Source organism: Bradyrhizobium viridifuturi, from assembly GCF_001238275.1.
Classification (GTDB): domain Bacteria; phylum Pseudomonadota; class Alphaproteobacteria; order Rhizobiales; family Xanthobacteraceae; genus Bradyrhizobium; species Bradyrhizobium viridifuturi.
The window spans coordinates 57,236-114,906 of the sequence record NZ_LGTB01000016.1 but is presented as its reverse complement, the minus strand read 5'-3'; the positions used below and the strand labels follow the sequence as shown (position 1 = coordinate 114,906).

Here is a 57,671-nt window from a genome sequence, read left to right as displayed (position 1 = left end):
CTGCATCAGCTCTGCCACGCCCACAACCTGCAGGAATTCGGAATGGTGGTGGACCCTGCGGGTCTGCATCCCTCCGTCAAGAAAACCGCCAACGTGTAGAAAGCCAGATGGACCTCACCCTCAGCGACGAGCAGCGCCTGCTGCGCGAAAGTGTCGACCGCTTCGTAGCGGAAACCTTTACTGCCGATCATCGCAAGAAAACGGCGAACGATCCGCTGGGCTATTCGCCTGACATCTGGAAGCAATTCGCCGAGCTCGGCTGGCTGGCGTTGCCGATCGCCGAGGCCCATGGCGGGCTCGGCGGCGGCGCGATCGAGATCGGGTTGCTGATGGAAGCGTTCGGCCGTGGCCTCGTGTCCGAGCCGTTCCTTTCCACGGTCGTGATCGGCGCCGCGCTGGTCGCCGAATGCGGCACCGAGGCGCAGCAGCAGGCGATCCTGCCCAGGATCGCCGAGGGCGCGCTCACGCTCGCCTTCGCACATTCGGAACGCGCTGCGCGCTTCGACCTCGCCCATGTCGACACCACCGCCACCAAGACCGCCAACGGCTGGCGGCTGAGTGGCAGCAAGATCGCCGTGCTCGACGGCGCGGCCGTGAGCCAGCTCATCGTCTCCGCCCGCATCGCCAACGCCAATGGCGCATCCGGCAAGCTTGGCCTGTTCCTGGTGCCGGGGGGAACGGCGGGTCTCACTTTGCGCGACTACGCGCGGCTTGGTGGCGGGCGCGGCTGCAATCTCGATCTCAGGGATGTGCAGCTGCCTGCCGACGCGTTGCTCGGCGATGGCGGCGATGCACTGCCCGCGATCGAAACCGTGGTCGACCGCGCGATGGCCGCGCTCGGCGCGGAGGCGGTCGGCATCATGCAGACGCTGCTCGACACCACGCTCGAATACACCAAGATCCGCAAACAGTTCGGCCGGCCGCTGTCGGCCAACCAGGTGATCCGCCATCGCCTCGCCGACGTCGCGATGCAGGTCGACGAGGCGCGGTCGATGGCGCTGCGCGCGGCGCTGATGGCCAATGCCGAGCCGGTGGCGCGCAGCCGTGCCGCCTCTGGCGCCAAGGCGAAAATCGGCAAATGCGCGCGCTTCGTCGCCGAGCAGGCGGTGCAGCTGCACGGTGCCATGGGCGTCACCGAGGAGCTCGACATCGGCGCCTATTTCAAGCGGCTGCTCGCCTTCGACACGCTGTTCGGCGGCAGCGCCCATCATTATCGCCGCCACGCCGCGCTGAGCGGCCGCGTCCACGCGTAACGGAGAGCGCACATGGATCTCACCTTCAGCGCCGAAGAGCGCGCCTTCGAGCGGGAAGTCCGCGACTATATCTCCGAGACCCTGACGCCGGAGATGAAGCGCGCCACCGCGCTGACGCCCTCGGTTTTCTCCGACCCCGACATCGGCATGGCCTGGCAACGCGCGTTGCACAGCAAGGGCTGGGGCGCGCCGGGCTGGCCGGTCGAACATGGCGGGCCGGACTGGACGCCGGCGCAGCGCTGGATCTTCGAGGCCGAATGCGCCCGCGCCGGCGTGCCCAATGTCAACGTGATGGGCGTCAAGATGGTCGGCCCCGTCATCATCGGCTTCGGCTCGCCCGAGCAGCAGAATTTCTACCTGCCGCGGATTCTGTCCGGCGAAGACTATTGGTGCCAGGGCTATTCCGAGCCAGGCTCGGGCTCCGACCTCTCCTCGCTGAAGACTCGCGCGGTGCGCGACGGCGACGACTACATCATCAACGGCACCAAGATCTGGACCACGCATGCGCATCACGCCAACCGCATGTTCGCGCTGGTGCGCACCAGCGACGGCGAGCGGCAGCAGGACGGCATCAGTTTTATTCTCATCGACATGAAGACGCCGGGCATCACGACAAGGCCAATTCTGACGATTGGCGGCGATCATGAAGTCAACCAGGTGTTCTTCGACGACGTTCGGGTGCCCGTCGCCAATCGCGTCGGCGAGGAAGGCAAGGGCTGGACTTACGGCAAGTACCTGCTCGAATTCGAACGCGGCTCCGGCATCGCCTCAGCAAAATTGCGCGAGGCGCTGAAGACGATCACCGATCTCGCAGGCTCCGAGGTTACCGGCCGCGCCATCGAGGACCCCGACATCGCGATGCGGATGTCGGAGGTCGAGGTCGACATCGACGCGCTCGAGATGACCGAACTGCGGGTGCTGTCGGCGCTGCAGACCGGGCAGAATCCCGGCGCGGTGTCATCGCTGATCAAGCTCCGCGTCAGTGAGATCCGCCAGGCAGTAACGCGGCTCGGCGTCGACGTGATCGGCCAGGACGGCCTTGCGGTCGAGCCGGCGCGGCCGTTCTACCGGCTCAACCACGAGCCGGCGATTCCGGAAGAGCTGCTGCCGGTGGTGCCGGAATATCTCAACGGCCGCGCGTACACGATCTTCGGCGGCTCGTCGGAGATCCAACGGGACATCATCGCGAAGATGGTGCTGGGGTTGTAGCTCTCGTCATTCCGGGGCGCGCGCAGCACGAACCCGGAATCCATTTCGCCACGGAACATGCTGCCCGATGGATTCCGGGCTCATCGCTTCGCGATGCCCCGGAATGACGGGTGGAGGGAGCGAGGGCTACGCCCCCGCCTTGGCGTCCTGGATCGCCTGCCAGATCTTCACCGGCGTCAACGGCGTATTCAGCTGGGTGATGCCGACCTCGCTCAGCGCATCCATCACGCCGTTGGTGATGCAGGGCGGCCCGCCGATCGCGCCGGACTCGCCGCAGCCCTTGGCGCCCAGCGGATTGGTCTTGCACGGCGCGGAGGGATCGAGCGTCACTGACATCGGCGGAATGTCCGAAGCGCGCGGGATGCAATAGTCCTGATAGCTCGCGGTCAGCAGCTGGCCTTCCTCGCTGTAGGCGACGCCCTCGTAGAGCGCCTGGCCGATGCCCTGAACGACGCCGCCATGCACCTGCCCGGTCACCAGCATCGGATTGACGGCGACGCCGACGTCATCGACCGTGGTATAGCGCACCACGCGCGTGACGCCGGTCTCCGGATCGATCTCGACCTCGCAGATATGGGTGCCGTTCGGCCAGCTCGGCCCGTCGACATTGCCCTCGCTCTCAACCGAGAGCTTGGCGCCTTTTTCCTTGGCTGCGATCTCGAACAGGCTGATGCGCTTGTCGGTGCCGACCACGGTGAGGAAGCCGTCACGATACTCGATATCCTCGACGGAGGCTTCCAGCAGATTGGAGGCCTTGTCGCGCGCCTTGTTGATCATGTCGTTGCTGGAGACCGCAACCGCGGTGCCGCCGACGAACAGCGAGCGCGAGCCGACGCTGCCGAAGCCGGTAGCAAGATCGGTGTCGCCCTGGATCACGTCGATCTTGTCCATGCCGATGCCGAGCGTATCGGCGATCATCTGGCTGTAGGTGGTGGCGAGGCCCTGCCCCATCGCCATGGTGCCGGAATGCAGGACGATACGGCCTTCGGCGGTCGCATGCAGCGAGACGTTCTCGGTATGGGCACGGCCACCGGTCCACTCGATGTAGCTGGTCAGGCCGCGGCCGTAGAGCAGGCCCTTCTTCTTGGCCGCCTTCTTGCGCGCGGCAAAGCCGTTCCAGTCGGCGAGATCGGACGCGCGCTCCAGCATGTGAGCGAAGGCGCCGGAGTCGTACACCTGCCCGACCGCATTGGTGTAGGGCAACTGCGCCGGCTTGATGTAATTGACCTTGCGGATGGTGCGCGGATCCATGCCGATCTGGCGCGCGGCGGCGTCGAACAGCCGCTCGACGATGAACACCGCCTCGGGCCTGCCCGCGCCACGATAGGCACCGACCGGCGCGGTATGGGTCATTACCGACTTCACCTCGAAATGCACCAACGGCAGATCGTAGACGCCGGTCTGCACGAACGGGCCGAGCACCAGCGGAATGATGTTGGCGGTGCCCGACGAGTACGCGCCGGTGCCGCCGATCGAGCGCACCCGATAGGCCAGCACGCGGCCCTTGGCGTCGAGCGCGAACTCGCCGGTCGAAGTGAGGTCGCGGCCGTGGGTGCCACCGACGAACTCGTCGGTACGATCGCCGCGCCAGCGGATCTTGTCGTTCAGCTTGGTCGCGGCATAGGCGACGATGCCGTCTTCGGGATACAGGCTCGTCTTCTGGCCGAAACCGCCGCCGATGTCGCCGACCAGCACGCGCACGCTGTCCTTCGGCCGCTTCAGGATCGATTCCGCCAGCAGGTCGCGGGTCGAGCCCGGGGTCTGCGACTGCACATGCAGAATGAGCCGGCCGGTCTTCTTCTCGATCTCGGCAATGGTCGAGCGCGGCTCCATCGCCGACGGCACCAGGCGCTGGCTGACCAGGTCGAGCGACACCTTGTGCGCGGCGCTTGCAAATGCTTCCTCGACCTTGGCGGCATCGCCATAGCTCATCGCGGCCACGATGTTGTCGGGCGCCTCCGGCCAGACCGCCGGCGCGCCGGGCTTGATCGCCTCGACCGGATCGACCACCGAAGGCAGCACCTCGTAATCGATCTCGATCGCTTCCGCCGCGGTCTGCGCCAACGTCCGCGAGGTCGCCACAACAGCAGCAACACCCTCGCCGGCATAGCGCACCACCTCATGCGCCAGCAGGCGCCGCGGCGGCACGGTCATCGGCGAGCCGTCGGGGCGCTTGAAGATCGCGAGCGTCGGCAAGGTGCCGATATCGTCCTTGACGAGGTCGCGCCGGTATAGACCGCCTTGACGCCGGGCATCTCCAGCGCCGCCTTGGCGTCGATCGACTTGATGTTGGCGTGGGCATGCGGCGAGCGCAGCACGTGCAGCCAGAGCGCACCGTCCTGCGGCTTGTCGTCGATGAAATGCCCCTTCCCGGTGACCAGCCGCTGGTCTTCCAGACGCTTGACAGGCTGGCCCGCACCAAAACGCATATTCCCGGGAAGAATGTTCATCGAAGGGTCCTTGAGTTCGAAAATTTCGGCGGGTTTTAACGGATTTTCGGCGCGAGACAACACGCGTCCACCGTCATTCTCGGTGCGCAATTGCGCACCTGGGGGCGCGCCTTGGCGCGAGCCCGGAATGACGAAGTGGTGAGAACCTATGCAACGCGCAAGCCAGTTTCAGGCAAGATCGCGCAACGCGGCCTCGACCACCTTGCGCTGCTCGGCCGTCAGCGGCGCCTGCGGCGGCACGGGGTCGCCGACATCGTAGCCCTGGCTCGCCAGCCCGGCCTTGATGCAGGCGGCGAGGTTGAAACGGGCGAACGCCTCGTTGATGCGCCAGAGCTTGCGCTGCAGGACCATCGCTTCGTCCCAGCGGGCGCGGCGGCAGAGATTGTAGAGCTCGACGCTCTGCCGCGGGATGATGCAGGCCGGGCCTGCCATCCAGCCGTGGCCGCCGATCAGCATCACTGCCGCCGGGATATGGGCGGACGCCGAGAACACTTTCAGGCTGTCGCCGCAGCGGTTCATGATCGACAGCAGCCGGCCGGTATTGGTCGAGGCATCCTTGATGTAGCCGATCCGCGGATGCTCGGCGAGGCGCGCGATGACGTCGAGGGTGAGGTCGGAACGCTGGAAATTCGGGTTGGTGTAGATCACGACGGGAATATCGACCGCGTCGGCGATGGCGCGGAAATAGGCTTCCACCTGCGCATCACTGAGCGGAAAATACGCCTCCAGGATCGCGAGAATGCCGGCGGCACCGCGCTTCTGATAGGCCTTGGCCTGGGCCACCGCATCGGCCGTCGAGGTCGAGGCGACGCCGGCAACCACAGGCACGCGGCCCTGCGCGGCCTCGATCGTGGTCGCCACCACCTGCATGCGCTGCGCATTGTTGAGATAGGCGAACTCGCCGGTCGAGCCGAGCGGCGTCAGCCCATGGACGCCGGCCTTGATCAGATCGTCGCAGAGCCGGCCGAGCACCTCGGTGCGGACATGGCCGGCGGGATCGACCGGGGACACCAGATATGGGAAGACGCCGTGGAAATCAGCCATTTGCGAGCCTCGTTGACGGCGAGACATAATCGGGATCGTGCGCAAAGGGAAGCGGCTCGCCGCTGCGCAGGGCGCCGAGCACCGCTGCAAAGTCGGTTACCGCGCGGAAACCGAGCAGCCGTTCGGCCTTGCCCGCGTCGTAGATGCGGCCGATCGATTTCGGCAGCTGCCAACCCTGCCGCGCGAACAGCGCCGGCGCATCGGGGAAGTAGCGCGCGATCACGCCAGCCGCGTTCGCCTTCAGGTCAGCCACATCGCTGCGCGTAAACGGCGTCGGCGCACTGATCACGAACACCTCGAAGCCACGGATTTTCTCCAGCGCCACGACATGGGCGTCGGCAGCATCCTCGACCGTGAGGCGGCGGTACAGCAGCTCGGTCGCCTTCAGGTTCTCGCCATGAATGTCAACGATCGTGTCATCGTCCTCGGGGAAGAAGCGGCTGGTGCGCAGCACGGCGCAATTGAGGCCATGCTCGCGGCTGTAGAGCCGGCACAGGCCTTCGGCGGTGAGTTTCGTCACTCCGTAGATGTTGCGCGGCTCGAGCGATCCCGTGGTCTCGTCGAGCCACACCGCGGCATGGCCTTCCTCGTCGCGGATCGCCTGGGAGATCATCAGCGAGGTCGTCGAGGTGAACACGAAGCGATCATGGCCGGCGGCCACGGCGGCTTGCAGCAGGTTGAGCGTGCCTGACACGTTGACATCGACGAAGGCCTGCGGCCCGAACCGCGCGATGTCAGGCTTGTGCAGCGCGCCGCCATGGATCACGGCCTCGATCCCATGATCGGCGAACACCCGATCGACCACCGAGTGTTCGGCCACCGAGCCGACCGCATCGGTCGCCTCACCCGGGACCACGTCGAGGCCGACCACATCATGGCCGGCCTGTCGAAGCCGCGGCGCAAGGAAGCGGCCGAGCCAGCCCGAGGAGCCGGTCAACAATACACGCATGACTTCCGCCCGGCCCCGCGCCTTCAGAACACCTTGGCGATCGCGGCCTGCGCATCGCCCTGGATCTTTTTCAGATGATCCGGCCCGCGGAAGCTCTCGGCGTAGATCTTGTAGACATCCTCGGTGCCGGAGGGACGCGCGGCGAACCAGCCGGCGTCGCTCTCGACCTTGATGCCGCCGAACGGTTGATCGTTGCCTGGCGCCTTGGTACGGACGGCGCGCACCGCATCGCCGGCGAGCTCGGTCATGTTGAGTTGCTCGGGCCCGAGCGCCTTCAACGCGTTCTTCTGCTTCGGCGTCGCCGCGACGTCAATGCGCTCGTAATAGGGCACGCCGAGCTCTGCGGTGAGTTCATTGAACAATTCACTGGGATCGCGGCCGGTCTTGGCGATGATCTCCGCCGCCAGAAGGCCGAGGATGATGCCGTCCTTGTCGGTGGTCCATACCGTGCCGTCGCGCTTCAGGAACGACGCGCCGGCGCTCTCCTCGCCGGCGAAGCCGAAGCCGCCGCTGCCGAGCCCGTCGACGAACCATTTGAAGCCAACCGGCGTCTCGACCAGTTTGCGGCCCAGCTTCTTGGCGACGCGATCGATGATCGAACTCGACACGATGGTCTTGCCGATCGCGGCGTCCTTGCTCCATTGTGGCCGGTGCGCGAACAGATAGGCGATCGCGGTGGCGAGGAAATGGTTCGGGTTCATCAGCCCGTTCGAACGCGTCACGATGCCGTGGCGGTCTGCGTCGGTGTCGTTGGCAAAGGCAACGTCGAAGCGGTCGCGCATCCCGATCAGGCTGGCCATCGCAAAAGGAGACGAGCAGTCCATCCGGATCTTGCCGTCCCAGTCGGCGGTCATGAAACGGAAGGTCGGATCGACCGCATTGTTGACGACTGACGCGTTGATGCCGTAGCGCGCGATGATCGGCTGCCAGTAATGCACCGCCGCGCCGCCGAGCGGATCGATCCCGATCTTGACGCCGGCCGACTTGATCAGCGCGAGATCGACGGTGTTGCCGAGATCGGCGACGTAAGGCGTGATGAAGTCGTGCAGATGCGTGGTCGCGGCCTTGCGCGCGCGGTCATACGGCATCCGCGCGACGCCCTTGAGCCCGGCCTCGATGTAACGGTTGGCGTTCTTCTCCACCACGCCGGTGACGTCGGTGTCGGCCGGGCCGCCATGCGGCGGATTATATTTGTAGCCGCCGTCCTCCGGCGGGTTATGCGACGGCGTGATGACGACGCCGTCGGCCAGGCCCGTGCTGCGGCCCTTGTTGTAACTCAGGATGGCATGCGAGATCACCGGCGTCGGGGTGTACCCGCCCTGTGCATCGATCATGATCTCGACGCCGTTCGCCGCGAACACCTCGACAGCGCTGGCCAGCGCCGGCTCGGCCAGCGCATGGGTATCGATGCCGATGAACAGCGGCCCGGTCAGGCCCTTCTCGCGGCGGTAATCGCAGATCGCCTGCGTGGTGGCGAGGATGTGGTCCTCGTTGAAGGAGTTCTTCAGCGACGAGCCGCGATGGCCGGAGGTGCCGAAGGCAACCCGCTGGGTCGGATCGCTGGGGTCGGGCTTGCCGGCGAAATACGCCGTGACCAGCCGCGGCACATTGGCGAGCGCTGAGGGATCGATGGGTTTGCCGGCGGCGGGATTTGGTGCAGTCACGTGACCTCTCAGATCTGGCATCGCCGACCATCAGCACAACGGGTGATGTTGCGGCGTGCTACCATGGCGGCTTACGTTCAATCAAGCCGAGGGCTTTTCGTTCCTTGCGGTCAGCGGCAATCCGCTATTCGACGTCGATCTGCTGCACCTTCTCTCGCAGCTCGTCGACCAGCACCCGCTTGTTCTCGGTATAGTCGATCGGCACCACGACGAGGTGCACGCCGCCGCCGGAGAACGCCCGCTCGAGGGTCGGGACGATCGCCTCCGTGCTCTCGATCCGTGAACCCTTGGCGCCGTAGCTCTCGGCATATTTGACGAAATCCGGATTGCCGAAGGTGAGGCCGAAATCCGGGAAATTGTCGACGGCCTGCTTCCAGCGGATCATGCCGTAGGCGGAGTCCTCCAGGATCAGGATCACCAGATTGAGCTTGAGGCGGACCGCCGTCTCGAGCTCCTGCGAATTCATCATGAAGCCACCGTCGCCGCACACTGCGAGCACGCGGTTCTTCGGATACAGCATCGCCGCCATCATCGCCGACGGCAGGCCGGCGCCCATGGTCGCCAGCGCGTTGTCGAGCAGCAGCGAGTTCGCCAACAGCGTGCGGTAGTTGCGCGCGAACCAGATCTTGTACATGCCGTTGTCGAGTGCGACGATCCCGTCGTCCGGGATCACCTGCCGCACATCGTGCACGATGCGCTGCGGCGTCGGCGGCCAGCGGCCCTCGGTGGCGCGGTCGGTGATCTTGGCCAAGATGCTCTCGCGCAGGCTGAGCAGCGCGCTGGCATGCGGCAGCTTGCCCTCGAGCCGGTCGGCCAGCAATTCGAGGCTCGGGCCGACATCGCCGATCACCTCGCATTGCGGGAAATAGACCTGTTCGACATTGGCCGGCATGTAGCTGACATGGACCACCTGCGGGCCCTTCGGCCCCATGATGAAGGGCGGTTTCTCGATCGTGTCGTGACCGATCGCAATGATCAGGTCGGCGCGGTCGATCGCCTCATGCACATAGTCGCGCTCGCTCAGCGCGGCGGTCCCCATGTATTGATTGGTGCCTCCGGACACCGTGCCCTTGCCCATCTGGGTGGTGAAGAACGGGATCTTCGTTCGTCGCACGAAGTCGCCGATGCCCGCGGTCGAGCGCGGGCGCGATGCCGCAGCACCGAGCATGATCAGCGGACGCTGCGCCTTCAGGATCATGTCGGCGGCGCGGTCGAGCGCGGCCGCGTGCGCGATCGGAATTTCGATCGGATGCGGATGTACCAGCTCGACCGGCGCGGTTTCTTCGCCTGCAATGTCCTCCGGCAGTTCGAGCAGCACCGGACCCGGCCGTTCCTGGGTCGCGATCCGGAAGGCGTCACGGACCAGCGTCGGAATCGTCGCGCCGCTAACGATCTGCAGCGACAGCTTGGTCAGCGGCCGGAAGGTGTTGACGATGTCGACGATCTGGAACTTGGCCTGCCGGCTGCTCAGAATGCCCTTCTGCCCGGTGAGCATCACCATCGGCATCGCGCCGAGCAGCGCATAGGCCGCGCCGGTGGTCAGGTTGAGCGCGCCGGGGCCGAGCGTTGTGATGCAGACGCCCGGCTTTCCGGTCAGCCGGCCGTAGGTCGCCGCCATGAAGGCAGCCGCCTGCTCGTGGCGCGTCACGATCAGCTTGATCGAGGATTTGCGCAGGCTCTCGACGACGTCGAGGTTCTCCTCGCCGGGAACGCCGAACACCCGCTCCACGCCCTCGTTCTCGAGGGCCGCGACCAGCAAATCGGAACCTTTGACCATCTCAGCCTCACATCGTTGATTGCATGCCGCCCACGGAGCATAGCCGCATCGAGCGCCGCCGGAAACTCCCTCGCGATCTCACGGCTTGCGCGCCCTGATCCATGCATCGGCGGCAGGGAGCACGCGCTGGGAGAGATCGGCCGAGATCGCGATCGCCTGCAAGGCGCGCGCCACCATCACCCGGCCGCCGCTGGTCGATTGCGACGGGGCAAAAGCGGCAAGCTCCGCAGCATGGGCCTGATCGGTAAAATTGGTCATGACATTCGGCACGAACTGGTCGCGGAAGTTCGGCCCCTGCTTGGCGAGCAGCGCGTCGAAATTGGCCTGGACGAAGTCCCAGGCGAGTTGCGGCTGCTCGCCCGCGGACGCAACCGCGTTGATCATCCCGGTGACGATCGTGTCCGGCAATTCGTTGGTCAGCGTCAACGCTAGCGTTGCGCGCGCCAGTTCGGCGTCGCGGGCGCCGGCGGCGGCGAAGTAATAGCGCAGCCGCTCATTGGTGACCGTGCTGTTGCGCGCCAGCGTCAGCAGCCTGTCGTAGGTCGTCCGATCGGCGGTGATGCCGACGACATGGGTGACCGCATCGCGCAGCGTGGTCGGAAGCGCGCTGGGATCGTCGAGGAACGCCGCGAAGCGCCGCTTCGCCTCGGCCACCACGGAGGTATCACCGAGGTCGCCCAGCGCCGAGATCAGGCTTGCGCGCAACAGCGCGGTGTCATCGTCGCCCGAGCCGCTGCCATCCCATCCGATCCGATCGAACACCGGGCGCAGATTCGCCCGGGCATAAGCCTGGATCACCGGCCGCTCGGCGCGGTCGCGCGACAGGCGGTTGAGCGTGAGAAGTGTCGAGATCACCTGGTCCCACACCGCGCGATGATCGCCGGCATCGAGCGCGTCGAGCAGCGCGAGGTAGGACGGCGGCTCGGCACGGCCCGCCTGCACCAGCGCCCAGCTGTCGGTGACGACGTTGAGCCGGTCCTCGACCTGCATTTGCGGGAAAGCGTTCAGCAATGCCCCGCGGTTCTTCAGGCCGTATTCGACCCTGTAGTAGCCGACGTCGCCGAGATTGACCTTGATCGCATCGCCGCAGGCGCCGGCCGGAATATCGGCGCTGCCCTGCAGCAGGATCTCGTCAAAGGCCTTGCCGTGCGCCGGTCCTGCGGCAATAGGAATTTGCCAGCTGTGGGCCGGCAGTGGCGGATCGTTGGCCGGCGCGATCACGAAGCGGTCCTGCCGCAGGGTCAGCCGCTGCACGCCGCCATCGCAGATCGTCTCGGCCACGACCAGCGGAACACCGTCCTGCTCGGTGAACGAGGCGGCGATGCCGGTGATCGGTTTACCGCCGGATTGTTCGAGCGCCTGCCAGAGATCGGCTGTGGTGGAATTGCTGTAGGCGTGCGCGGCCATGTATTTGCGGATGCCGTCGCGGAACGGCTGCTCGCCGAGATAATTCTCCAGCATCCGGATCAGCGCCTGCCCCTTGTTGTAGGTGATGGCATCGAACGCCGTGACCGCCTCGCTGTGATCGGCGATCGGCTGCTGCACCGGATGCGAGGTGCGGCGCGCATCGAGCGCCATCGCGAACTGCTTGGCGCCATAGCCGTTCAGCCAGCTCTGCCATTGCGGATAGAATTGCTCCGAAGCCTTGGTCGCCATCCAGCTGGCAAAGCCTTCGTTGAGCCAGAGATTGTCCCACCACGCCATGGTGACGAGATCGCCGAACCACATATGCGCCATCTCGTGCGCGATGATGCCGAAGATGCCGCGCTTGGCCGTCCCTGCATTCGTGGCGGGATCGAACAGCAGCCGGCTCTCGAAGAAGGTGATCGCGCCCCAATTCTCCATCGCGCCGCCGAACCCGCCGGGAACGGCGATCAAGTCGAGCTTCGGCAGCGGATATTTCACGCCGAAATAGTCGTTGTAGTAGCCGAGCAGCCTCACCGCGCTGTCGAGCGCAAATCGGCCCTTCCCGCTCTTGCCCGCCGTCGTCACCACGCCGACCGTGACGCCGCCGGCATCCGCCGTGACCCGTTCGAGTTCGCCGACCGTGAGCTCGAAGAGATAGGTCGACATTCTCGGCGTCGGTGCGAACGCGACCTTCTTCAGATCGCCGGCGACCGGCGCCTCGCTCGCGACGGGCATGTTGCCGACCGCGAGCAGGTTGCGCGGGATCACGACGGTCAACGCGAAGCTCGCCTTGAATGACGGCTCGTCCCAGCACGGGAAGATCCGCCGTGCATCCGCCGGCTCCAGCTTGCTGGAGATCAGCCGCTTGATCCCGGCAGGGGTCGGGTAATCGACCGAGAACAGGCCGGTGCCGAACCTGTTGATCTGCGCCGTGAAGGCGATGCGCAGTCTGTGCCGGCTGACGGCAAGCGGCTTGGCGAAGGTCAAGGTCGCGGTCTGCGCGGTGGCGTCGGTCGAAACCTCCGCGCGCTGCGCGCCATCATCGATCGTGACCTCGGCAAACGTCGTGCTGATCGCATTCAGCGTGAGCTGCGTGATGGCCTCGCGCACCTCGATGTCGACGGTCTCGATGCCCGGCAATGCGAGGCTGGCGAAGTCAGGCGTCAGCTCGATCGCATAACTCAGCGGGACAACCGTCTTCGGCAGCTTTCCGGGCGTGCTGTCGAACGAGAATGTCTGCTCGGCCTGTGCGCCTGCGACTGTGACGAGCAGCAAGCCGATCGCCGTGGCAAGACGACGCAGCAGCGCGATTCGAACATGGGTTGCAGGCTTGCTCATCGTGCGCGGCTCACGAGATCTCGGGATTTTCGGAGGTCATTCCGGAAGGACGTAGCAGGCAATCTAGTAGAGAAAATGTCGCCACAAAACTGACAACTCCGCGACATTGAGATCACAATGGGGCGCATCAATCGGTACGCCGTTCGCCACCGCGCTTCGGCCGCCCCGCCCTTGTTGCTCAACCGCGGGCTGGAAGGTTAACCTGCGGCCGGCATTCCAGCCGCAGCGTCCGTCGACGGGAGACAATGATGTTCGGTAAGTTCTCGCGCCGGCAGTTTGCGGGCCTTGCAGGCCTCTCGGCGCTCGGCCTGTCGGCCCCGGGACAGGCGGCGAACCACGCTCCACGGCCGAACGGCGCGAATTTTCCTCCGGGCTTCGTCTGGGGCACCGCGACCTCGTCCTACCAGGTCGAGGGCGCGGTCAATGAGGACGGCCGCGGCCCGTCGATCTGGGACACCTTCACCCACACATCGGGCAAGATCGAGGACGGCTCGACCGGTGATCGCGCCAACGACCATTATCATCGCTACAAGGGGGATGTCCGCCTCATCAAGGACCTCGGCGCCAAGGCGTATCGATTTTCAATCGCCTGGCCGCGGGTGTTTCCCGATGGCAGCGGCGCACCCAATCCGAAGGGCCTCGACTTCTACAACCGCCTGGTCGACGAACTGCTCGCAAACGGCATCGAGCCTTACGCCACGCTCTATCACTGGGACCTGCCGCAGGCGCTGCAGGACCGCGTCGGCGGCTGGCGCTCGCGCGACACCGCGAAGGCGTTCGGCGACTACGCCGGCTATGTGGCGCAGCGGTTGACCGGCCGGGTCAAGAACATCTTCACCCTCAACGAGGTCGGGCGCTTCCTGCCCTTCGGCTATGCGCTCGGCGTCGACGCGCCGGGGCTGACGCTGCCGCCGGCCGAGGTGAACCAGGCACGCCACCACGTCGCGCTGGCGCATGGGCTCGCGGTGCAGGCGATCCGCGCCAAGGGCCGCGCTGGCACACGGGTCGGACCGGCCGAGAACATCACCGCCTGCGTGCCCGCGTTCAACACGCCGGAGAACATTCGCGCCACCGAGATCGCGACGCGCGAGCTCAATGCCGGTTTCCTCGGCGTCCTCCTCGAAGGCAAGTACACAGAGGCCTTCCTGCAATATGCCGGTGCCGACGCGCCCAAATTCACCGCCGAGGATCTGAAGATCATCTCGCAGCCCAACGATTTCGTCGGGCTCAACATCTATGCGCCGCACTGCTATGTCCTCGCCACCGACAGCGCGCCCGGCTGGAAGCCGCTGCCGATGCCGGCCTCGTTCCCGCATATGAATTCCGATTGGCTGCGGATCGCGCCGGAGACGATCTACTGGGCGCCGCGGATTGCGGCCAAGCTGTGGAACATCAAGAGCATCTATATCAGCGAGAACGGCACCTCCGGCGAGGACAAGGTGGAGCCGGACGGGCAGATCTACGACCTCGACCGCATCATGTTCCTTCGCAACTACCTCGCCCAGCTGCAGCGCGCGACCGCCGACGGAGTCCCGGTCCACGGCTATTTCCTGTGGAGCCTGATGGACAATTTCGAATGGATCTTCGGCTATGCGAAGCGCTTCGGCCTCTATCGCGTGGATTTCGAGACCCAGGCGCGGGTGCCGAAACTGAGCGCCGCATTCTATCGCGACGTGATCGCGCGCAACGCGATCGGGGTGTGACCTATTCGGCCTGCGGCCGCGCGCCGGACCACGCCCGCCTGAGCAAATCGCGAATCCCGCTCTCCTCGATCGGCCGCGGATTCCAGTAGGGATTTTTGGTCGCCAGTGCAGCTGCCTTTGCGATGCCGTCCTCGGACATGCCGATCTCGGCAAGCGAGCGCGGCACGCCGAGTTTTACGGAGAGATCGAACAGGCCGTCGGCCGCGTCAGCCGCTCCAAGCGCCCGTGCGGCGCGGCCGATCGCGTCGCGTGCGGCCGGCGTGTTGTAGGCGATGGTGTGCGGCAACAGCACCGCATGGGTCTCGGCATGCGGCAGGTCGAACAGCGCGCCGACGGTGTGGCAGAGCTTGTGATGCAGCGCCATGCCGACGGTGCCGAGGCAGACCGCGCACAGCCATGCGCCATACAGCGCATCGGAGCGCGCGTCGAGATCGCGCGGCCGCGCGATCACCTCCGGCAGCGACGACGCGAGTTTTGCAATCGCCTCTTCCGCCATCAGCGAGGTGATCGGATTGCCGTCGCGTGCATAGAGCGCCTCCGCTGCATGCGCGATCGCATTGAGGCCCGAGATCGCGGAGAACTTCGCCGGCATCGAGAGCGTCAGGTTGACGTCGTAGATCACGGCCTCCGGCAATATCTTCGGCGATGACTGCGTGGTCTTGACGCCGTCCACGGTCTCGCCGAGCACCGGCGTCATCTCGGAGCCGGCATAGCTGGTCGGCACGATCAGCTGCGGCAGGTCGGTGCGCAGCGCGATCGCCTTGCTGAGGCCGGTCGCGGCGCCCGCGCCGATCGCAACCACACCGTCAGGCTTCAACTCGCGGACCAACTGCATGGCGCGTTCGGTGACCGCGACCGGCGTGTGCACGACCGCGCCGTCGAACACGCCAGCCATGCGGCCACCGGTCAAGCCTGCGAAATCGCCGAGCTCGGCCTGCTGCCGCCGGCTTGCCAGCACCAGCGCGCGCTTGATGCCGAGCCGGTCGAGCTCGTCGGCCAGCTGCGCGGCCGTGCCGGTCCCGAACACGACCCGCATCGGGCTGACTTGATAGGTGAATGATTGCGCCACGCGATTCCCAGAACGTTGATCAGCCGCGGCGCCAGTCGCGCGGCGTGCAGCCGAAGCGATGCCGGAACCGCCGGGTGAAATGCGACAGGTCGGAGAAGCCCCAGTCGAATGCGATGTCACCGATCGCGCGCCCGGCGATCGCGGGATCCCTGAGGTCTCGCGCCGCGCCGTCGAGGCGACGGTCCATCAAATGGCTGGCGAATGTGGTGCCGGCGCGCTCGAACAGCTTATGGACGTAGCGCTCGCTGATGCCGATCCCGGCCGCGATGGCGGCGACGCCGAGCCCGGGCTCGCGCAGCCTTCGGTCCACGGCACGGCGCAGCGCGAGCCACGTCGCATCCGCAAGACCCACGCTCTCGGCAACGCCTTCGCGACCGGAGCGCGACAGGCTGAGCGCGACGAGGTCGAGCAGCACGCTGAACAGCCGCGCGTTGTCTGCATCCGCGGCACGAAGCGCTGAGGTGTTCAGGACCTGCGCCGTCTCGGTGATGAGATGGCCGACGAAGGGATCATCGGACACCCGCGCCGGCGCGACATCTGCCGCCGACGGCAGCCGTTCATCCAGCGCCTCGGCCGGCACCAAGAACGATGCGACCTGCAGCACGGGGCCGCGGTCGTGCAGCAGCGAGAAGCGCTGCCCGCTGTCGAAAATCCCGACCTGTCCGGGCGACAGGCTGATCTCGCGCCCTGCCTGCTGGATGCGGCAGCGGCCGGCAAGCTTGAGATTGAGGTAGTAGCAGCGCCGGCTGGATGCGGCGATGTCGGCGGCCGAGCGCCGCACGACATGCTCCGGAAAATTGACCCGGTTGACCGCCCCGTCGCCGAGCCCGACGGTCTCGACCCGCGCGATGAAGCCCGGCGTCGCCGGCGGCTCCGGCGTCAGGTTCATGAAGGCCTGGCAGATCGCCTCGCGATAATAGGCGAACTGCTCGCCCGGCCTGGTGTCCGCGGTATTCCAGCTCAGCCTGCGCGAGCGATCCGCGGCGGCGATTTGCTGCATCAGTTCACTCCGAGCCCAATCCGGTTCGGTTACAGCCAAGCGCGTTCCGCGGGTCCAGGTCAATATCGATCAGGAAGCGCTTGAGCTTGCGCGTACCCGGGCCGTCCCGGACGCCGCAACCGATCTGACCAAAGCATGCAGGGAGGTACAACATGTCGACCTATGTTCTCGTCCATGGCGCCTGGCATACCGGCGCCGAATTCGAACCGGTTGCGGCGGCCATCCGCAAGGCCGGCCATGTCGTCCACACCCCGACCATCAGGGGTAACCGCCCCGGCGACAGGAAGGACTCCGGCCTCCCCGAGGCGATCCAGTCGATCGTGGATTATCTCGCCGAGCACGACCTCAAGGACGTCGTGCTGGTCGGCCACAGCTATGGCGGCATGGTGATCACGGGCGTCGCCGACGCCGCCGCCAGTCGCATCCGCCGGCTGGTGTATTGGAACGCCTTCGTGCCGAACAATGGCGAGTGCCTCAACGACATGGTGCCGCCGCACTATCGCGGCCTGTTCGACGCCATCCATGCCGAGCGCGGCGACGGCTCGGTGGTGCTGCCGTTCCCGATCTGGCGCGAGGCGTTCATCAACGACGCCGACCTCGAGACCGCGCAGCGCGCCTACGACAAGCTCAACCCGCACCCGCTGAAGACCTTCGAGGACAAGATCGTGCTGCGGACCAATCCGGCCGAGATGCCGATCGCGAAATCCTACGTCAACTGCACCGAGGACACCGCGATGCCGCACAGCCTACCTTGGCATCCGCGGCTGTCGGAGAAGCTCGGGCTGTTCCGCCTGGTCCAGGTGCCAGGCAGCCACGAGCTGTGCTTCTCCAATCCCGAGCGCCTGGCGCAAGCCTTCCTCGACGCCGGCCGCGATTAGGCGGCTGCCGTATACACAGGCGCGGTCGCCAGGAAGCGGGCATAGGCGTCCGCGTCCGGCGGCGTGAACTTTTCGACGAGCGGGTTGCGGCGCGAGGCCTTGGTGCCGATGTCCGCGAGCAGCTCGTCGAAATGCTTGAAGTGGTAGGGCGCGACGCACAGCCCGCCATAGACGCCCGCGGCCGGACGCTCCACGCGCTTGAAGTTCAGCATCATCGCGATGTTGTCGTGCATCTCGGCCGCGCTCGGCTGCCGCGCGAGCTGCCCGTCGGCATAGCGCACCAGCCAGTTCGCGGCGAGATCGGCGCACAGCACGGTGCAGAAGCTCGAATTGAAGCCGACGAAGCCCATGTCCGGCAGATCGGGATTGGCGATCAGCCGGTAGAGCCGGTACTGACCGTCGGGCTCGACCAGCTTCTTCTGATACTCCTCGGGCAGGAACGGCACACCGAGCTTGTAGCCGATCGCGAGCACGGCGACATCGGCCGCGACACGCTGGCCGCCGCTCATCACGATGGTCTTGCCGTCATAATGATCGAAGGTACCCAGCACCGCCTTGATCCGGCCATCGGCGACCATCGGGTAGAAGCCGGGGGTTGCGATCGGCACCGAGCAGTTGACGCCGTCCTCGATGCGCTCCTTCGGCACCATGCCACACTGCTTCAGCTTGAGCTGCATCTTCAGCATGCTCTCGAGCCCGCGCCAGTTCGCCCAGACGAACGGCTTGGCCACGACATGCGCGAGCCGCGCCATCGGCCCGATGCCCCAACTCGCGAACATCTGCTCCTGGGCGCGGATGTAGAGGATGCGTTTGAAGTTGACGAGGCCGCCGACGAAATAGGGGATCCGCCAGACCGGCTCGCGAAACACGATGGTGACTTCGCTGGCGCCGGAATTGACCGCGTTCACCGCGATGTCAGTCGCCGATTTGGAGCCGCCGAGCACGACCACCTTGCGGCCCTTGGCAAGACCGGGATCGCCGTATTGCGACGAATGCAGGATCTTGCCGCCCTGCGCCTTGAAGCCGTCCTCGCCGGGCAGCGGCAGCGACTGCGGCTCGTTGAATTGCCCGGTGCAGACCGCGACGAAGTCGAAATCCTCATGTCCGGTGGCGCCGTCGCTCGAGCGCAGCGCGAGCGTCCAGCCCGGCTTGCCGTCGGCGCGGCGCTTCATGCCCTCGACCCTGGTGTTGAACCGCATTGCGCCGTCGAGCCCATGGCTGCGGGCATAATCGCGCAGATAAGCATGGACCTGCGGCCCCTTCGGCCATTCCGGGTAGGACTCCGGCATCGCCTTGTCGGTGTAGCGATAGAGCTCCTTCGGGCTCTGGGTCTGCACGTCGGGATAGGAGCGCGCCGGCTCCCAGACCCCGCCGAGATCGCCGCTGCGCTCGATGATGGTCACCCGGTGGCCGCGTCCGGCGAAGGCCTTGCCGGCGGCGAGCCCGGAAATGCCGGCGCCGATGACGCACACATGCTTCTGCTTGACCATGAAACCGCTCCCAGATGAATGAACAGATGCAAATTTCGTCGGCGCGCACATCCCCGTCATCGCCGGAGTCAGCTCCGGCGATTGCCGCCTCGTGTGCGTCGTCTGTTTGGCAGCCGGCCTAGTCGTTGGCTTCCGGCGGCAGGAAGTCCACCTCGTGCTCGGCGGAAATACGCACCACCTCGACGGGGTCCTGCAGATTGTGCAGCTTCTCGAACAGCGCCTCGAGCTTCTGCATCGGCGACACCCAGAACAGCGCCCGCGCCGGCTTGTCCGACTTGTTGAAATAGCCGTGCGGAATGCCGCGCGGCATGCGCACGAGGTCGCCGGCCTTGGCCTGCACCCAGACGCCGTCGAGCTTGAGGTCGAGCACGCCCTCCTGCACCAGGATGAACTCGTCCTGGGTCGGATGGATGTGCACCGGCACGAACTGGCCGGGATCGCTGTTGGTCTCGAACGCGAAGGTCGAATCGGTCACCGCCTTCGGGTAGTAGACCTGGCCGAGGATATTCCAGGTCTTGCCGCCGTAGCCGGTGCCGGATCGGGTAATGCCTTTCTCGAGCGTGCCCATGTCAGCCTCTCCAGTTTTGATGTGCATTGCGGACACGGAGCCTGTCGCCAGCCGGTGGGGCTGTCTAGCCGATAAACGAATCCGCACCTGATACGATCATGCTGCATTGCGGGAGCATGGAGCCGGGTCGCGTCTGCCCAATGCCGCCGCATCGCCTGCGCTCAGATCGGGCAGGTTGCGCGACGAAACGGCGTTCCCCTTTGCCGGCGAATGGACTAGGCTGCACGATATTTTAGACCTCAAACAACTCCGGACGGCCGGCGTGACAGCTGTTGGCGACGAGGTTTCGGCAAGGGCAAATCCTGCGAGGGCAAGGCTGAAGGATTTCGCGCGCGTGGCGACGGCCCGCGTCGACGACGCGGCCGAAGCGATCGGCCGCATCTTCTGTCCGCACGATCTGACGCCGGTCGATCATTCCGAGCGCGATTTCTCCGCGCATCACAATTGCGCCGGGTTCGACGGGTTCTCGGTCAACTATGTCGCCTATGGCGGATCGGTCGCGATCAATCCGGGCTGCCTCGACCGCTTCTTCCTGCTGCAGATGCCGCTGTCCGGCTCGGCCACGGTGCGGACCGCCGCGCGCGAGCTCAGCACCGGGCCACAACACTGTGCTTCGCTGCTGTCGCCGACCATTCCGACCGAGATGACCTGGCGCGGCGACTGCGCCCAGCTCATCGTGCTGCTCGACCGCAAGCTGGTGGAGCATCGCGCCGCGGCGCTTGGCGGCGTGCCGGTGCGGCCGGTCGAGTTCGATCCGGCGGTCGAATTGAGCGGGCCGCTCGGACAGACGCTCTCGGCCAGGATCGAGCAGCTCGTGACGACCGCCGAGCAACTCGGGCCGCGCAAATCCCTGTCCGCGGTCGCGGCGGCCGATTGGCGCGAGCAGTTGCTCAACATCCTGCTCAACGGCCAGCGCAATAGCCTGAGCGCGGCGATCGATGTCTTCAACGGCCGCACCGAGGCGCAGCCGGCGGCACTGAAGCGCGTGCGGGCGTATCTGGAGACGCGCGCGACCGAGCCGCTGGATCTCGCCGAACTGGCGGAGATTGCCGGCACCGGCGTGCGCGCGCTGCAACTCGGCTTCCGCCGCCACTTCGGCACCACCGTCTCCGAGATGCTGCTCGACATCCGCCTCGCCCATCTCAACGCCCGTCTCAAGACGGCGCGGCCGGGCGAACGCATCGTCGACATTGCATTCGACCTCGGCTTTACCCATCTGAGCCGGATGGCGAGCGCCTACCGCGCGAAGTTCGGCGAGAGCCCGAAGGCGACCCTGCAGCGGCCGAGCTGAGCGGTGGTTCCGGGCGAGGCGTCCCTGCCCTGCCCATCCGGCCAGTTTCGCTGCCGGCCGCAACATACCAGATTGCGGGAAGCCAATGGAGTTTCCCATGACCGAACCGAACATCCTTGCCTCGCTGTCGTCAGCCCTGTCGGAGACCATTGCGCGCGCTGCGCCGTCGGTCGTCTCCGTGCATTCGCATCGCGCGCGCGCCTCGGGCTTTGTCTGGAAGGCCGGCCTGATCGTCACCGCCGACGAAGCGCTGGCCGACGAGGGCGAGATCGAGATCCAGTTCGCCGACGGCAGCCGCAGGCAAGCCGCCGTCGCCGGACGCGACCACACCACCGACATCGCCCTGCTGCGCGTCGATGGCGACGTCGCGCCGATCAAGCTGTCGACCGATGTCCCCGCGCTCGGATCGCTCGCGGTGCTCGTCGCGGCCGACCGCGGCGCGGCGGTCGCGCGGCTCGGCATGGTGTCGCGGTCAGGCGCCGCGTGGCGCAGCCTGCGCGGCGGCGAGATCGACGCGCGGATCGAGCTCGACGTCCGGCTGCGGCACAGCCAGCAGGGCGGGCTGGCGCTGAATGCCGCCGGTGTGCCGTTCGGCATGGCCGTGCTCGGCCCGCGCCGCGTGCTGACGATTCCGGCCGCGACCATCGAGCGGGTCGCAGGCCAGCTCGAGAAGAGCGGCCGCATCGCGCGCGGGTATCTCGGCGTCGGCTTGCAGCCGGTCCGTCTCGACGACGGCCTCGGCGCGATGGTGATGAATGTCGACAAGGCGGGCCCATCCGCCGCCGCCGGCATCCGCCAGGGCGACGTGATCATTGCCGTCAACGGTGAGAAACTGTCGGGCGTGCGCGCGCTGTCGCGCGGCCTCGGGCCGCAGAGCGTCGGCAGCATCGTCGAGCTGACCGTGCATCGCGGCGGCGAGCCGATGACATTCAAGGTCACAGTCGGAGAGAGGCCCGAGACGTGAGCAGTGAACCTGCCGCCGACATCGTCATTGCGCTCGAGATCGACGACCCCGTCCTCGCCGACCGGCTGGCGACATTGCTCGGCAGCGTCGCCGGCCTGCGGCTGGCCGCGCCCGGCGAGCAGGCGGCGGCGGCGATCGTCGCACGTAACCGCGAGGCCGCCGGCGGCGACTTCGAGCTGACGCCGCGCGAGCTCGACGTGCTGGCGCTGCTGGCCGAAGGCGCATCCAACAAGGTGATCGCCCAGCGGCTTGGAATTTCCGTCCACACCGCAAAATTCCACGTCGCTCCCTGCTCGACAAGCTCGACGCCACCGGCCGCACCGACGCCGTCGCACATGCCGCACGACGCGGCGTGATCAATTTGTGATGGCTGGGCGGAGACCTTCTCCATAACTGGAGAGAATGAAGATCTCTCCAAACGTCGTCCCTGCGAAAGCGGGGACCCATACTCCGCGGCAGTTGACGCGTCGTTCCAGCGATGCGCAGCAATGAACATCGGTGGTTATGGGTCCCTGCTTTCGCAGGGACGACACTGAACGTGTTCCGCGGCGCACATGCGGCCAAATCAGTAATTGCGAAAATTCCGCCACGCGGACGTCTAGACCAAATGCGTAAGTAATCGTCCGGATACAGACACCCTCTCGATCTCGCTATGCACTCTTCAGCCAACAAGAAGAAACGGCATGAAGAAGCTGATCGATCGTCACCGGGACATTCAATATACGCTCACCAACATCGAACCCGACCTTTGGAGCTGGTCATTCGAAATCAACGGCAAGATCAAGCGCGGCACCACGCGCGCGCGGCTCGACCTGCTGGCGCAGCGCCGGGTCTGCACGCTGATCGATCGCGAATTAAAGGGTGTGGAAAGAAGCAAGCCGAAGAAGCCTGACTAGGCCAGCCGCTTCGCCGCCGACCTTGCCCAAGGTTTGCCCTAAAGGCTTGGTCTCCGGCTCAAAGCATCATGACGCCGCGAGAACGGTCGCAGCGATCTCGAGCCGCTGTCCGGCATAGCGCCGGTCGTCCGGTCCATGCTGCCCGCAGCCGACGCTCCAGAGCGCGGGCCACGACAACCGCTCGAGCCCCGTCGCCGATATCGCCGCGAACGACGTCCAACTGATGTCACTGCGGCGTCGCCACAGCACGCCGCCGGGTCCCATGTCCGGATAGAAGGCGATGTCGAGGTCAAAATCCCGCTCATCGCCGACATCCGGCCCGACCCAATAGTGCGGACTGCGCCCCTGCTCGCGCCCGAGGATCAGCGTGAGCGTCTGGTTCGGTCCGCGCAGGCCGAGCCAGAGCGGCGCGATCATGTCAGGCACCGGCGTGCAGAGCAGCGTTTGCGGCGCCGCTACTCCGGCGGCGGTGCGGCCTGACAATCTCAGGGCGACGACCGTCGCCGGCGCCGGTGTCCCGGACAATGGCGCAGGGCTGATCCCGTGCGGCAATGGCAACCACGCCGCCTGCTCGAAAGACGGCAGCGGCCATGCGAGCTGCTCGCGGATGGCGCCTTCGGTGTCGAGCACCTGATAGCGGAGACCGCGCTGATCGAGCGCGGCCTGCACGCAATGCAGATACTCGACGCCCTCGGGCATCCGGTGCGCGGTGCCTGCGCCCGCTGTGCAGATCTGCAGCACCCCGCGATGGACCTGGACGTCGAATGCAAGGATGTGGCTGCAGACATAGGCGGTCACGCCGGCGCGGACCAGGATATCCCAGAAGCGCGCGCTGTATTCGTGGCCGATCTCGCGCTGATAGCTGCCGCTGAAGCCATTGATGGGGTAGACCGGATGATGACCCAGCACCAGCTTGTATGTTGCGTCCTTGTGCTGTTCGAGGACCGCGCCCAGCCAGTCGGTCTCGACGTGCCCCTCGCCGCCGAGTCCGCTCCACAGCGTGTGCACGAACACCATCAGCAGGTCGTCGCGGCGGACCCAATAGGACAGGCCTTCCTGACCGGGCGGACCGTTGTGCGGCAGCTTCAGCACCTCGCGAAACACCGCCTCGCTCATCTCGTCATAGGTGGTGTGGTTACCGGTCGTGTGCCACAACGGCACCGCGCGGCGGTCGAGCCAGCCCATTTCGGTATCAAGCCAGTGCCGCCATTGCGCGCGCAACGCCTCGGCATCGGCGGTGAGGCCGATGATCTCGTCACCGGGGAAGAGAATGAATTCGGGCGCAGGATGCAGCCGGCGGACCACATCGTTGACCGATGCGAAGGTCCGCTCGTGCAGCGCGCCGGCGCCCCCCGAGCAGGCGTCGGCATAGATCACGAACTGGTGGCCCGAATTTCTCGGCAACAGAGACGGAATTGCATCATGCATGGTCGGACCACGTTCTCGCGAGCCGCATCATAGGGGAAGGCAGACCGATCGCTCAAGGCGGCGATCCGCATGCGAGGTCGCGGGTCGGGGCTCTCGAAGTCGTTCGGTCCGACGACGGGGGTTCCTGCACACCAAGACGTGAGTTTCGGAAATGCTGGTCTGCCGGCAGGCGCTAGGCGGCGGTGCCGCAAGCTGCTAGCGTTTTGCGCTTCAGATTGCCTTAGTTGAGGATCGGAGCAAATGGACAACCGTAGTGATGTTTGGCGCGGCGTCGACGCGATCAAGCCGCGTTTCATCGAATTGAGCGACCGGGTCTGGGCAATGCCCGAGGTCTGCTACACCGAGGCGCGCTCCTCCGCCGAACATCTGGCCGAACTGCGCCACCAGGGTTTCCGCATCACCGAGAACCTCGCCGACATTCCAACCGCCGTGATGGGCGAATGGGGTGAAGGCGGCCCCGTGATCGCCTTCCTCGGCGAATATGACGCCCTGCCCGGCCTCAGCCAGGAAGCCGGCATCGCCGAGCATCGTCCGGTCGAGACCGGCGGCCATGGCCATGGCTGCGGCCACAATCTGCTCGGCTCCTCTGCATTGCTCGCCGCGACCGCGGTGAAGGACTGGCTCGCCGCCAACAAGGTGCCGGGCCGGGTACGCTATTACGGCTGTCCCGCCGAGGAAGGCGGCGCCGCAAAGGCCTTCATGGTGCGCTGTGGTGCGTTCGAGGACGCCGACATCGCCATCACCTGGCATCCGCACAGCTTCTGGGAGGTGGCGGTGACGCCGTCGCTCGCCAACACCCGGGCCGACTTCATCTTCACCGGGCGCACCTCGCATGCGGCAGCCTCGCCGCATCTCGGCCGCAGCGCGCTCGATGCGGTGGAATTGATGAATGTCGGCGTCAACTACATGCGCGAGCACATGCCGAGCGATGCCCGCGTGCATTACGCGCTGCTCGACACCGGCGGCATCGCGCCGAACGTGGTGCAGGCCCATGCCCGGGTGCGCTATTCGATCCGCGCCCGCGACCTGCCCGGCATGAACGAACTGGTCGAGCGCGTGCACAAGATCGCGCAGGGCGCAGCCCTGATGACCGAGACCAAGGTCGAGATGAAGATCATCTCCGCGGTCTCCAACATCCTGCCCAACACCCCCCTGGAACAGACGCTGCACCGGATCATGGAAGATCTCGGCCCGCCGCATTTCGACGATGCCGACAAGGATTTCGCCGGCAAGATCCGCGCGACCCTGACCGACAAGGACATCGCCTCGGTCTATTATGCGATCGGCATGGACCCGACCGACCGGCCGCTGGCCGATTTCCTGGTGCCGATCGACGCCAAGCGCAATCCGCTGATCGGCTCGACCGATGTCGGCGACGTAAGCTGGGTGGTGCCGACGGTGCAGGTCCATGCACCGACGGTTGCAATCGGCACGCCGTTCCACACCTGGCAGGTTGTGGCACAGGGCAAGACGCCGGCCGCGCACAAGGCGATGGTCCAGGCCGCCAAGGCGATGGCCAGCCTCGGCGTCAAGGCGCTGATGGAGCCGGAGCTGATCGCGGCCGCCAAGGCCGATCTCAAGAAGCGGACCACCCGAACGCCCTATGTCAGTCCGCTGCCGGCGGATGTTGCACCGCCGTTGAACATGTCGGTCGCCTGAGCGCCGCATCCTCCGGGCCGGACCTGCGCTTCGATGCGCAGGCCGGCAGCCGGTTCGCGCGAAAATATGTTTGCGTGGCAAAAAAGCATCTCGGAACAAAGGATAACGAACAAATTTTCCGCAGTGCGAGGCTCGCATCAGCGCGCTTTGGCGCCGATATGCTGAACTGATGTGCGCCCAGGAGAGGTTCTGCACAAGCGATAGCCAAAAGACCTAGACGCTGAAGGGCGGGAGGCGTTGACCTTCGCGTTCATTCGGTGTGCCATCTGCCGCCAGAACGGCGGCCGGTTCCAAGGCCCGCCGCAAACACACGTGAGCCGGACCGAGGGGACTATGTTCGACAATAATCTGCGAGGCATGATCGACGACGTGAAGGACGGACGGATGGACCGCCGGGCCTTCGTCAAGCGAATGATTGCCGTCGGCCTTACCGCGCCGATGGCCAACCAGATTCTGGCGATCGGCGGCGTCGCGATGGCGCAGAGCCCCAACCCCTACAAGCCGACCAAGCGCGGCGGCGGCGGTCCGCTGAAGCTGTTGTGGTGGCAGGGCCCGACCCTGCTCAATCCGCATTTCGCCACCGGCACCAAGGATCAGGACGGCTCGCGCATCTTCTACGAGCCTCTGGCAAGCTGGGACGTCGACGGTCATCTCAACCCGATCCTCGCCGCCGAGATCCCGTCGATCCAGAATGGCGGACTTTCCGCCGACGCCAAGACGGTGACCTGGAAACTCAAACCGGGCGTCAAATGGCACGACGGCAAGCCGGTGACAGCCGACGATCTGGTGTTCAACTGGGAATATGCCAGCGACCCTGCGACCGCCGCCGTCTCGATTGAGACCTACAGCGGCCTGACCGTCGAAAAGATCGACGACCTCACGGTCCGCATCAATTTCAAGAAGCCGACGCCGTTCTGGGCCAATGCGTTTGTCGGGGCCTATGGCTGCATCATCCCGAAGCATCTGTTCGCGGATTACAAGGGCGGCAAGTCCCGCGAGGCACCCAACAATCTGAAACCCGTCGGCACCGGCCCGTATAAGTTCGTCGAGTTCAAGCCGGGCGATCTGATCCGCGGCGAGATCAACCCCGACTACCATATGGCCAACCGTCCATTCTTCGACACGATCGAGATGAAGGGTGGCGGCGATGCCGTCTCGGCCGCGCGCGCGGTGATCCAGACCGGCGAATATGATTTCGCCTGGAATATCCAGGTCGAAGACGAAGTGCTGCTGCGGCTCGAAAAGGGCGGCAAGGGCAAGGCCCTGTTCGCAGTCGGCGGCGACATCGAGTTCATTGCGATCAACTTCACCGACCCCAACACCGAAGTCGATGGCGAGCGCTCGTCGATCAAGACCAAGCATCCGATCCTGTCCGATCCCCGCGTGCGCCAGGCGTTGGCGCTGCTGGTCGACCGCGACTCCGTCAAGAAGGCGATCTACGGCCGTGCCGGCCGCACCACCGCCAACTATCTCAACGGCCCCGAGGAGTTCGTCTCCAAGAACACCAAGTGGGAGTTCTCGGTCGAGAAGGCGAGCGCGCTGCTCGAGCAGGCGGGCTGGAAGCCGGGCTCCGACGGCATCCGCGAGAAGGACGGCAAGAAGCTCAAGCTGTTGTACCAGACCTCGATCAACGGGCCGCGGCAGAAGACCCAAGCGATCGTCAAGCAGGCCTGCCAGAAGGCCGGCATCGATGTCGAGCTGAAATCGGTGGTGGCTTCGGTGTTCTTCTCCTCGGACGTCGCCAACCCCGACACCTACGCCCACTTCTACGCCGACATCGAGATGTTCCAGATCCCGATGACCCAGCCCGATCCCGCTCTGCACATGCGCCGCTACCACTCGCGCAACATCGCCACCAAGGAGAACAAGTGGCAGGGGCCGAACTTCCCGCGCTGGGCCAACAAGGAATTCGATGCCGCGATCGACGCGGCCGATACCGAAACCGATCCGATCAAGCGGGCCGACCTCTACATCAAGGGCAATGACCTGATGTGGCAGGACAATGTGATGATCCCCGTGATGCATCGGCTCGCGGTGGAGGCCTCCTCCAACACGCTGCGGCCAGCGCTCTCGGGCTGGGCCAACCAAACCGACAATCTGCAAGACTGGTATCGTGAAAGCTGAGCCGTGAGGGGCTCTATCCGCGAGCGCGCCGAATGGTGAGTTCGCGGAGAGCCCCCTCACCCGGACTTCAAGTGGAGCCTGTCATCGGGCAGCGGTTCACGTCGACCCGTTGGCTTGAATTCCGGCCTCTCCCCGCACGCGGGGCGAGGTGAGGCCCGGCTTTCGGCGGAAAACGAAATCAATCGTGCTCAAGGTACAAGCGTAAGTCAGATGATCCGTTCATGAGTCAATATATCCTGCGCCGTCTGATGATCGCGATCCCGAGCCTGCTCGGGATTTCGGTTGTCCTGTTCGTCGTGCTGGCGCTCGCGCCGGGCGATCCGTTCAGCGAGCTCGCGACCAATCCGAACGTGCCGCCCGAGGTGCAGGCTGCACTGCGCGCCAAGTTCGGCCTCGATGACCCGATCTATCTGCGTTATCTGCACTGGATCACGGCGATGGCCCACGGCGATTGGGGCTTCTCGTTCGTCAGCAGGGTCGATGTCGACACGCTGATCCTGCAGCGGCTGCCGACCACGCTTTACGTAGTCGGCTCGTCGCAGCTGCTGGCGCTCCTGATCGCGATCCCGGTCGGCGTCTATGCCGCCACCCGGCCCTATTCGCTGTTCGACCAGCTCGCCAACACCTTCGCCTTCATCGGCTTCTCGCTGCCGACCTTCTTCACCGGCATCCTGTTCATCCTGGTGTTCTCGGTGAAGCTGGACTGGCTGCCCTTCGTCTACACCAGCGTGCCGGGAAGCGGCATCCCCTGGCTGCTGGAGATGATCCGGCAGGCCATCATGCCGGTGATGGTGCTCGGCCTGTTCCAGGCGGCCTCGATGACCCGCTTCGTGCGCTCGGCAATGCTCGACGTCATCCGGCTCGACTATGTCACCACCGCGCGCGCCAAGGGCCTCGGGCAGGCCAAGGTGATCGTCAAGCATGTGATGCGCAACGCGATGATCCCGGTCGTCACGCTGATCGCACTGCAGATGCCCGCCGTGTTCGGCGGCGCCATCGTCACCGAGCAGATTTTCCGGATTCCCGGCATCGGCTCGCTGCTGATTTCCTCCATCCTCGCCAACGATACGCCGGTCGTGATGGCCGTGACCTTCGTCTTCGCGTGTCTCGTGGTGCTGTTCAACCTGATCGCAGATGTCCTCTATGGCTGGCTTGACCCTCGCATCTCCTTCCGCTGAACGGCGCGATTATTCGCCCTGGCGCGAAACCTGGCGGCGCTACCGCCGGCACAGGCCGGCCGTGATCAGCGCCGTGCTGCTGCTGCTGCTGATCGCGGCCGTCGTGATCGGTCCGTTCATCTGGCGCGTCTCGATCAGCGACATCGACGTGGTGGCGGGCCTGCAAGGCCCCTCGCTGGCGCATCCGTTCGGCACCGACGATCTCGGCCAGGACCTGCTCGCCCGCATGATCTATGGCGGCCGCATCTCGCTCGCGGTCGGCCTCGCCGCGATGCTGGTCTCGGTGTTCGTCGGCACGCTGATCGGCGCACTCGCCGGCATGTCGCGCGGCGCGCTCGGCTATGCGCTGATGTGGCTGACCGACCTGTTCCTGTCGCTGCCGCAACTGCCGCTGCTACTGATGCTGATCTACCTGTTCCGCGACGGGCTCAAGGCGATGTTCGGTCCCGAGGGCGGCATCTTCATCCTGATCGTGCTCGTGATCGGCGGCTTGCGCTGGATGCCGGTGGCGCGGCTGGTGCGCGCCCAGTTCCTCTCGCTCCGCGAGAAGGAATTCGTCGAGGCCGCGCGCGCGCTCGGCGCGAGCCCGGTGCGCCAGGTGGTGCGCCACATCCTGCCCAATGCGCTGGGACCCGTGATCATCGCCGGCACGATCGACGTCGCCGCGGCGATCATCGCCGAATCGACGCTGTCGTTCCTGGGCCTCGGCTTCCCGCCTGACACCCCCACCTGGGGCCGCATCCTGTATGACGCCAAGGACTTTCTCGACATCGGTCCGCATTGGGCGCTGTTTCCCGGCGGCGCGATCTTCATCGCGGTGGTCGCCATCAACTTCATCGGCGACGGGCTGCGCGACGCGCTCGACGCCCGCAAGGTGATCTGATGGCGCTGCTCGACATCAAGGGCCTGAAGACCCATTTCAGCACCGACGCCGGCGTGTTGCAGGCAGTCGATGGCGTCGATATCTCGATCAACCGCGGCGAGACGCTGTGCGTGGTCGGCGAATCCGGTTGCGGCAAGACCGTTACCGCGATGTCGATCCTCAAGCTGATCGCGATGCCGCCGGGCAAGATCGTCGAAGGCGAGATCATGTTCGAGGGCCGCGACCTGGTGCCGCTGTCGAGCCGCGAGCTCGACGACATCAGGGCCAAGGAGATCGGCTTCATCTTCCAGGAGCCGATGACCTCGCTCAATCCGGTGCTGACGATCGGCGAGCAGATCGCCGAGAGCCTGCGCCGCCACGAGGCGGTGACCAAGAAGCAGGCGCTCGAGCGCACCATCGAGATGCTGAAGCTGGTGCAGATCCCCAACGCCGCGGGCCGCGTGCATCACTATCCGCACCAGTTCTCCGGCGGCATGCGCCAGCGCGTAATGATCGCGATGGCGCTGGCCTGCCGGCCCAAGCTCGTGATCGCGGACGAGCCGACCACCGCGCTCGACGTCACCATCCAGGCGCAGATCCTCGACCTGCTTCAGGACATGAAGGAACGCTTCGGCATGGCGGTGATGCTGATCACGCACGCGATGGGCGTGGTCGCGGAGACTGCGCAGCGCGTCGTCGTGATGTATGCCGGCAAGGTGGTTGAGGAAGCGCCGGTCGACGAGTTGTTCGGCAATCCGCGCCATCCCTATACCCAGGGCCTGATCCGCTCGATCCCGCGCATCGATCTCGACGCCGAGCACAAGACGCGGCTGGAGGCGATCGGCGGCTCGGTGCCGATCCTGATCAACCCGCCGCCGGGCTGCCGGTTTGCGCCCCGCTGCAAGCACGCCATGAGCATCTGCACCGAACAGGAGCCGCGCCTGCGCGAGATCGCACCCGGCCATCGCATGGCCTGCCACCTCGGAGACGCGTCATGAGCGAGCCGCTGCTGCGCGTCAGCAATTTGAAAAAGCACTTTCCGGTGCTCGGCGGCCTGCTGTCGCGCGAGGTCGGTCAGGTCTATGCGGTCGACGGCGTGTCGTTTGCGGTCAACCGCGGCGAGACGCTGGGACTGGTTGGCGAATCCGGCTGCGGCAAGTCGACCACCGGCCGCTGCGTGCTGCGGCTGATCGAGCCGACCTCGGGCGAGATCGTGTTCGACGGCCAGAGCGTGACGGGCCTCGGCGGCGGCGATCTGCGCGCCATGCGTCGCAACATGCAGCTGGTGTTCCAGGATCCGTTCGCCTCGCTCAACCCGCGCATGACGGTCGGCGCGATCCTCGCCGAGCCCTTCATCATCCATAACCTCGTGGCCTCGGCCAGCGAGCGCGAGGACCGCGTCGCAAGCCTCCTGGTCAAGGTCGGGCTGAAAGCCGAGCACATGCGGCGCTACCCGCATGAATTCTCCGGCGGCCAGCGCCAGCGTATCGCGATCGCCCGCGCGCTTACCTTGGAGCCGAAGCTGATCGTGTGCGACGAGCCGGTCTCGGCGCTCGACGTCTCGATCCAGGCCCAGGTCATCAACCTGCTCGAGGACCTGCAGGCCGAGCTGAACCTGACCTATCTGTTCGTGGCCCACGATCTCTCCGTGGTCGAGCACATCTCGGACCGCGTCGCAGTGATGTATCTCGGCCGCATCGTCGAGCTCGCCAAGGCCAGCGACCTCTACCGCAATCCGCAGCATCCCTACACCAAGGCGCTGCTCTCGGCGGTGCCGGTGGCCGATCCCAAGGCGAAGCGCGACCGCATCCGCCTGAAGGGCGACGTGCCAAGCCCGATGAATCCGCCGAAGGGCTGCCACTTCCACACCCGCTGCCCGATTGCGGAAGAGCGCTGCCGCCAGGCCGCGCCGGAATTGCGCGAAGGCAGCAACGGTCACTTTGTGGCGTGCCATCTGGCATAAGCGCACCTACTCCCCCCACCGTCACCCTGAGGTGGCCGCTTCTTCAGCGGCCCTCGAAGGGTCGACGGCCCCGCTGGTGGCCGTGCATCCTTCGAGGCTCGCCAAGCGGCGCAAGTGCGCCGCAGGGCTCGCACCTCCAGCGACAAAGGCGAAGCCTTTGCGCGGAGATGACGGGACCAAAATATCGAAAACAACCCCATGCAAAGGTGCCCGGCGTCCGACCGCGGGCGGCTTGACACGTCGGGCAAATCAGGGATAAGATTTCTAATATTCCGAAAACGCCAGCATCGCTCGCCGGGGCTTGCGCCACATCCGCTAGCGACGGCGCTTCTTCGATGCGGACTTTCCCGGCTTGCGCTTGGCCTTCGCCCTTGGGCGCGGAGCCGATGCGCCGTTCTCGCTCTCATTCACTTCCGCTCGCAGCGTGTCGAGCAGCCAGTCGCGGAAGGCGCGCATGCCGGGCGTCACCTCGCGCGACTTCAGCCAGGTCAGCCAATACGACCCCGCCGGCACCTCGGCCGCGAACGGCCGCTTGAGCCGGCCTGAGGCCAGCTCGTTTTCAAACATCGCGATCGGTACCAGCCCGACGCCGACGCCGCGCGCAGCGGCCTCGGCCATGCCAACCGAACTGTCGAAGATCGGCCCCTGGATTTTCGGACACGGCGCGCGGCCACCGCAAACCACAGCGGCCATTCTTCGGCGCGGTAGGAGCGCAGCAAAAATTCCTGCGCGAGATCGGACGGCTTGCGCAGCCGGCTCGCCGCATCGGCACAGCATACCGGCGACAGCGGCGCCGACAACAGGTGGATCGCCTCGGTGCCGTGCCACGAGCCGTCGCCGAAGCGCAGCGCGAGATCGAGCCCGTCGCCCGCGATGTCGACGCGGTTGTTGTTGGTGAGCAGGCGCAGGTCGATATAGGGATGCGCGCGCTTGAAGCGGTCGATCCGTTGCAGCAGCCATCCGGTCGCGAACGTCGTCACGCAGCCGACAGTGACGACCTCGCGCGCGCCCTTGGCCTCGATGCGGTCGATCGCAGCGCCGATCCGGTCGAACGTGTCCGACAGCACCGGCAACAGCGCCAGCCCCTCGTCGGTGAGCACCAGCCCGCGCGGCAAGCGGCGGAACAGGCTCGCACCCAAGAGATCCTCGAGCTGCTTGACCTGATGGCTGATCGCGGTCTGCGTCACGCGCAGCTCCATCCCCGCGCGGGTGAAGCTCAAGAGCCGCGCCGAGGCCTCGAAGGCGCGCAGCGCATTCAGCGGGAGGTGCCGGCGCATAACGTCATGACCAAGTTTTTCTCATGCCTCGTTGTATAAATGATCGTTTGTGCGCCGTCACGCCGTTCGGCAGGTTCGCGCCGCCAACGGAGACGGGACATGCTGACGAGACGGACATTGGGATTGCGCGCACTGGGCCTTGCGGCCTCCTGGACCCTGCTGCGGCAAAGTGCAGCGGCGGCACCGGGCCAGCCGGCGCAACGGCTGCAGGAGGAGTTTGCACGCATCGAGCTGGCGACCAGCGGTCGGCTCGGCGTCGCCGCGCTCGACATGGAGACGGGATTGCGCGCGAGCCGGCGCGGTGACGAGCGGTTCCCGATGTGCAGCACCTTCAAGGCGATGCTATCAGCCGCCGTGCTGCACCGGGTCGATCGCGGCGAATCCAGCCTTGATCAACGGATGCAGGTCGAGGCCAAGGATATCTTGGCCTACGCGCCCGTCGCCAAGCAGCACGTCGGATCGGGCATGACACTGGCCGAACTCTGCGAGGCCGCGGTCACGCTCAGCGACAATACCGCGGCCAACCTGCTGCTGCGTGAGATCGGCGGGCCTGCCGGCTTGACCAGCTTCTTCCGCACCATTGGCGACAATGTCAGCCGGCTCGACCGCTGGGAGGTGGAGCTGAACGAGGCCGTGCCCGGCGATCCGCGCGACACCACGAGCCCGGTGGCGATGCTGAAGAACCTGCAGCGCGTGATGCTCGGCGATGTCCTGCAGGCCGCCTCGCGCCAGAAGCTGGTGGACTGGATGGTCGCCAACAAGACCGGCGACACGAGGTTGCGCGCCGGCGTGCCGCGGGACTGGCGGGTCGGCGACAAGACCGGCACCGGCGAGCGTGGCACCTATAACGATATCGGGGTGTTCTGGCCGCCCGGCCGCAAGCCGATCGTGGTGACGGTCTACCTGACCGGGGCAAGCGCGCCCATGGAGAAGTGCAACGAGGTGATCGCCAATGTCGCGCGCGCCGTTGCGAATGCGAGCGCCGGGCAGAGCGGCTAGCGCGGCAGAGCAACGCCGCGCGGCACAACATCGCTGCGCGGCTTGGCGTCGCTGCGCGGCTTGGCAGCAACCAAGGATCATGCGACGCTCGCTCCGGATGGCAATGCGCTCCGCAGGCCATCCGGAGGACACGCCTTGTATCGCCGCATCGCCCTTGCCGCACTGTTTCTCGCCGGCCACGTCCATGCCGGCTTTGCTGCGGCCGACCCGGCCCGGTGCCGCGAGCAGACCCGCAAATACGAGACCGACAAAGCCCAGCTCAGCGCGGTCGAGATCTCGCTGGCGCTGTTCGCCGCCGCCGATGCCGATTGCATCAACCTTGCCACCGCGCTGCTCGACGGCGGCGCCTCGGTGGACGCGCGCGACCGGCTTGGCGCACGGCCGCTGAGCCACGCCGCCCGCTCCGGTCACCTCGACATGGTCGACCTACTGCTGGCGCGCGGCGCGCCGGTCGATGCACGCAACCTCGCGGGATCGACCGCGCTTTACTTCGCCGCCGAGCGCGGCCACGCCGCGATCGTGCAGCGGCTGATCGATCGCGGCGCCGACGTCAATCTCACGGGGCGCAGCGGCGCCTCGCCGGTCGCGGCCGCGGCCTATGCCGGCCGGGACATGGTGGTGCGCACGCTGCTTGCGCACGGCGCCGACGGCGGCAAGGCCGACGACACCGGCAAGCCCCCGGTCGTATATGCGGCGGCCGGCGGCCAGCTCGGCATCGTCAAGCAGCTGCTCGCGCGCGATATCGACATCAATGCGCGCTACGCCAATGACCTGACGCTCCTGATGTGGGCGGCCGGGCCGGACGAGACCGTGCCGGAGGCGCAGGCGCTCGAAGTCGTCGCGTATCTCCTGGACGCCGGCGCCAGGGTCGACGAGCGCGACGCGCGCGGCCGCACCGCGCTGATGATCGCCGCCGAAGGCAACCATCCGGCGATTGCGAAGGCGCTGCTGGCCCATGGCGCCGACGCCGCGCTGGCCGACAAGGCGGGCAAGCACGCAGCCGATCTCACTATCCTGTCGGCGCTACGCGATGAGCTGACGCCGCGCTGAAGCATGAGGCGATGGACTCGTTGGTTGCGGAAGGTCCGCAGGTCGGCTAGATTCCCCTTTGCGAAGAGTCTCTGTGCTCATTCGTCCTATCGCGCGACTGGCGAGCTAACGTGGAATCGACCACGGGGAAGCGCGAAGGGTTCCGACGCCGATCGCCTGGGCAACCAATCTGCTGGCAAAACAGCGTGTTGAGGAGCCCGATCATGCCTTCGTTTCGCAACGAACTGTCCATCAACGATCAAGAGATCGCCGCTGCGCTTGTGGGGGAAGAGCGCCGTCAACAGGACGGCGTTGAACTGATTCCGTCCGAGAATTACACCTACCCGGAGGTGCTTGAGCTGCTGGGATCGGTCTTCACCAATAAATACTCCGAGGGATATCCTGGACGCAGATATTACGGCGGCCAGCAGTATACGGACGATGTCGAGAACCTCGCACGCCAGCGGGCCTGCTCGCTTTTTCGTGCCGAGCACGCCAACGTTCAGCCGCTTTCCGGATCACCGATGAATCAGGCCGTCTATCTCGGCCTATTGCAGCCCGGCGACACCATTCTCGCCATGGACCTGTCCCACGGCGGTCATCTCACCCACGGCGCGCCGGTGTCCCACATGGGGCGTTTGTTCAACTTCATTCGCTACAAGACGGCACCGTCAAACGGCGCGGTAGATTTCGACGAATTGCGCGCGATCGCGCGGGAAGCACGTCCGAAGATGGTGTTGTGCGGCTACAGCTCCTATCCGCGCGACCTGGATTATGCGGCGTTCAAGAATATCGCCGACGAAGTTGGCGCGATCACGATGGCTGACGTGAGCCACTATGGCGGATTGATTGCCGCGAATGTCATGCGCAATCCGCTTGATGCCGGCTTCGACGTCATGACGACGACATCCCACAAGACACTGCGCGGCCCCCGCGGCGGGATCATCCTGTGCCGGAAGGAAAATGCCGGTCGGATCGATGCTTCCGTTTTCCCCGGGTTGCAGGGCGGACCTCACATGAACGTCGTGGCCGGGACTGCCGTGACGCTCAAGAAGGCGGCGACCTCGGATTTCAGGGTTTACGCGCTGCAGGTTCTGCGCAACGCGAAGGTTCTTGCCGGCGCGCTGATGGACCGCGGGATGAAGCTGGTCACGGACGGGACGGACAATCACATGATGGTCGTCGATACGGTAGCATCCGTCGGACTGGACGGGCGAGCAGCCGAGGACGTGCTCGATGCCATCGCCATCACCACAAACAAGCAAATTATTCCAGACGATCCGCGTCCGCCGCTCAGGCCAAGCGGTATCCGCCTTGGGACACCGGCAGCGACCACGCGTGGCATGGGAGATTCCGAAATGCGCCGTATCGGCGAGTTCATTGCGGGGGCTCTGCAGGCGAACGGAGACGACGCGGTCCTCGCGCATCTCAGATCGGAGTGCATCGAGATGTGCCGAGCCTTTCCTGTTCCAGGCGTGGTGTGCAGGTCTCGACCGAACTGATCGGCTCTACGCCGGCAACCGCAACTTCGGCGCGCGGACGTACGTAACGAGGTCGAGCGCCGGCGCCCGACCTCGGCCGCCAAGAGCGGGTATGCGACAGCGCTGCGCTCGCTTGAGGCCAACCTGCTCGCCGCTATAGCCCCGCCAGATAGTCCACCAGCGCGGCGAGGTCGTCGGGCGACGTCGCCAGCATCAGGTCGGACATGCCGGGATTGTTGCCGCGCGCGCGGCTGCGGAAATCGGCGATGGTTTTCGCGAGGTAGTCGCGTCCCATCCCGGCGAGCCGCGGCACCGTGCCGTCGCCCTGGAAGCGATCGAGATGGCAGGCCGGGCAGCCGACCGATGCGCTGGCTGCGACCGCCTTCGCCGCGACGTCCTTGGGCGCGCGCGGCTGGCCGAGGTCGGGCCATGGCTTCTGCGAAAAATATTCCGCGATCGCCAGCATGTCGTCGCGCTCGAACTGGGTCGCGATCGGCTGCATGATCTCGCTCTTGCGATCGCCGCGCTTGAAATCGCGGAGCTGGATATAGAGATAGCCGGCCTGCTGGCCCCAGATCGTCGGAATAGTCTTGTCGACCGGCTTGCCGTCGGCGCCGTGGCAACCGGCGCAGACCGCGACCTTGTCCTCGATCGTCTCCGCGCTGGCCTGGGCTGCCATCAGCAGCAGCGCGGTTGCGCCAATCATCAGTTTACCGAACATGAGTTGATTCCGAACCGTCATGTCTTCCGTCATTGCGAGGAGCTCGCGACAAAATTGCAGAGCAATTTTGCGCTGAAGCGACGAAGCAATCCATGGCTCCGCTTACGCGGCACGATGGATTGCTTCGCTTCGCACGCAATGACGCCGTTGGGTTTTTCATCCGGAGAAGCAGAAGCGGGACCGAACGGGTCCCGCTTCGCCACCATTGTTTGCCGCTCGCTCAGTCGAGCGTGAAGGCGATGATGTTGTTGCCGCGCTTGTAGTCGAGCTGGGTGTTGCCGCCCGCGCCGACCACGACATATTGCTTGCCGCCGACCATGTAGCTCGACGGCGGCGCGTTGACGCCGGCGCCGGCGCGGAAGCTCCACAGCTCCTTGCCGCTCGACGAATTGTAGGCCGCGAACTTGCCGTTGCCTTCGCCGGTGAACACCAGGCCGCCGGCCGTGGCGAGAATGCCGCCGATCATCGGCTCGGGCGTCTTGACCTGCCACTTGATCTTGCCGGTGTTGTAGTTCACCGCCGTGATGTTGCCCGACTGCTTCTCGCCCGGGATCACCTTGAAGGCGCCGCCCAGCCACAGCTTGCCGTTCGGATAGGCCGAGCTCTCGACGTGGTAGGTCATCGGCTGGTGCAGGTTGATGGCGTAGGCCAGCTCCTGTCCCGGGTCGGTCGCGATCGGCGACCATTCGACGCCGCCATTGGCGCCGGGCAGCATGCGCGCGCCTTCCTTGGTCGGCAGCACCCACATGTTCTCCTGCGGCACCATCGCCTCGGAGAAGCGGATCAGGCTGCAGTCCTTGCGATCGTGCACATAGATGTGCCCGGTCTTGCCGGCGTGGATGACGCCGGGAATTGTCTTGCCGTCCTTGTCCTTGACGTTGACCAGCACGGTCGGGCTGACCGCGTCGAGGTCCCACACGTCATGGGCGATGTACTGGAAGTGGCAGACATACTTGCCGGTGTCGAGATCGAGCGAGACCAGCGAGTTGGTGTAGAGGTTGTCGCCGGGCCGGTTGGAGCCGTCGAGGTCGGGCGACGGGTTGCCGACCACGAAATAGATCCGGTTGGTCGCGAGATCGACCGAGGGGTTCTGCCACACGCCGCCGCCGAGCTTGGCATAGGGATCGCCGATCTTGGCGAGCATGTCCTTCTCGGCCTGGATGTTGCGATGCATGTCGCGGCCGGTGGCATCCTTGGTCGCCCAGACGCCGACCGAGCTGTCCGGGATGGTGTTGAAATTCCAGAGCTGCTTGCCGGTCTTGGCGTCATAGGCGCGGACGAAGCCGCGGATGCCGTATTCGCCGCCATTGGTGCCGATCAAGACCTTGTCCTTGACCACGGTCGGCGCCATCGTCTCGCTGTAGCCGAGCTCGGGATCGGCGATGTTGGTGGTCCACACCACCTCGCCGGTCTTGGCGTTGAGCGCCATCAGCTTGGAGTCGAGCGTCGCCAGGTAGACCCGGTCGCCGAGCACCTGGACGCCGCGATTGTTGGGACCGCAGCAATAGACCGTGATCGGGCCCATCTTGTGGGCGTAGTGCCAGAGCTGCTGGCCGGTCTTGGCGTCGAGCGCATAGACATGGCTGAACGACGTCGTGACATACATCACGCCGTCGACGACGATCGGCGATGTCTCGAGCGACTCCTTGACGTCGGTCTGGAAGATCCAGGCGACGTGCAGGTTCTTCACATTGTCGCGGCTGATCTGCTTGCCCGGATAAAACCGGGTCTGGGCGTAATTGCCGTTGGTGAGCAGGAAGTCCTTGGCATTCTTGTCGGCGGCGTTGAGCTGCTCCTGGGTCACCGGCGGGACGTTGGCGTTGCCGAGGACCGACTGCTTCTCCTGCTTGACTTCCTGTGCGACGGCGGTGCCGGACAACAGGCCAACGCCGACCGCTGCGGCGAATGCCGCAAGCCCTTTCACATGCATGATTTTCCCCCGTTATTTCTTGGTTGGAATATTAGGGATGGTGGTTGCTACTTCGCCTTCGAGGCCCGGCCGCCATGGCGAGCGCACTCGTTACGTGATCCGGTTGCGCTGCAATAGATAATCAGAAAACAACGACTGGTATCGATGGACGGGTTCCATGTTAGCGCTGTCCTTCACAAAGACAATCGATGCGCTCAATGCGAAGCCGGAACAGCATGCGGTCACGGGGCGAAACGCGCGATGCCGAGGCAAGCATCAACCCAAGTGATATCGGTCACTTGCGGCGCCTGGGCGTCTGGCCCGATGCATTCTCCTTCGCAAGCGCAGCACGCAAAATGAGACTGCGCGTCAAGCGACGGCATCGCGCGAGGAGCCGCGCCGGCCGAGGCCGTCGCGCTCCGCCGGCGCGATCGCCTACTCCCAGGACCAGGCCGAGAAATCATTCTCGAACTGCGGGACTTCCTTCCACACGCCCTTCAGCTTCTTGCTGGCGATCGTGATCCATTGCGGCTGAAACAGGAAGCCGGCCACCGCATCGGTCGCCAGCATCCGCTGGGCGTCGCCGAGCAGTTTGGCGCGGCCGGCCTCGTCCGGCGTCGCCATGATCTGCTGATAGAGCGCATTGAACGCCTCGGACTTGTAGCCGAGATAGTAATCCGGCTCGGTCAGCTTGACGAGGTCGAACGGCTCGACATGCGAAACGATGGTGAGGTCGTAATTGTGCGGGCCGGTGAAGACCTGCGACAGCCACTGCGCCCATTCCACGTTCTCGATCTTGGCTATGATGCCGACCTTGGCGAGCTGCGCCGCGAGGATCTCGCCGCCCTGCCGCGCATAGGCCGGCGGCGGCAGCCTGAGGCTGAGCTCGAGCGGCGTCTTGACGCCGGCTTCCGCCAGCAGCTTCTTGGCCAATTCCGGATCGTAGGGATTGATGCCGGTGGTATCGACATAGCCGACCGAGCCCGGGGTGTAGAAGCTGCCGATCGGCGTGCCGAAGCCGTCGACCGCACCGTCGATCATCGCCTTGCGGTCGATTGCGGCCAGGATGGCGCGGCGCACCCGGACATCGTCGAGCGGCTTCTTGCGCTCGTTGATGCCGACGATGGTCTTGGCCTTGGAGCCGCCGATCAGGACGCTGAAGCGCGGATCGGCCTTGAACTGCGCGAGGCTGCGCGCCGCACCGACCCGCGGAAAGGCGTCGACGTCGCCCGACAGCAGCGCCGCGACCTGCGCCGCGGGATCGCCGATGAAGCGGATCGTCACCTTGGCGAGCTTGATCGCGGCGGCGTTGCGATAGTCAGGCCATTTCACCAGCGTGATCGACGAACCCTTGGCCCAGCTGCCCAGCGTGTAGGGTCCGGTGCCGACCGGCTGCGTCGCATCGGTCGGCGCGCTCTTCGGCTCGACGATCGAGCCCGACGCCTGGCCGAGCAGGAACGGCAGGTTCGGCTCGGAATATTTCAACGCGACGACGACGGTCTCCGGATCAGGTGCCGTCACCGATGCGAAGGCCTGGTACAGGCTCTTGTCCTTGTTGGTCGAGGTCGGCGCCGCGGCGCGGTCGAACGAGAACTTTACCGCGGCGGAATCGAACGGCTCGCCATTGTGGAATTTGACGCCCTTGCGGAGCTTGAACGTGTAGGTCTTGAGATCCGCTGACGCCCGCCAGCTCTCGGCAAGCAACGGCGACACCGAGCCGTCCTCGTTGATCTTGGTCAGCGTCTCGTAGACGTTATAGAGCGTGACTTCGGCGATCGCCGCCGCTGCCGCGTTGGTCGGATCGAGTCCCGGCGGCTCCAGCGTCATGCCCATCACGACGCTGTCCTTCTTGCCCTGCGCGAGGCTCGGCAGCGGCGCTGCCACGAGTGCGGCAGCGGCCGCGATGACGCACAATTTCCTCAACATTGGTCTGCTCCCCGGACGTGCTCATTGATCAGCCTAGGTCAACTTCAATTGAAAGACTAACCGGCTTCGGCGACCACCGGCGGCAGCGCCATCACGGCATCAGTGTGATGACAGGCCGCCAGATGGGCGTCTCCGACATTGCGTAGCGCAGGCGCCGTCTCGCGACAATGCTGGTCGGCCAGCGGACAGCGCGGCGCGTAAGGGCATCCGGCCGCGGCCGACGCCTGCGAGCCGATCGGCTGCGCGCCGCGGCGCCGCCGGACGCCCCCGGCCCGCGCCCGTGGAACCGCATCGAGCAGCGCGCGGGTATAGGGATGGGCAGAGTGCGCGAACAGATCGGCGGGCCGGCCCTGCTCGACGATCCGCCCGAGATACATCACCGCGATCTCGTCGCAGAGCAGATCGACCACCGCGAGGTCATGGCTGATCAGGATGTAGCTCAGGCCGAACTCGTCCTGCAGGTCCTGCATCAAATTGAGCACCTGCGCCTGCACCGAGACGTCGAGCGCCGAGACCGGCTCGTCGGCGACGATCAGCTTCGGCTGGGTGATCAGCGCGCGCGCGATCGCGATGCGCTGGCGCTGGCCGCCGGAGAATTCGTGCGGAAACTTGTCCATGTCGGCATCGCGCAAGCCCACCTGGCGCAGCACGATGGCGACGCGTTCGCGCAAGGTCGCGCGATCGATGCGGCCGAGCGCGGTCAGCGGCTCGGCGACGATGCGCGCGATGGTCTGCCGCGGATCGAGCGAGCCATAGGGATCCTGGAACACCATCTGGAAATCGCGGCGGGCGCGGCGCAATTCATCCGGCGGCATCCGGTTGAGGTCGCGGCCGAGCAGCGATACCTGTCCTGCCGACGGCAGCTCCAACGCCATCACCAGCCGCGCAAAGGTCGATTTGCCCGAACCGGATTCGCCGACGACGCCGAGGCTCCTGCCCGGCATCACCTGCGCCGTGACGCCGTTGAGCGCGTGCACCTGCGCCGCCGGCTTGAACAGGCTTTCACGCGGCAGCGTGTAGCGCTGCGCGAGGTCCGTGACCTCGAGCAGCGGCGTTGCGGGTGAAGGCTGGTCCGGCATCGTCATGCGCCGACGCCGCCGGCGGCCATCGAGACGTCAGTCCTGATGCAGCGCACGCCATGCGCGGCGCCGACATCGACCACGGCCGGCAGCGCCGCGCGGCAGCGCGCCTCGGCGATCGCGCAGCGGTCGGCAAAGGTGCAGCCCGCGGGCAGGTCGGCCAGCTCCGGCACGGTGCCGGCGATGGTCTTGAGCCGCGTGCCCTTGCGCGCGCCGAGCCGCGGGCGGGCGCGGAACAGGCCCTGCGTGTAGGGGTGGCCCATCCGCGTGAACACGGCATTGGTCTCGCCGCTTTCGACAACGGTGCCGCCGTACATCACCATCATGCGCTCGACATTCTCGGCGATCACGCCGAGATCGTGCGAGATCAGGATCATCGACATGCCGCGCTCCGCGACGAGATCGGCGATCAGATCGAGGATCTGGCCCTGGATCGTGACGTCGAGCGCGGTGGTCGGCTCGTCGGCAATCAGTACATCCGGCTGGCAGGCCAGCGCCATCGCAATCGTGATGCGCTGGCGCTGGCCGCCGGAGAATTGGTGCGGATAGGCATCGACGCGCTTCGACGCATCGGGCAGGCCGACGCGATCGAGCAACGCGATCGCCTCCTGCCGCGCCTGCGCCGCCGAGACGCCGGTGTGGCGCAGCAAGGGCTCGGCGACCTGATGCCCGATCGTATGCATCGGGTTGAGCGCGGTCATCGGCTCCTGGAAGATCATGCTGATGCGGTTGCCGCGCAGCTTGCAATAGGCCGAGTCCGGCAGCCCGACCAGCTCTGCGCCGTCGAGCCGGATGCTGCCGCTGATCACGGCGCTGTCCGGCAACAGCCCCATCAGGGCCAGCGCCGTGACTGATTTGCCGCAACCGGATTCGCCGACCAGCCCGAGCGTCTCGCCGCGGCGAAGCGCGAAGCTGACGCCGCGCACCGCCTGCGCCGGGCCACGGCTGGTGTTGAGCGTAACACCCAGGTTTTTCACTTCGATCAGCGGCGCGTCTCCGTCGGCCATGCTCAACGCTCCCGCGCCAGACGGGGATCGAGCAGATCGCGCAAGCCGTCGCCGAGCAGATTGAGCCCGAGCACCGCGATCGCGATCGCAGCACCGGGATAGACCGCGAGCATCGGCGACTGGAACAGCAGGGTCTGCGCATCGTTGAGCATGCGGCCCCAGGACGGCTGCGGCGGCTGGGTGCCGAGCCCGAGATAGGACAGTGCGGCCTCGGCGAGAATCGCGAGCGCGAACTGGATCGTCGCCTGCACGATCAGGATCGACAGGATGTTCGGCAGCACGTGCTCGATGGTGATGCGGAATGAGCCCTTGCCCGCGGCGCGCGCGGCCAGCACGAACTCGCGGGCCCAGATCGCATTCGCCGAACCGCGGGTGACGCGGACGAAAGTCGGGATCTGGAAGATGCCGATCGCGGTGATCGACGTCACCATGCCCGGCCCCGCGACCGCGGCCAGCATGATGGCCGACAGCACCGCCGGGAAAGCGAAGGTGAAGTCGCTCATCCGCATGATCAGCTCTTCGGTCCAGCCCTTGCGGGCGGCGGCGATCAGGCCGAGGCCGACGCCGAAGCTCAGGCCGATCCCCACCGCAATGACGCCGACCATGATGGTTGAGCGCGCGCCGACCAGCAGCAGCGAGACGATGTCGCGGCCGAGCACATCGGTGCCGAGCCAGTGCGCCGCCGACGGCGGGTGCAGTTTTGACGCAACATCGATGTCGTAAGCCGACCACGGCGTCCAGACCAGCGACAGCAGCGCCGCGCCGAGCACGAGCAGGCTCAGCACCGCCCCGAGCACGAAGCTGCGATGGCGCAGCGCGCGGCGCCAGAAGCCGGTCGCGGCCGCGCGCCCGGTGCGATTGCCGCGGTGCCGGCGGATGCGGTCAGCGGCGCGCTCACAGGTTGGCCACCTTGATGCGCGGGTCGATGAAGGCATAGAGCACATCGACCACGAAATTGACGATCACGACCATCGCGGCCAGCAGCATCACGCAGTTGCGCACCACGATCAGGTCGCGGTTGGCGATCGACTGGAAGATCAGCCGGCCGAGGCCCGGCAGATAGAATACGTTCTCGATCACGATGGTGCCGGCCAGCAGATTGGCGAATTGCAGGCCCATCACGGTCATGACCGGAATCATGGCGTTGCGCAGCACGTGGCGCCACAGCACCTCGCGCTTGCCGAGCCCCTTTGCGCGCGCGGTGCGCACGAAGTCCTCGCGCAGCACCTCGAGCACCGCCGAGCGGGTGACGCGGGCGAGGATCGCGGCCTGCACCACGGCGAGCGAGATCGACGGCAGCAGCAGCGAGCGGATTCCCGGCCAGATGCCGTCATCCCAGCCGGCGAAGCCGCCGGCGGACAACAGTTGCAGCTTCACCGAGAACAGCAGGATCAGGAGGATCGCGAACCAGAAATTCGGCAGCGCGATGCCGACCTGGGTCAGCGACATCACGCCGACATCGCCGAGCTTGTTGTGGTTGGCCGCGGTGTAGATGCCGGCCGCGAGCGCCAGCACCACCGTGATCAGCATCGACATGATCGCGAGCGGGATCGTCAGCACCAACCGCTCCGCGATCAGGCCGGCCACCGGCGTGCCGTAGACATAGCTGTTGCCGAGATCGCCCACCGCCATGCCCTTGAGCCAGAGCAGATAGCGAACCGCGAGCGGCTGGTCGAGGCCGAGCTTGACGGTGAGCGCGCGTACCGCATCGGGCGAGGCGTCGGCGCCCATCAGCATCTGCGCGGCATTGCCGGGCAGCGCATCGAGCACCAGGAAAATGATCAGCGAGGCCGCGACCAGCGTCGCCACCAGGGTCAGGATCCGCCGCAGGAAGAATACGCTCATGCCCGCCCGAACAGTGAGGAACAGGCTGCAGGTTTCAACATGTTCGCGAACGAATGCAAGCCCTCCGCCGTGCTGGTCACGACGCGAGCGCCGGCCAGCGGCCGAGCAGATCGCTCGCCGCTTCGAACAGTGCCGCGACGCGCAGCAGTTCCACGTCGGCCCGGAAGCGGCCGACCAGATGCAGGCCGATCGGCAGGCCGTCGCGGCCGAAGCCCGCGGGGATGCTGACCGCGGGATGCCCGGTCATGTTGAACAGCATGGTCCAAGGAAACCAGTGCGGCCGCACGCTGTCGAAGCTCTGGCCGTCGATATCGATGGTGCCGAACAGTTCCTGGTCGATCGGCAGCGCCGTGCGGGTCAGGGTCGGCATCGCCAGGAGATCGCCGCGCGCGAGCAGCGACTGCACACGGCGGAACAACGCGGTGCGGTCGAACATCGCCTGCTGGTAGTCGACGCCGCTCACCTTCGCGGCAAGCGCGAGCTGCTTCAGGAAGGTCGGGCTGAGGTCATCGGGATAGTCGGCCGCGAGCTTCTCGAAGCGGGTGCGCCAGACCGTGTGATTGATGGCACGCCAGATCGGCTCGATGTCGAAGCCGTCGCCGGAGAACTCCTCGAGCTCCGCGCCCAGGCCGGCCAGCCGATCGAGGCTCGCCTTGAACGCGGCGGCGACATCGGCGGTCACCGGACGGCCAGGCGGCGACAGGCAGAACAGCACCCGCCTGCCCCTGAGATCGCCGCGCGGCGCCGCCAGGCCGAGATAATCGGGCACCGGCACGCCGATCGACCAGGGATCGGACGGATCCTCGCCCGCCATCGCCTGCATCATCAGCGCGGTATCCGCCACGGTGCGCGTGGTCGGCGTGACATAGGTCTGGTTGCCGAAGGCGTCCTGCACCTGGCTGTGCGGGATCACGCCGTTGCTCTGCTTGATCCCGACCACGCCGTTGCAGGCCGCGGGAATCCGGGTCGAGCCGCCACCGTCGGTCGCAACCGCCAGCGGCGCGATGCCGCTCGCGACCGCCACCGCCGCGCCGCCGCTCGAGCCACCGCTGGAGCGATCCGCACTCCACGCGTTGCGGGTGCGGCCGAACAGCGGCGAGTCGGTCAGGCACTTGCTGCCGAACTCCGGCGTCGTGGTCTTGCCGAGCAATATTCCGCCCTGCGCACGGAGCCGGGCCACCGCCACGGCGTCATGGTCGGGCACGTTGTTCTGGTAGGGCACCGCGCCGAAGGTCGTCCGCACGCCCTTGGTGCTGACGATGTCCTTCACGGTGAAGGGGATGCCGTGCAGCAGGCCGAGCGGTTCGCCGGCCATCACCTGCCGCTCAGCGGCCTTCGCCCGCGCGATCGCCTCCTCGCCGCACAGTGTGATGAAGCAGTTCAGCTCGGGTTGCAGCCGCTCGGCGCGAGCGAGCATCGCCGCGGTGACCTCGACGGGAGATATTTCTTTGCGGCCAATCCGTGCACGCAATTCGGTCGCCGGGAGAAGGCAGAGGTCTTCGCTCATCTTGGACAGCTCTCCAAAATCGGGCCGCTGATTGATCGCGTTGACAGCGAGAATGCCTCCCATGTTAACTCAGCGTCCAATACGAATTTGAAGGCCAACCCATACGTTTTCGGTATGCCTATGGATTTGCGTCGGCTCCGTTACTTCGTCGCCGTGGCTGAGGAGCGCAGCGTCGGCAAGGCCGCCGAACGGCTGCGGATGGCCCAGCCGCCGCTCTCCGTGCAAATCCGAAAGCTCGAGGCCGAGCTCGGCGCGCCGCTGTTCCGCCGCGGCACGCGCGGCATGGATTTGACGGAGGCCGGCCTCGCGCTGCTGTCGCGGGCGAGCGAGGCGCTGGCGCTGGCGGAAGAAGGCTTCGAGGCCGCCCGCGCGATCGCCTCCGGACAACGCGGGCGGCTGTCGGTCGGCTACATGTTCGTGCTGGCGAGCGCGGTGCTGCCACGCCTGGTCCCGGAGCTGCGCCGGTCGCTGCCCGGCGTCGATCTCGATTTCGTCGAGCTCTCGGCGTCGACCCGCAAAACGCTGCTGCTCGACCGCGCCGTCGGCGTCGCGCTGTGCATGCCGGCGATCCATCATCCGGAGATCCAGGTGGCCCAGATCGGCACGCAGCCGCTGATGCTGGCGATGCCGGCGCGCTCGCCGCTCGCCCGCCTCTCCGCGGTGCCGGTCGGCAAATTGCAGGGACGCCCGCTCATCGCCCTGCCGCGGCCGGAGGAAGAGCCTACATCGTCGGCAGTGTCGGCGATGCTGCGGCGGCATCAGGTCGTGATGCCGATCGTCAGCCGGGTGGAGACCGTGCACTCGGCGCTCAGCCTCGTGCTCGCCGGCGAAGGGTTTTCGATCCTGCCGGCCTGCGCGAAGCTCGGCGCGCCGCCCGGCATCGCGTTCCGGCGCTTCGTCGACATCGCCGATACGATCGAGATCGCGGCCTGCTGGCGGCGCGATTCCTCCAGCCCATTGATCCGAAACTTCCTCAAGAGCGCCGAGAAGGTCGTTGCACGGCTGTGACGACTACCAGGTGCCTGCAGGCAGCTCCCGGCTCCGCGGCGGATCGGCGCCGGCGCGGGTACAGGTGAAGGCGGCGCATTTGCAGGCAAAGGCCAGCGCGCGCGTGAGCTCGGCGGCGGAGATGTCGGCGAGCCGCAGCCGCGCGATCCGGTCCAGCCGGTGCAACGCGGCCAGCAGTGCGGCCTGAAAGCTGTCGCCGGCGCCGATCGTATCCACGACGTTCACCACCGGTGCCTTGACCTCGATCGGTCCGGCTTTGCGATGCCAGGCAGCGGCGCCATCATTGCCGCGCGTGATGACGACGAGCGACGCGCCGCCCGACAGCAGCGCCTCGGCCCTGTTGGCATAGGCCTCGTCGCCGAACAGATAGGCGAAGTCGACGTCCGACATTTTCACGATGTCGGCCTTGCCGCAGAACACCAGCATGCGTGCCCGATAGGCGTCCCTGTCCTTGACCAGATTCGGCCGGCAATTCGGGTCGAGCGCGATCGTCACGTTTGTCCTGATATCCTCGATGAAGGCCAACGTCTCAGCCGCGCCCTTGTCATGCACCAGCGTGGTCGAGCCGGTGTGCAGGCAGCTGACGCCGTCGAGCGCGATCGCGTCGCGCCGGTAGGTCCAGTTTCGCGCTGCGGTGTCGGCATCATAGAAGGCATATTGCGTCTCGGTGCCGGTGACGCGCGCAAAGGCGAGCGTGGCCTGATGATCGCTGCGCGTCGCGCGGCTGAGATCGACACCCGAGGCCGCGGCGTGATCGGCGATCATCTTGCCGAAGGTGTCGGTCGCGATGCCGCCGACAAAGCCGGTGGGCACATCGAGCCGCGCGCTGCCGATCGAGATGTTGAGGCAGGAGCCGCCGACAGCGGGCGTCATGGCCTCGCGTCCATCTGCCGTCCGCGACGGCAGGAAGTCGATCAGTGCATCTCCGCAGCTCAGCAGCATGCAAACACCTTAAGTCGGCGCCTCGCCGGGCGCCCGCTTCATCGCCTCGCGGCTGTCGCGATCGAGCGCCCGCAGCATCTTGTGCACGCCGCGCTTCCTGCGGTGGAAATCGGCCAGCTCGGGCCTGGTTGGCTCGCTCAGCCGCCCGAGCGCCGACATCCCGGCCATTGCGGAGTTAATTGAAGGATGTGCGCCGCTGGCGACCGCGCCCAGCATCGCGGCGCCGAGCAGCACCGGCTCCTGGGTTTGCGGCAACGCCACGGTGTAGCCTGTCGTGTCGGCCATGATCTGGCGCACCAGCGGGCTGCGGCTCGCGCCGCCGCCGATCACAATCGTCTTGCCGCTGACGCCATGAGCCTGCAACGCCTCGATCACGTCGGCGAGGCCATAGGCCAGCCCGCACAGGCCGGCGATGAACAACCGCTCCAGCGCCGACACGTCGGTATCGAGATCGAGCCCCGCGATCACCGCGCGCGAGCCGGGATCGGCATAGGGCGAACGGTTGCCGAGAAACTCCGGGAAGACATGAACGTTGCGCGCGAGCAGCGCGGCCGCGCCGGCATTGCCGCTGCGCGTCAGGATGCGCTTCTCGAGATACTCGATGACATCGACGCCGTCGCTCTTCGCCGCAGCCTGGACTTCAGCATGCGCCGGATGCGATTTGAGCAGATGGTCGATCGCGGCTCCCGCCGCCGATTGGCCCCCCTCGTTGAGCCAGAAGCCCGGCACCATGCCTTCGAAATACGGACCCCAGACGCCGGGCACGAAACAGGGATCGACCGTCGTCGCCATGATGCACGCCGACGTTCCCATGATGTAGGCCAATCGCTGGCAGACATCGACCTCGGCGCCGGAGCCGTCGCGTCCGCCGATCGCGCCGACGCCGCCGGCATGGGCATCGATCAGCGATGCGCCGACCGCGGTCCCTCGCATCAGGCCGAGATCGCGCGCGGCATCTTCCGACAGCCCGCGCGCGAGCGGCGAGCCGGGCGGCACGATCTCGGTGCCGATGCGCCCAAAGCGATCTGCGGCGAGCGCCTCGAGACCGACCCGCTTCAGGAAGGGCTCGCTCCAGCCGCCTTCGCCCGCGACATAGGTCCATTTGCAGGTCACCGTGCAGGTCGAACGCGCCAGCGAGCCGGAAGCACGGAACGAGAGATAATCGGCAAGATCGAAGAAGTGCCCGGCAGCCTCGAAGGTCGCGGGCAGATGCCGCTTCAGCCAGATGATCTTCGGGATCTCCATCTCCGGCGAGATGGCACCGCCGACATAGCGCAGCACGCGATCGCCGGTCGCGTTGACGAATTCGGTCTCGTCCATCGCGCGGTGATCCATCCAGACCACGACATTGCGCGCGGGATCGCCGGACGGGCTGACGGTGAGCGGCCGGCCTGCCCTATCGAGCACGACCAGCGAGCAGGTCGCGTCAAACCCGATGCCCTTGACGTGCTCGGCCGCGACCGCGGCCTCGCGCATTGCGTTGCGGACGGAGGCGACGCAGGCCGCCCAGATGTCGTCGGAGGATTGCTCGACGATATCGCCGGGCTCATGCCAGACCCGGATCGGATGCCGGGCCGAGCCCAGCAGCTTCCCGGCCTCGTCGAATACGCCGGCGCGGGCGCTGGTGCTCCCGACGTCCACCCCGATATAGGCTTGCCGCATTGTCGCTCCGTTATTTCCGGCGCGAGCTTACCAGCAAGTGTAGCCGCCATCGACCAGAACGATACTTCCGGTCATCAGGCTCGCGGCCTCGGAGGCCAGGAACAAGACCACGGAAGCGATCTCGTCGACCTGCCCCATCCGGGCCATCGGAGTTCCACCGATCCAGGCATCGTACATTTTGGGGCTGTTCTTCACGAAGGCGTTCAGCGGCGTCTCGATATAAGTCGGCGCCACCGCGTTGACGCGGACCCCGCGTGCGCCCCATTCGGCGGCGAGCGATTTGGTCAGATGATGCACCGCGGCCTTGGAGGCGTTGTAGAAGCATTGTTCCTGCGGCTTGTTGACGATGAAGCCGGACATCGAGCCGACATTGACGATGGTGCCGGATTTGGCCTTCAGCATGTGATTGCCGAAGGCGCGGCAGCACCAGAAGGTGCCGTTCAGATTGACGTCGATGACATTGAGCCAGTGCTCGTCGGTCACGGTCTCGGCCGGGGTCTCGCTACGGGCGATGCCGGCATTGTTGACCAGGATGTCAACCTTGCCGTACTTGCGCACCAGTTCGTCGGCGACCGCGGAGACGCGGCCAGAATCCGTCACATCCATCAGCGCGATATCCGCGTCGAAGCCTTTGGCCTTCAGCGCCGCCTGCGCATCATTGGCGACCTTGGCGTCGCGGTCGCCGATGACGACCTTGGCGCCAGCTTCGGCCAGCGCTTCGGCGCAGGCGAGCCCGATGCCCTGACCGGCGCCGGTGATGATGGCGGTCTTGCCGCCGAGCCTGAATTTCTCGAGATACATTTTCTTCTTCCTTTGCCTAGGGCCCGCGTGTCGCGGGCGTGCCGCCCCGGCCAGAGCGAGATCGACGGTGGAAATCGTCCGTGCTTTGCTTAACCATGCTCTAAGCGCGGATCGATTTTCCGCTGTCGTCGAAACGGTGGATGCGCGCCGGATCCGGAATCAGCGACACCTTGTCCCCCGGGTGCAGGTCAAGCTCGCCGATATAGCGCGCGGTCAGCATGCCCAGCGGCCCCGCATCGACATAGAGGAAGGTGTCGCTGCCGAGATGCTCGGCGACCGAGACCGTGCCGTGCCAGCCGCCCTGCCCGTCGCGCTCGACCTTCAGATGCTCCGGCCGCACGCCGATGGTGGCGGCGCCCTGCTGCTTTGCCAGATCGCCGGTGACGAAGTTCATCTTCGGCGAGCCGATGAAGCCGGCGACGAACAGGTTTGCCGGCTTCTCGTAGAGCTCGAGCGGCGAGCCGTATTGCTCGATCTTGCCGCTGTTCAGCACCACGATCTTGTCGGCCATCGTCATGGCCTCGACCTGGTCATGGGTGACGTAGATCGCCGTGGTGCCGAGCTGCTTCTGCAAGCGCGTCACTTCAAGCCGCATCTGCACCCGCAGCGCGGCGTCGAGGTTCGACAGCGGCTCGTCGAACAGAAACGCCTTGGGCTCGCGCACGATGGCGCGTCCGATCGCGACCCGTTGGCGCTGGCCGCCGGACAGCTCGCGCGGCTTGCGATCGAGATAGGGCGTGAGGTTGAGCGTGGCCGCGGCGGCCTCGACCTTGCGGTTGATCTCGTCCTTGGCCATGCCGGCCATCTTCAGGCCGAAGGCGATGTTGCCACGCACGCTCATATGCGGGTAGAGCGCGTAGGACTGGAACACCATCGACAGCCCGCGCTTGGCCGGCGGCACGTCGACCACATTGCGGCCGTCGATCAGGATGGCGCCGCCGGTGACGTCCTCGAGCCCTGCGATCAACCTGAGCAGCGTGGTCTTGCCGCAGCCGGACGGACCGACGAACACGACGAAGGAGCCGTCGGCGATGTCGAGGTCGGCGCCCTTGATGATATGGACCGGCCCGAACGATTTTTGCACACCCTGCAGCGTAATCTGACCCATGGAAAAGCCTTTCTGCTACTTGACCGCGCCGAAGGTCAGGCCGCGGACGAGCTGCCGCTAACTGAACCAGCCGAGCACGAGAATGGGCGCGATCGCGAGCGTCGACGCCGCCGACAATTTCGCCCAGAACAAGCCTTCCGGGCTGGAATAGGACGCGATGAACACGGTGAGCGGCGCGGCCTCCAGCGTCGACAGATTGAGGGTCCAGAACGCCTCGTTCCACGCCAGGATCAGGTTGAGCAGCATGGTCGAGGCGAGCCCCGGCACCGCCATCGGCGTCAGCACGTAGATCAGCTCGCGGCCGATCGTGGCACCGTCCATCCGCGCCGCCTCCAGGATGTCCTTCGGGATCTCCTTGAAATAGGTGAACAGCATCCAGATCACGATCGGCAGATTGCCGAGGCAGAGGATGAAGACCAGCCCGGTCCTTGTGTCGAGCAGGCCGACGGTGCGGAAGATCAGGTAGATCGGCACCAGCACGCCGACCGGCGGCATCATCTTGGTCGAGAGCATCCAGAGCAGGATGTCCTTGGTCCGCTTGGTCGGTGAGAACGCCATCGACCACGCCGCCGGGATCGCGATCAGCATCGCGATCAGGGTCGATCCCCCGGCGATGATGATCGAGTTGAGTGCATGGTGGAAATAGTCACTGCGCTCCTGCACCGTGACGTAGTTCTCCGTCGTCCAGTGGAAGAACAGGAACGATGGCGGGATCGCGAAGGCCTCAAGCTCGGTCTTGAAGCTCGCCAGCACCATCCAGAGGATCGGGAAGAAGATCAGGAAGCCGACCAGCCAGGCCGCCGCCGTCGAGATCACCTTGCGCCGTGTCGTGACCATCCGCGCCATGACGTTACGCCTCCAGATTCCGGCCGACGATGCGAACGAGGAAGAACGCGACGATGTTGGCGAGCACCACCGCGACCAGGCCGCCCGCCGAAGCACTGCCGACGTCGTACTGGATCAGCGCTTGCGAGTAGATCAGGAAGGCGATGTTGGTGGTCTGCAGGCCGGGGCCGCCGCCTGTGGTGACGAAGATCTCGGCGAACACCGTGAGCAGGAAGATGGTCTCGATCAGGATCACCACCGTGATCGGGCGCGCCAAATGCGGCAGCGTGATGTAGATGAAGGTCGAGATCGCGCTCGCGCCGTCCATCTCGGCCGCCTCCTTCTGCTCCTCGTCGAGCGATTGCAGCGCGGTCAAAAGGATCAGGGTCGCGAACGGCAGCCACTGCCAGGAGATGATCAGGATCACCGAGAACAGCGGCGCGTCGTTGAACCAGTCGATCGCCGGCAGGCCGAACAGATGCGCGATCCAGGCGAACAGGCCCGACACCGGATGCATCAACAGGTTCTTCCAGACCAGCGCGCTCACCGTCGGCATTACGAAGAACGGCGCGATCACCATCAGGCGGACGATCGAGAGCCCGACCACCTGCTGGTCGAGCAATAGCGCCAGCGGCACGCCGAGGATGATCGTGATCGCGAGCACCGAACCGACCAGCACCAGCGTGTTCTGCAGCGAGGCGAGGAAGGCCGGATCGGTGAGGAAGTAGCGGAAATTCTCCAGCCCGACGAAGGATTCGGAGCCCGGATCGAGCAGGTTGTAGTGCAGGGTCGCGAAGTAGATCGTGAGCGCCAGCGGCACGATCATCCAGATGAACAGCAGCGCCACGGCCGGCGTAAGCAGCGTGCGTGCAAGCAGTTGGGTCTGCTGGGTCGCCATCCCCGCCTCCTTCTTCAAGGAAAGGAGCGACCATCCCGCTGCGGGACAGGATGGTCGCGAGTGATCCAGCTCGGGAGGTCTAAGCTGGTCGGCGGCCAGGGCGTTCGACACGCCCTGGCGATCGGATCGCGCAGATTATTTGATGTAGCCCGCGCGCTTCATCTCGCGCTCGGTGGCGGACTGCGCAGCCGAGAGTGCAGCATCGACAGTGGTCGAGCCGGACAGCGCGGCCGAGAATTGCTGGCCCACCGCGGTGCCGATGCCCTGGAACTCAGGGATCGCCGCATATTGCACGCCGACATACGGCACCGGCTTCACGGTCGGGTGGCTGGGATCAGCCGCATCGATCGAGGCCAGGGTCATCTTGGCGAACGGTGCCGCCTTCAGATACTCGGGGTTCTGGTACAGCGAGGTCCGCGTTCCCGGAGGCACGTTGGACCAGCCTTCCTTCGACGCGACGAGCTTGGAATAGTCCTTGCTGGTCGCCCAGGCGATGAACTTCTCGGCCGCATCGACCTTCTTCGAGCCGGCGGGGATCGCCAGAGACCACGCCCACAGCCAGTTGGCGTTCTTGCCGAGGCCGGTGTTCGGCGCCAGCGCGAAGCCGACCTTGCCAGCGACCGTGGACTGCGCCGGGTTGGTCACGAAGGACGCCGCCACCGTGGCGTCGATCCACATCGCGCATTTGCCGGCGTTGAACAGAGCGAGGTTCTCGTTGAAGCCGTTGGAGGAGGCGCCGGGAGGGCCGGCCTGCTTCATCAGGTCGACATAGGTCGTGAGCGTCTTCTTCCATTCCGGCGAGTTGAACTGCGGCTCCCACTTCTCGTCGAACCAGCGCGCGCCGAAGGAATTGGCCATCGCGGTCAGGAACGCCATGTTCTCGCCCCAGCCGGCCTTGCCGCGCAGGCAGATGCCGTAGACGCCGGCCGACTTGTCGGTGAGCTTCTTCGCGGCGTCGACCACGAAGTCCCAGGTCGGGCTGTCCGGCATCTTCAGGCCGGCCTTGTCGAACAGGTCGGTACGGTACATCACCATCGAACTCTCGCCGTAGAACGGCGCGGCGTAGAGCTTGCCGTCGACCGACACCGCGTCCCTGATCTTCGGCAGGAGGTCATTGACGTCGTAATCGGCGCCGAGCTTGTCGAGCGGCACCAGCCAGTTCTTCTTGGCCCAGATCGGCACCTCATAGGTGCCGATGGTGAGCACGTCGAACTGGCCGCCCTTGGTGGCGATGTCGGTGGTCACGCGCTGCCGCAGCACGTTTTCCTCGAGCGTCACCCATTTGACGGTGATGTCGGGATTCTTCGCGGTGAATTCGCTGGTGAGCCCCTGCATGCGGATCATGTCGCCGTTGTTGACGGTCGCCACCGTCAGCGTGGTCTGGGCGATCGAGGGGGCAGAGATCAAAAGCGCAGCCGCGCCCGCAACGGCGCAAAGGACGTTTTTCAAGGTGACCTCCCTTATGTCACGTTGAGCATATGCCCACGTGTTGAGCGTATGTTCATCCCGTCGTCAAAGTTTGTCAAGCGCGTGGCTGCACCGTCCCGCGTGATCGCGGGTTCCACTGCACGCTGGAAGGGAGCGATTGCGGGAGCGAAGGAGGCGTTTAGCGGTCCAGAACGGCGCGCGCCGTCGCCTCATCGGTGATGAGGCCGTTGATCACCCGGCCCGCCAGTGCCGCCTTGATCGACGGCACTTTGGCTAGGCCGACCGCGGCCGCGATCGTGGTCGATACTGCGGGAATCTGCGGCGGAATGCTGGTGAGGCGCTTGTTGGTGCCGCCCTTGATCAGGCGGCCCTTGGCGTCATAGGCCCAGCCCGTCACCTCGCCGACAGCGCCGAGCCGCATCATCTCCAGCAGCTCCTCGCGGGTGACGAAGCCGTCGACATGGACCTGGGCCTTCTGGTCCATCTGGCCGATGCCGATCAGCCGCAGATCGGCCTTGGCGGCGACCGCCCTCACCCGCGCGATCGGATCGATGCGGACCATGCGGTTGCGCTCGTCCTCGCTCGACATCAGGAACGGCAGCGGCATCGGATAGTGGCGCGCACCGGTGCGGTCGGCGAGCCGGCCCACCGTGTCGTAGAAGCTCGCCGAGCCGTCGGCGGAGATGTTGCCGACCAGCGAGACGATCTGGTGATCGGGCCGCTCGATCGGCGAGACCCGCTCGACCGCGGCGCGCACCGCACGGCCGGTGCCGAGCGCCACGATGACCGGCGTCTCCGAGCGCAGCGTCATTTCGAGAAGATTGGCGCTGCGTTCGGCGATTCCCGCATTCGACAGCGGCGCCGCAGGATCGGTCGGCACCACGTCGCAATGCGCCAGATCGAACCGTTCCTTCAGCCGCGAGGCCAGCTCCATGCAGGCCGCGATCGGGTGTTCGAGGCGAAACGTGATCAGCCGTTCCGCGAGGCAGAGCGAAACCAGGCGCTGCGCCGAGGCACGCGACACCTGCAACATCTTGGCGATCTCATCCTGGGTGTGGCCCGCGATGAAATAAAGCCAGCCGGCGCGCGCCGCATCGTCGAGGCGGGACTTTTCGTTGTCGGGCGCAACCATCGTGCTGTGTCAGCCTTCCATCCAGAAATCACTCATCGCGGCGAAGATTCGATCCGCCCTAGCCTGCCGCAGCAGAGCACTGCCGTCCGCCAACCGATAGTGGGCGCCGCCGACAAATCCCCACACTTTCATGCCCGCGGCCTTTGCGGCGGTCACCCCGCTGACGCTGTCCTCGATCACAAGCGTGCGGCGCGGGTCGGCCCCCATCGCGCTCGACGCATGCAGGAACAGATCCGGCGCCGGCTTGCCGTGCTTGACCATCTGCGCGGTGTAGAGCCGTTGCCCGAAGCTGTCGGCAAGGCCGGTCAGCTCCAGTGAGAATTTGACCCGCTCGAGATCGCTCGACGAAGCGACACAATACGGCAGGCGCAGCTCCGCAAGCACGGCCGCGACGCCTGCGATCGGCTTTAGCCGGGTGCGGAAGGTCTCACGCACCTCGAGCGCCAGCTCGGGCAGGAAAGTCGCGGGCAACGGCTTTCCCATGCCCCGGCAATAGTCGGCCAGGGCCGCGGTGCTGCGCCCGAGAAAGAGTTCGAGCACCCGCTCGGTGCTCATATCGATGCCGATCCGGACCATCGCCTCGGCGAGGCAGCGGCAGCTCAATTCCTCGCTGTCGACGAGCACGCCGTCGCAGTCGAAGATGACCAGATCGGTCTCGGGAAGCCGCGGATCCATCCCGGCATGAGATCATATGCTCACGCCATGAGCAATAGATCACGGTTTCGCGCGCGGAATGCCGCGCCTCAAATGGTCGCGGTGCACCGCTGAGGATGCTGTGCGACAAGGCGAAATGCCGCATGACACACCTCTGATCGCGACCGTCGTCGCGGGCCTCGGACTTGCTTTCGTCTTCGGAACCATCGCCCAGCGCTTTCGGGTTCCGCCGCTTGTCGGTTATCTGCTCGCGGGCGTCGCCGTCGGCC

The 57,671-nt window shown here is 66.0% G+C and carries 45 protein-coding genes, 4 pseudogenes and 1 riboswitch (2 of these 50 running past the window's edge); of the genes and pseudogenes, 20 read left to right on the top strand and 29 right to left on the bottom strand.

The annotated features are described in order from the left end of the window. The 3 genes in view from ALC15_RS16585 to ALC15_RS16575 are tightly spaced (at most 12 nt apart) and all read left to right on the top strand, a layout consistent with a single transcriptional unit that may run on beyond the window. Positions 1 to 99, top strand: the end of a protein-coding gene (locus ALC15_RS16585; protein ID WP_094193923.1) for an enoyl-CoA hydratase. Its footprint begins 756 nt before the window's first position; 99 of the gene's 855 nt are visible here — the last part of the coding sequence; its start codon lies beyond the left edge, outside the window; its stop codon occupies positions 97 to 99. An 8-nt stretch (positions 100 to 107) separates the two neighbouring features. Beyond that, positions 108 to 1,253, top strand: a complete 1,146-nt coding sequence (locus ALC15_RS16580) for an acyl-CoA dehydrogenase family protein (RefSeq protein ID WP_050628160.1) — start codon at positions 108 to 110, stop codon at positions 1,251 to 1,253. A 12-nt stretch (positions 1,254 to 1,265) separates the two neighbouring features. Beyond that, positions 1,266 to 2,462, top strand: a complete 1,197-nt coding sequence (locus tag ALC15_RS16575) for an acyl-CoA dehydrogenase family protein (protein WP_050628159.1) — start codon at positions 1,266 to 1,268, stop codon at positions 2,460 to 2,462. A gap of 126 nt (positions 2,463 to 2,588) precedes the next feature. Here the strand turns inward: ALC15_RS16575 and ALC15_RS16570 are convergent. The 6 genes and pseudogenes from ALC15_RS16570 to ALC15_RS16545 form a co-directional block, all read right to left on the bottom strand. Then, positions 2,589 to 4,912: pseudogene (locus tag ALC15_RS16570) on the bottom strand (xanthine dehydrogenase family protein molybdopterin-binding subunit). A gap of 168 nt (positions 4,913 to 5,080) precedes the next feature. Then, entirely contained in the window at positions 5,081 to 5,956 is an 876-nt protein-coding gene (locus ALC15_RS16565) for a dihydrodipicolinate synthase family protein (protein ID WP_050628158.1), read from the bottom strand. Then, complete coding sequence (locus ALC15_RS16560; protein WP_050628157.1) at positions 5,949 to 6,905, bottom strand: NAD-dependent epimerase/dehydratase family protein; 957 nt, start codon at positions 6,903 to 6,905, stop codon at positions 5,949 to 5,951. Before ALC15_RS16560 ends, ALC15_RS16565 begins: the two co-directional genes overlap by 8 nt. A 23-nt stretch (positions 6,906 to 6,928) precedes the next feature. After that, positions 6,929 to 8,590 carry a phosphoglucomutase (alpha-D-glucose-1,6-bisphosphate-dependent) gene (pgm, locus tag ALC15_RS16555; protein WP_050628156.1) on the bottom strand — a complete coding sequence of 554 codons (1,662 nt, stop codon included), beginning with the start codon at positions 8,588 to 8,590 and terminating at the stop codon, positions 6,929 to 6,931. Between the two features lie 103 nt (positions 8,591 to 8,693). Continuing rightward, positions 8,694 to 10,346, bottom strand: a complete 1,653-nt coding sequence (locus ALC15_RS16550; RefSeq protein WP_050628155.1) for an acetolactate synthase large subunit — start codon at positions 10,344 to 10,346, stop codon at positions 8,694 to 8,696. A 78-nt stretch (positions 10,347 to 10,424) separates the two neighbouring features. Next, positions 10,425 to 13,091 (bottom strand): M1 family metallopeptidase, encoded by a 2,667-nt coding sequence (locus ALC15_RS16545; RefSeq protein ID WP_050628154.1) that lies wholly within the window; start codon positions 13,089 to 13,091, stop codon positions 10,425 to 10,427. Positions 13,092 to 13,339: 248 nt separating this feature from the next. On the opposite strand from ALC15_RS16545, the gene ALC15_RS16540 reads away from it, so the two are divergent. Beyond that, a complete protein-coding gene (locus tag ALC15_RS16540; protein WP_050628203.1) occupies positions 13,340 to 14,794 on the top strand; it encodes a GH1 family beta-glucosidase in 1,455 nt (484 codons plus the stop codon). A 1-nt stretch (position 14,795) separates the two neighbouring features. Here ALC15_RS16540 and ALC15_RS16535 read toward each other — a convergent pair whose 3' ends face one another. After that, the gene (locus ALC15_RS16535) at positions 14,796 to 15,863 is read right to left on the bottom strand and encodes a maleylacetate reductase (protein ID WP_094193922.1); all 1,068 of its coding nucleotides are present in this window, start codon (positions 15,861 to 15,863) and stop codon (positions 14,796 to 14,798) included. A 19-nt stretch (positions 15,864 to 15,882) separates the two neighbouring features. Further along, positions 15,883 to 16,863, bottom strand: a complete 981-nt coding sequence (locus ALC15_RS16530; protein WP_050628153.1) for a helix-turn-helix domain-containing protein — start codon at positions 16,861 to 16,863, stop codon at positions 15,883 to 15,885. 152 nt (positions 16,864 to 17,015) lie between these two features. Here ALC15_RS16530 and ALC15_RS16525 point away from each other — a divergent pair, with 152 nt between their 5' ends. Continuing rightward, positions 17,016 to 17,741, top strand: a complete 726-nt coding sequence (locus tag ALC15_RS16525; protein WP_050628152.1) for an alpha/beta hydrolase — start codon at positions 17,016 to 17,018, stop codon at positions 17,739 to 17,741. Here ALC15_RS16525 and ALC15_RS16520 read toward each other — a convergent pair. After that, the gene (locus ALC15_RS16520) at positions 17,738 to 19,231 is read right to left on the bottom strand and encodes a flavin-containing monooxygenase (protein WP_050628151.1); all 1,494 of its coding nucleotides are present in this window, start codon (positions 19,229 to 19,231) and stop codon (positions 17,738 to 17,740) included. The genes ALC15_RS16525 and ALC15_RS16520 overlap by 4 nt on opposite strands. A 118-nt stretch (positions 19,232 to 19,349) precedes the next feature. Next, positions 19,350 to 19,799, bottom strand: a complete 450-nt coding sequence (locus tag ALC15_RS16515) for a cupin domain-containing protein (RefSeq protein ID WP_050628150.1) — start codon at positions 19,797 to 19,799, stop codon at positions 19,350 to 19,352. Positions 19,800 to 20,061: 262 nt separating this feature from the next. Between ALC15_RS16515 and ALC15_RS16510 the strand changes: the two genes are divergently transcribed. The 4 genes and pseudogenes from ALC15_RS16510 to ALC15_RS16495 all read left to right on the top strand — a co-directional run bounded on the left by ALC15_RS16510 (position 20,062) and on the right by ALC15_RS16495 (position 22,950). Further along, a complete protein-coding gene (locus tag ALC15_RS16510; RefSeq protein ID WP_050628149.1) occupies positions 20,062 to 21,090 on the top strand; it encodes an AraC family transcriptional regulator in 1,029 nt (342 codons plus the stop codon). 97 nt (positions 21,091 to 21,187) lie between these two features. Beyond that, entirely contained in the window at positions 21,188 to 22,054 is an 867-nt protein-coding gene (locus ALC15_RS16505; protein ID WP_050628201.1) for a S1C family serine protease, read from the top strand. Continuing rightward, a pseudogene (locus ALC15_RS16500) lies at positions 22,051 to 22,421 on the top strand (response regulator transcription factor). Before ALC15_RS16505 ends, ALC15_RS16500 begins: the two are co-directional and overlap by 4 nt. Positions 22,422 to 22,737: 316 nt before the next feature. After that, complete coding sequence (locus ALC15_RS16495) at positions 22,738 to 22,950, top strand: hypothetical protein (RefSeq protein ID WP_050628148.1); 213 nt, start codon at positions 22,738 to 22,740, stop codon at positions 22,948 to 22,950. A 66-nt stretch (positions 22,951 to 23,016) separates the two neighbouring features. Here ALC15_RS16495 and ALC15_RS16490 read toward each other — a convergent pair whose 3' ends face one another. Continuing rightward, positions 23,017 to 24,378 (bottom strand): metallophosphoesterase family protein, encoded by a 1,362-nt coding sequence (locus ALC15_RS16490; RefSeq protein ID WP_050628147.1) that lies wholly within the window; start codon positions 24,376 to 24,378, stop codon positions 23,017 to 23,019. Positions 24,379 to 24,618: 240 nt separating this feature from the next. Between ALC15_RS16490 and ALC15_RS16485 the strand changes: the two genes are divergently transcribed. The 6 genes from ALC15_RS16485 (at position 24,619) to ALC15_RS16460 (ending at position 32,164) form a co-directional block, all read left to right on the top strand. Further along, positions 24,619 to 26,037, top strand: a complete 1,419-nt coding sequence (locus tag ALC15_RS16485) for a M20 family metallopeptidase (RefSeq protein ID WP_050628146.1) — start codon at positions 24,619 to 24,621, stop codon at positions 26,035 to 26,037. 333 nt (positions 26,038 to 26,370) lie between these two features. Then, positions 26,371 to 28,161, top strand: a complete 1,791-nt coding sequence (locus ALC15_RS16480) for a peptide ABC transporter substrate-binding protein (protein WP_050628145.1) — start codon at positions 26,371 to 26,373, stop codon at positions 28,159 to 28,161. Positions 28,162 to 28,382: 221 nt separating this feature from the next. After that, positions 28,383 to 29,339 carry an ABC transporter permease gene (locus ALC15_RS16475; protein ID WP_050628144.1) on the top strand — a complete coding sequence of 319 codons (957 nt, stop codon included), beginning with the start codon at positions 28,383 to 28,385 and terminating at the stop codon, positions 29,337 to 29,339. Then, entirely contained in the window at positions 29,305 to 30,222 is a 918-nt protein-coding gene (locus tag ALC15_RS16470; protein ID WP_050628143.1) for an ABC transporter permease, read from the top strand. The genes ALC15_RS16475 and ALC15_RS16470 overlap by 35 nt, the downstream gene beginning before the upstream one ends. Beyond that, a complete protein-coding gene (locus ALC15_RS16465; protein WP_094193926.1) occupies positions 30,219 to 31,199 on the top strand; it encodes an ABC transporter ATP-binding protein in 981 nt (326 codons plus the stop codon). Before ALC15_RS16470 ends, ALC15_RS16465 begins: the two co-directional genes overlap by 4 nt. Beyond that, a complete protein-coding gene (locus ALC15_RS16460) occupies positions 31,196 to 32,164 on the top strand; it encodes an ABC transporter ATP-binding protein (protein WP_050628141.1) in 969 nt (322 codons plus the stop codon). Before ALC15_RS16465 ends, ALC15_RS16460 begins: the two co-directional genes overlap by 4 nt. A gap of 315 nt (positions 32,165 to 32,479) precedes the next feature. On the opposite strand, the pseudogene ALC15_RS16455 reads toward ALC15_RS16460, so the two are convergent. Further along, positions 32,480 to 33,441: pseudogene (locus ALC15_RS16455) on the bottom strand (LysR substrate-binding domain-containing protein). 99 nt (positions 33,442 to 33,540) lie between these two features. On the opposite strand from ALC15_RS16455, the gene bla reads away from it, so the two are divergent. The 3 genes from bla (at position 33,541) to ALC15_RS16440 (ending at position 36,971) form a co-directional block, all read left to right on the top strand. Continuing rightward, entirely contained in the window at positions 33,541 to 34,440 is a 900-nt protein-coding gene (gene bla, locus ALC15_RS16450; protein WP_050628140.1) for a class A beta-lactamase, read from the top strand. Between the two features lie 135 nt (positions 34,441 to 34,575). After that, on the top strand, positions 34,576 to 35,490 hold the full coding sequence (locus ALC15_RS16445) for an ankyrin repeat domain-containing protein (RefSeq protein WP_128089526.1): 915 nt from the start codon (positions 34,576 to 34,578) through the stop codon (positions 35,488 to 35,490). 83 nt (positions 35,491 to 35,573) lie between these two features. After that, a riboswitch (ZMP/ZTP riboswitch) is annotated at positions 35,574 to 35,659 on the top strand. A gap of 34 nt (positions 35,660 to 35,693) precedes the next feature. Next, complete coding sequence (locus ALC15_RS16440) at positions 35,694 to 36,971, top strand: serine hydroxymethyltransferase (RefSeq protein WP_050628138.1); 1,278 nt, start codon at positions 35,694 to 35,696, stop codon at positions 36,969 to 36,971. Between the two features lie 133 nt (positions 36,972 to 37,104). On the opposite strand, the gene ALC15_RS16435 is transcribed toward ALC15_RS16440, so the two are convergent. The 8 genes from ALC15_RS16435 to ALC15_RS16400 all read right to left on the bottom strand — a co-directional run bounded on the left by ALC15_RS16435 (position 37,105) and on the right by ALC15_RS16400 (position 46,944). Further along, the gene (locus tag ALC15_RS16435) at positions 37,105 to 37,656 is read right to left on the bottom strand and encodes a c-type cytochrome (protein WP_050628200.1); all 552 of its coding nucleotides are present in this window, start codon (positions 37,654 to 37,656) and stop codon (positions 37,105 to 37,107) included. 235 nt (positions 37,657 to 37,891) lie between these two features. Then, positions 37,892 to 39,601, bottom strand: coding sequence for a pyrroloquinoline quinone-dependent dehydrogenase (locus tag ALC15_RS16430; RefSeq protein ID WP_050628137.1), 1,710 nt, complete (start codon positions 39,599 to 39,601; stop codon positions 37,892 to 37,894). Between the two features lie 414 nt (positions 39,602 to 40,015). Beyond that, positions 40,016 to 41,506 carry an ABC transporter substrate-binding protein gene (locus ALC15_RS16425; protein ID WP_050628136.1) on the bottom strand — a complete coding sequence of 497 codons (1,491 nt, stop codon included), beginning with the start codon at positions 41,504 to 41,506 and terminating at the stop codon, positions 40,016 to 40,018. Between the two features lie 56 nt (positions 41,507 to 41,562). Then, entirely contained in the window at positions 41,563 to 42,591 is a 1,029-nt protein-coding gene (locus ALC15_RS16420) for an ABC transporter ATP-binding protein (RefSeq protein ID WP_050628135.1), read from the bottom strand. Further along, positions 42,588 to 43,592, bottom strand: a complete 1,005-nt coding sequence (locus ALC15_RS16415; RefSeq protein ID WP_050628134.1) for an ABC transporter ATP-binding protein — start codon at positions 43,590 to 43,592, stop codon at positions 42,588 to 42,590. The genes ALC15_RS16420 and ALC15_RS16415 overlap by 4 nt, the downstream gene beginning before the upstream one ends. 2 nt (positions 43,593 to 43,594) lie before the next feature. Next, positions 43,595 to 44,527, bottom strand: a complete 933-nt coding sequence (locus ALC15_RS16410; RefSeq protein ID WP_244486113.1) for an ABC transporter permease — start codon at positions 44,525 to 44,527, stop codon at positions 43,595 to 43,597. Then, positions 44,487 to 45,437, bottom strand: a complete 951-nt coding sequence (locus tag ALC15_RS16405) for an ABC transporter permease (RefSeq protein WP_050628133.1) — start codon at positions 45,435 to 45,437, stop codon at positions 44,487 to 44,489. The genes ALC15_RS16410 and ALC15_RS16405 overlap by 41 nt, the downstream gene beginning before the upstream one ends. Positions 45,438 to 45,513: 76 nt before the next feature. Next, the gene (locus ALC15_RS16400) at positions 45,514 to 46,944 is read right to left on the bottom strand and encodes an amidase (protein WP_050628198.1); all 1,431 of its coding nucleotides are present in this window, start codon (positions 46,942 to 46,944) and stop codon (positions 45,514 to 45,516) included. A 120-nt stretch (positions 46,945 to 47,064) separates the two neighbouring features. Between ALC15_RS16400 and ALC15_RS16395 the strand changes: the two genes are divergently transcribed. Continuing rightward, on the top strand, positions 47,065 to 47,952 hold the full coding sequence (locus tag ALC15_RS16395; protein ID WP_050628132.1) for a LysR family transcriptional regulator: 888 nt from the start codon (positions 47,065 to 47,067) through the stop codon (positions 47,950 to 47,952). Between the two features lie 3 nt (positions 47,953 to 47,955). On the opposite strand, the gene ALC15_RS16390 is transcribed toward ALC15_RS16395, so the two are convergent. From ALC15_RS16390 to ALC15_RS16350, 9 genes are all read right to left on the bottom strand, one after another. Continuing rightward, complete coding sequence (locus ALC15_RS16390; RefSeq protein ID WP_050628131.1) at positions 47,956 to 48,894, bottom strand: carbohydrate kinase family protein; 939 nt, start codon at positions 48,892 to 48,894, stop codon at positions 47,956 to 47,958. A 9-nt stretch (positions 48,895 to 48,903) separates the two neighbouring features. Then, positions 48,904 to 50,556, bottom strand: a complete 1,653-nt coding sequence (locus ALC15_RS16385; protein ID WP_050628130.1) for an FGGY-family carbohydrate kinase — start codon at positions 50,554 to 50,556, stop codon at positions 48,904 to 48,906. 27 nt (positions 50,557 to 50,583) lie between these two features. Further along, positions 50,584 to 51,357: an SDR family NAD(P)-dependent oxidoreductase gene (locus ALC15_RS16380; RefSeq protein WP_050628129.1), complete on the bottom strand. Its 774-nt coding sequence runs from the start codon at positions 51,355 to 51,357 to the stop codon at positions 50,584 to 50,586. Positions 51,358 to 51,457: 100 nt separating this feature from the next. Continuing rightward, positions 51,458 to 52,465 carry an ABC transporter ATP-binding protein gene (locus ALC15_RS16375; RefSeq protein ID WP_050628128.1) on the bottom strand — a complete coding sequence of 336 codons (1,008 nt, stop codon included), beginning with the start codon at positions 52,463 to 52,465 and terminating at the stop codon, positions 51,458 to 51,460. A gap of 57 nt (positions 52,466 to 52,522) precedes the next feature. After that, positions 52,523 to 53,311 carry a carbohydrate ABC transporter permease gene (locus ALC15_RS16370; RefSeq protein WP_050628127.1) on the bottom strand — a complete coding sequence of 263 codons (789 nt, stop codon included), beginning with the start codon at positions 53,309 to 53,311 and terminating at the stop codon, positions 52,523 to 52,525. Positions 53,312 to 53,315: 4 nt separating this feature from the next. Then, on the bottom strand, positions 53,316 to 54,188 hold the full coding sequence (locus ALC15_RS16365) for a carbohydrate ABC transporter permease (RefSeq protein ID WP_024583852.1): 873 nt from the start codon (positions 54,186 to 54,188) through the stop codon (positions 53,316 to 53,318). A gap of 135 nt (positions 54,189 to 54,323) precedes the next feature. Further along, positions 54,324 to 55,637, bottom strand: coding sequence for an ABC transporter substrate-binding protein (locus ALC15_RS16360; protein WP_050628126.1), 1,314 nt, complete (start codon positions 55,635 to 55,637; stop codon positions 54,324 to 54,326). A gap of 157 nt (positions 55,638 to 55,794) precedes the next feature. After that, a complete protein-coding gene (locus ALC15_RS16355) occupies positions 55,795 to 56,748 on the bottom strand; it encodes a sugar-binding transcriptional regulator (protein WP_050628125.1) in 954 nt (317 codons plus the stop codon). 9 nt (positions 56,749 to 56,757) lie between these two features. Continuing rightward, positions 56,758 to 57,423: an HAD family hydrolase gene (locus tag ALC15_RS16350; protein ID WP_050628124.1), complete on the bottom strand. Its 666-nt coding sequence runs from the start codon at positions 57,421 to 57,423 to the stop codon at positions 56,758 to 56,760. Positions 57,424 to 57,538: 115 nt separating this feature from the next. Here ALC15_RS16350 and ybaL point away from each other — a divergent pair. Then, a pseudogene (ybaL, locus tag ALC15_RS16345) lies at positions 57,539 to 57,671 on the top strand (YbaL family putative K(+) efflux transporter) (it continues 1,599 nt past the right edge of the window).

Excerpts from the sequence above, each read along its gene's own strand:
- ALC15_RS16530 (WP_050628153.1), bottom strand. The coding sequence starts at position 16,863 with ATGCAGCAAATCGCCGCCGCGGATCGCTCGCGCAGGCTGAGCTGGAAT.
- ALC15_RS16410 (WP_244486113.1), bottom strand. The coding sequence starts at position 44,527 with ATGCCTTCATCGACCCGCGCATCAAGGTGGCCAACCTGTGAGCGCGCC.
- ALC15_RS16385 (WP_050628130.1), bottom strand. The coding sequence starts at position 50,556 with ATGCGGCAAGCCTATATCGGGGTGGACGTCGGGAGCACCAGCGCCCGC.
- ALC15_RS16425 (WP_050628136.1), bottom strand. The coding sequence starts at position 41,506 with ATGTTGAGGAAATTGTGCGTCATCGCGGCCGCTGCCGCACTCGTGGCA.
- ALC15_RS16470 (WP_050628143.1), top strand. The coding sequence starts at position 29,305 with ATGGCTGGCTTGACCCTCGCATCTCCTTCCGCTGAACGGCGCGATTAT.
- ALC15_RS16545 (WP_050628154.1), bottom strand. The coding sequence starts at position 13,091 with ATGAGCAAGCCTGCAACCCATGTTCGAATCGCGCTGCTGCGTCGTCTT.
- ALC15_RS16515 (WP_050628150.1), bottom strand. The coding sequence starts at position 19,799 with ATGGGCACGCTCGAGAAAGGCATTACCCGATCCGGCACCGGCTACGGC.
- ALC15_RS16380 (WP_050628129.1), bottom strand. The coding sequence starts at position 51,357 with ATGTATCTCGAGAAATTCAGGCTCGGCGGCAAGACCGCCATCATCACC.
- ALC15_RS16575 (WP_050628159.1), top strand. The coding sequence starts at position 1,266 with ATGGATCTCACCTTCAGCGCCGAAGAGCGCGCCTTCGAGCGGGAAGTC.
- ALC15_RS16405 (WP_050628133.1), bottom strand. The coding sequence starts at position 45,437 with ATGAGCGTATTCTTCCTGCGGCGGATCCTGACCCTGGTGGCGACGCTG.
- ALC15_RS16395 (WP_050628132.1), top strand. The coding sequence starts at position 47,065 with ATGGATTTGCGTCGGCTCCGTTACTTCGTCGCCGTGGCTGAGGAGCGC.
- pgm (WP_050628156.1), bottom strand. The coding sequence starts at position 8,590 with ATGCCAGATCTGAGAGGTCACGTGACTGCACCAAATCCCGCCGCCGGC.
- ALC15_RS16525 (WP_050628152.1), top strand. The coding sequence starts at position 17,016 with ATGTCGACCTATGTTCTCGTCCATGGCGCCTGGCATACCGGCGCCGAA.
- ALC15_RS16505 (WP_050628201.1), top strand. The coding sequence starts at position 21,188 with ATGACCGAACCGAACATCCTTGCCTCGCTGTCGTCAGCCCTGTCGGAG.
- ALC15_RS16550 (WP_050628155.1), bottom strand. The coding sequence starts at position 10,346 with ATGGTCAAAGGTTCCGATTTGCTGGTCGCGGCCCTCGAGAACGAGGGC.
- ALC15_RS16355 (WP_050628125.1), bottom strand. The coding sequence starts at position 56,748 with ATGGTTGCGCCCGACAACGAAAAGTCCCGCCTCGACGATGCGGCGCGC.
- ALC15_RS16495 (WP_050628148.1), top strand. The coding sequence starts at position 22,738 with ATGAAGAAGCTGATCGATCGTCACCGGGACATTCAATATACGCTCACC.
- ALC15_RS16460 (WP_050628141.1), top strand. The coding sequence starts at position 31,196 with ATGAGCGAGCCGCTGCTGCGCGTCAGCAATTTGAAAAAGCACTTTCCG.
- ALC15_RS16430 (WP_050628137.1), bottom strand. The coding sequence starts at position 39,601 with ATGCATGTGAAAGGGCTTGCGGCATTCGCCGCAGCGGTCGGCGTTGGC.
- ALC15_RS16480 (WP_050628145.1), top strand. The coding sequence starts at position 26,371 with ATGTTCGACAATAATCTGCGAGGCATGATCGACGACGTGAAGGACGGA.
- ALC15_RS16565 (WP_050628158.1), bottom strand. The coding sequence starts at position 5,956 with ATGGCTGATTTCCACGGCGTCTTCCCATATCTGGTGTCCCCGGTCGAT.
- ALC15_RS16520 (WP_050628151.1), bottom strand. The coding sequence starts at position 19,231 with ATGGTCAAGCAGAAGCATGTGTGCGTCATCGGCGCCGGCATTTCCGGG.
- ALC15_RS16375 (WP_050628128.1), bottom strand. The coding sequence starts at position 52,465 with ATGGGTCAGATTACGCTGCAGGGTGTGCAAAAATCGTTCGGGCCGGTC.
- ALC15_RS16540 (WP_050628203.1), top strand. The coding sequence starts at position 13,340 with ATGTTCGGTAAGTTCTCGCGCCGGCAGTTTGCGGGCCTTGCAGGCCTC.
- ALC15_RS16390 (WP_050628131.1), bottom strand. The coding sequence starts at position 48,894 with ATGCTGCTGAGCTGCGGAGATGCACTGATCGACTTCCTGCCGTCGCGG.
- ALC15_RS16435 (WP_050628200.1), bottom strand. The coding sequence starts at position 37,656 with ATGATTGGCGCAACCGCGCTGCTGCTGATGGCAGCCCAGGCCAGCGCG.
- ALC15_RS16485 (WP_050628146.1), top strand. The coding sequence starts at position 24,619 with ATGGACAACCGTAGTGATGTTTGGCGCGGCGTCGACGCGATCAAGCCG.
- bla (WP_050628140.1), top strand. The coding sequence starts at position 33,541 with ATGCTGACGAGACGGACATTGGGATTGCGCGCACTGGGCCTTGCGGCC.
- ALC15_RS16370 (WP_050628127.1), bottom strand. The coding sequence starts at position 53,311 with ATGGCGCGGATGGTCACGACACGGCGCAAGGTGATCTCGACGGCGGCG.
- ALC15_RS16475 (WP_050628144.1), top strand. The coding sequence starts at position 28,383 with ATGAGTCAATATATCCTGCGCCGTCTGATGATCGCGATCCCGAGCCTG.
- ALC15_RS16350 (WP_050628124.1), bottom strand. The coding sequence starts at position 57,423 with ATGGATCCGCGGCTTCCCGAGACCGATCTGGTCATCTTCGACTGCGAC.
- ALC15_RS16420 (WP_050628135.1), bottom strand. The coding sequence starts at position 42,591 with ATGACGATGCCGGACCAGCCTTCACCCGCAACGCCGCTGCTCGAGGTC.
- ALC15_RS16440 (WP_050628138.1), top strand. The coding sequence starts at position 35,694 with ATGCCTTCGTTTCGCAACGAACTGTCCATCAACGATCAAGAGATCGCC.
- ALC15_RS16400 (WP_050628198.1), bottom strand. The coding sequence starts at position 46,944 with ATGAGCGAAGACCTCTGCCTTCTCCCGGCGACCGAATTGCGTGCACGG.
- ALC15_RS16415 (WP_050628134.1), bottom strand. The coding sequence starts at position 43,592 with ATGGCCGACGGAGACGCGCCGCTGATCGAAGTGAAAAACCTGGGTGTT.
- ALC15_RS16580 (WP_050628160.1), top strand. The coding sequence starts at position 108 with ATGGACCTCACCCTCAGCGACGAGCAGCGCCTGCTGCGCGAAAGTGTC.
- ALC15_RS16490 (WP_050628147.1), bottom strand. The coding sequence starts at position 24,378 with ATGCATGATGCAATTCCGTCTCTGTTGCCGAGAAATTCGGGCCACCAG.
- ALC15_RS16365 (WP_024583852.1), bottom strand. The coding sequence starts at position 54,188 with ATGGCGACCCAGCAGACCCAACTGCTTGCACGCACGCTGCTTACGCCG.
- ALC15_RS16560 (WP_050628157.1), bottom strand. The coding sequence starts at position 6,905 with ATGCGTGTATTGTTGACCGGCTCCTCGGGCTGGCTCGGCCGCTTCCTT.